This window comes from Patulibacter brassicae (genome assembly GCF_033949425.1).
GTDB classification, from domain to species: domain Bacteria; phylum Actinomycetota; class Thermoleophilia; order Solirubrobacterales; family Solirubrobacteraceae; genus Patulibacter; species Patulibacter brassicae.
Window position 1 is genome coordinate 113,793 of the sequence record NZ_JAXAVX010000005.1, and the last position, 57,671, is coordinate 171,463.

Below are 57,671 nucleotides of genomic sequence, written 5' to 3' on the forward strand. Positions count from 1 at the left end.
TCTCGCTCTTCCGCGTCGGGATCGTCGTGTTGCGCTCGATGAGCTTCGTCATGACGCCGCCCTTGGTCTCGATGCCGACCGTGAGCGGGGTGACGTCGAGCAGCAGGACGTCCTTGACGTCGCCGGCGAGCACGCCGGCCTGGACGGCGGCGCCGATCGCGACGACCTCGTCCGGGTTGACGCCGCGGTGCGGGTCCTTGCCCGTGAGCTCCTTGACCTTCTCCTGGACGGCCGGCATGCGGGTCATGCCGCCGACGAGGACGACGTGGTCGATCGCCGACGCGCCCTTGTCCTTCGCGTCGTCGAGCGCCTGGCGCACCGGGGCGACGAGGCGATCGAGGAGGCCGGAGGCGAGCTCGGTGAGCTTCGCGCGGGTGAGCCGGACGTCGAGGTGCTTCGGACCGGACGCGTCGGCCGTGATGAAGGGCAGGTTGATCTGCGTCTCCTGCGCGGAGGAGAGCTCGATCTTCGCCTTCTCGGCGGCCTCGAACAGGCGCTGGAGCGCCATCGGGTCGGCCTTCAGGTCGATCGCCTGGTCCTTCTTGAACTCGCCGGCGAGCCAGTCGACGATCGCCTTGTCGAAGTTGTCGCCGCCGAGGTGGTTGTCGCCCGCGGTCGACTTCACCTCGAAGACGCCGTCGCCGATCTCCAGCACCGACACGTCGAACGTGCCGCCGCCGAGGTCGAAGACGAGGATCGTCTGGTCGGTCTCCTTGTCGAGGCCGTAGGCGAGCGACGCGGCGGTCGGCTCGTTGATGATCCGCTTGACGTCGAGGCCGGCGATCTTGCCGGCGTCCTTCGTCGCCTGGCGCTGATCGTCGTTGAAGTACGCCGGGACGGTGATGACCGCGCCGTCGACGGACTCGCCGAGGTACGCCTCGGCGTCGGCCTTGAGCTTCGCGAGCGTGATCGCGGAGACCTCCGGCGGGCTGTACTGCTTGCCCTCGGCCTCGATCCGCGCGTCGCCGTTCGGGCCCGCGACGACCTTGTACGGGACGATCGACTCCTCCTCGCGGACCTCCGCCTCCTTGCGGCCCATGAAGCGCTTGACGGAGGAGATGGTGTTCGTCGGGTTCGTGACCGCCTGGCGCTTGGCGACCGCGCCGACGAGCCGCTCGCCCTTGGCGAACGCGACGACGGACGGCGTCGTGCGACCGCCCTCCGCGTTCTCGATGACCGTCGGCTCTCCACCTTCGAGAACCGCCATGCACGAGTTCGTCGTGCCCAGGTCGATGCCGATGATCTTGCCCATCGGGGGCTCCTCTCACAGTCTGGTCCGGGATGTCCAGCCGCGACGCGATCGACGGGGGATCGGGGCCGCGAGACCGGGGAGCCTACCGCTGCTCGGCCGAAGCTGGATAAATCTCAGTGGCTTTATAGCAGATCATGTTGCGACGCTCGAGTGAGGACGCGCACGGCCGGGCCGCCGGAACCCTGACGGGAAGGGGATGCTCGGCGCAGGAGAGGACATCGGTCCACTGCCCGTCCGGCGGCGTCCGGAATCCCGCACGGGCGCCGGACGGCCGACCATGGGCCGATCCTCGCGCGCGAAGCTCAAGCCCGCGCGCCGCACGCCGATCGGACGGGCGATGGCCCACCCTGACGCGCCCCCGCCGCTGCCCGAGCTGCTGTCGCCGCGCTCGGCGACGCTGCCGCCGGCCTACGCCTCGTTCGAGGAGGCGGTGAACAGCGTCCTCGAGGTGCTGCTGGCGACCGCCACGATGACCCGCTGGGCCGTCTTCTACGAAGACCGCGAGCGCGACACGCAGCTGACGATCGCCACCGTCGGCCGGCGGGCGCCGGAGGTCGACGCCGGCGACGTGCTGCCGTGGTCCGACAGCCTCTGCCGCCGGCTCGAGCTCGGCGCGCCCTGCATCGTCCCCGACACGACCGTCGACCCGTCCTACCTCGACGTCCCGCTCGTCGAGGACGGCCACGTCGCCGCCTACGCCGCGTGCGGGATCGCGACGGGCGACGGGCACGTGTTCGGCACGCTCGCCGGCTTCTCCCCGCGGGCCCAGGACGTCCGGCTGTGGGAGGTCGAGCCGATCCTGACGCTCAGCGCGCGGCTGCTGTCCACCGTCCTGACCCAGCGCCGCCACGCCGAGGGCGCCGGCGCCCTGATCCAGGCGCTCGACCGCGGAGCGCTGCGCGACCCGCTCACCGGCCTCGGCAGCCGGCAGCGGTGGGACGCCGCCCTCGCCGAGCACGAGACCCACGACCGGATCGGCGCGGTGGCCGTCGAGCTCGACGACCTCGACGCGATCGCCGGCCGCGCCGGGGACGCCGCCCGCGAGCGGCTCGTGCGCCGCGCCGCCCACGCCGTCCTGCGCAGCGTGCGCCCCGACGACGTGGCGTGCCGGATCGCCGACGGCGCCTACGCCGTGCTGCTGCCGCACTGCAGCGCCGAGGACGCCGTGTCCGTCGGCGAGCGGATCCGCGCGGCGCTCGTGGCCGCCGACATCTCGGCGTCGGTGGGCTCGGCGTCGCGCTGGCGCGGCGAGCCGCTGCCGCGGGTGCTCGAGCGGGCCGGGCGCTCGATGGCCGCCGAGCGCGCGCTGCGCGACCGGCGCGACCAGATCGATCCGTTCGTCCCCGACGCGAGCACCGTCGGCCACCAGCGGCACGCGCGCGGCCCGCGCCGCCGCAGCAGCGACGGCTGACGCCGCACGCGGCAACGACCTCGCGGCGCCGCGGCCGCCGCCCCGCGGGCGGGGCGGGACCGGGCGGGGGGCGAGCGCCGCGACGCGCCGCCTACCAGGGGAAGCGCTCGTAGTCCTTGAGGAAGCAGCCGTGCAGGTCCTCGCCGGCCTCCCCGCGCACGATCGGGTCGTAGACCCGGGCGGCGCCGTCGACGAGGTCCAGCGGCGCGTGGAAGCCGATCTCGGCCATCCGCTGCTTCTGCGTGTGCGGCCGCTCGTCGGTGATCCAGCCCGTGTCGACGGCGGTCATGAGGATGCCGTCGGTGTCGAGCATCTCCTTCGCGCTCGTGCGCGTGAGCATGTTCAGCGCCGCCTTGGCCATGTTCGTGTGCGGATGGTGCGGCGCCTTGTAGCCGCGACCGAACTGGCCCTCCATCGCCGAGACGTTCACGACGTACGTCCGTCGCGCCGGCGACGCCGCCATCGCCGCGCGCAGGCGCGAGACGAGGATGAACGGCGCGGTCTGGTTGCAGAGCTGGACCTCGAGCAGCTCGAGCGGGTCGACCTCGTCGACCGTCTGCACCCAGGTGTTCGTGCTGACGAGGTCGGGCACGAGGCCGCCGGCGTCGATCGCGCGGCCGACCTCGACCTGGTCGAAGGTCGCCGAGCGCGCGGTGAGCGCCATCGACGCCAGGACGTCCGGGGTCGGCGACCAGTGCTCGGCGTCGGGCTCGGGCAGCGCCGCGACCTGCCGCTCCTCCGCCGCGCGCCCGAGCGTGAGGATCTCCGGGAGCGGACCGCTGGGCAGCGGCGCCTGCTCGGCGCGCACGAGCGGGGCGTACGCGTCGGCGGAGCGGCGCACGGTCTGCGCCGCGTTGTTCACGAGGATGTCGAGGTGCCCGCGCGCGCGGATCTCGTCGGTCAGCGCGACGACCTGCGCCGGGTCGCGGAGGTCGATGCCGACGATCCGCAGCCGGTGCAGCCAGTCGGCGCTGTCGGGCAGCTCGGCGAAGCGGCGCGCCGCGTCGCGCGGGAACCGCGTGGTGATCGTGAGGTCCGCGCCGTCGCGCAGCAGCCGCAGGGCGATGTACATCCCGATCTTCGCGCGGCCGCCGGTGAGCAGCGCGCGGCGTCCGGTGAGGTCGGTGCGGGCGTCGCGCTTGGCGTGGTGCTTCGCCGCGCAGGGCGGGCAGAGCTGGTGGTAGAAGGCGTCGACGTCGACGAAGTGCTCCTTGCAGACGTAGCAGGAGCGCGACCGCAGGAGCCGTCCCGCGGTGGCGCCCTTCGCCTCGGAGACGAGCGGGATGCCCGCCGTCTCGTCGTCGATCCGGCCCGGCGCCGCGGTGGCCGTCCGGGCGTCGACGGCGTCGTCGTTGGCGCGGATCGCGTCGATCCGCTCGCGGCGGCGGCGGGTGCGGACCGTCTTGTAGATCTTCGCCGTCGCCCGCTGCACGGCGAGCGCGTCCGGATGGTCGACGGGCAGCTGCTCGACCTGGGCGAGGACGGCGAGCGTCGTGGCGAGGGCGTCGGGGTCGACGCCGGTGGCCACCGGCGTCGTGGTCTGGTCGTGCTCGTCGGGGCGCGTGGTCATGCGGGCGAGGGGCGGCGGTTCGGGTCGCCGTGCGGGCGCACGGCGACGGTCGCGGGCCCGCGACGATCCGGGGATCGCGCGTGCACGGGCGGCGACGCGACGACCGAGGGTACGCGACCCGCGCACGGGTCGGCGCGACACCGGACGGACCGCGGCCCCTCCGGCGCCGCGTGCGGGGCGGTCGCCGTTCAGCCGGCGGCCGCGGCGACGGCGTCCGCCAGGCCCGCGGCGACCGCCGCCGGGTACCAGCCCGAGAGCTCGAGCGCGGCGAGCAGCGCGCCGGCGAACGCCGCGTCGTCGCCGGGCCCGCGCGCGTCGGGGCCGGCGCCCGCCACGGCGGTGCCCACCCCGCTGCCGCGCACCACGGCGCCGTGGTGGTCGCCGACGGCCGCCAGCGCGGCCCCGCGGTCGACGAGCACCTGCGCCGCGGCGGCGGGATCGGCCGTCCCGGTGACGCGCTGCGCGTCGGCCGGGCGGGCGATGACGAGCGCCGCGCCCGTCACGAGCGCGTCGGCGGCGTCGCGGGCGGCCTCGCGGGTGACGAAGCGGTCGGGCGCGACGTCGAGCGCGACGACGATCGACCGCCCCTGGTCGCGTGCGCGGCGCAGCGCGCCCGCCGCGACCTGCCGCTCGCGCGAGTCGTCGGCCAGGGCCCAGGTCGCGGCGGAGACGTAGACGCCGTCGCAGGCGTCGACGGCCTCCGCGATCCGCGGGCGCACGGCGTCCATCACGAGGTCGAGCGACTGGTCGTAGAGGTCGACGTGCGCGTCGCCGGCGGGATCGGTCGTGCGGAACGCCACGGGCGTGCGCTCGCCGGCGACCTGGCGGAACCACGTCAGGTCGACGCGCTCCTCCTCGAGCCGCTCGCGCAGCCAGCCGCCCCACTCGTCGTCGCCGACGCCGCCGGCCAGCGCGACGCGCGCGCCCCGGCTGGCCGCGGCGACGGCGGTCCGGGCGACGGTGCCGCCGAACCGCGGCGCGAAGGACGGCGCGTCGGCCAGCCGCGCCACGGGCTCGTCGCAGACGAGGTCGACGAGCGCCTCGCCGAGCATCAGGGTCGTCACGCGCCGAACGGTACTGGCCCGCGCGCGATCGCCCCAGTCGCCGCGACGCGCCGGAGGCGCGGGTGCGGCCGCCGGGCGCCGGCCGCGGTGGGACCGCCTCAGCCGGGCGGGCGCAGGCGGATCACCTGCTCGCGACCGGCCGCCGCGGTCCAGGTCACGCGATCGGCCCAGAGGTCGGCGTGCCAGGCCGAGTGCAGCGCGCTCCCGAAGGACCGCACGCGCGCACCGGCGGGCAGGCTCCACGTCGCGCCCGCCTCGGCGCGCAGGACGGGGCGCGCGCCGCCCGCGAGGGGCCCGCGGGCGCGCCGGGTGCGGACCGGGAGGAGGCTCCATCGGCCGGCGCGCGCCGCGCGCACGGCGATCCGGACCGCGCCGTCGCGGATCGCGATCGACCAGGTCACCGGCGTCGTGCCGCCGTCCGCCGTGGGCGCGGTGCCCGTCATCGCGACCCCGCCGGCGATCGAGCGCGACGCGGCGATCGTCGGCTCGCCGAGCGGGCGGCCGGCGGCGTCGACCGGCAGCGGTCCGAGCGCCAGCCGCGACGCCGGCGGCCGCGCGGCGCCGTGGATCTCCTGCAGCGGGCGCTGCGGGGTGAGCTCGACCCAGCGCCCCGCGTCGTCGCGCCACGCGACCTTCAGCAGCCCCCACCCGTACCGCGGGTCGACCGGGTGGGTCGACCGCTGGTGGATCGCGATCCACAGCCGCCCGCGCCGCACGACGGTGAGGTTCGTCCCGGCGCTGGCGCCGTCGACGAAGCGCAGGTCCGCGCTGCGTCGCGCCGGGGTCCGCCGGCCCGGGAGGTCGGGGGCGAGGCCGGCCGCCCGGTCGGCGGCGATGCCGAGCCAGAGGAGCGCGAGGCCGTTGTAGACGAGGTGCGAGGCGTAGCGATCGACGCCGCGGTAGTCGCTGCGCGGCTCCGGCACGACGGCGAGGCCGCCACGCGCGCCCATCTGGCGGTGGCGCTGCTCCAGCACGCCGAGGCTCGCGTCGGCGAGTCCCACGAGCTCCCCGGCGAGGCGGCGGTGCGTGCGCTGGATCGCGTGGGCCGCCGCGACGGCGCCCGCGAGGGTCGCGGCCTGCACCCAGGCCTGCGCCTGCCCGCGCCCGAGGTACGTCAGGTCCCCGTCGGGGGCGGCGAGGCCCAGGGAGGTGGTCGCGAGCCGGACGAGCGCGTCCTGGGCCCGGCCCCGCGCGGCGCCCTCCAGCCGGCTCGCCGCCCGCGCCCACATCGCGAGGCTCAGGGCGTGGTAGGCCAGCGGCTGGTTCGGCGGATCGGAGAGGACGCTGAGCCCGGCGCGCCGCTCGCTCCCCGCGCGCCACGCCGCGCGACCGTCGAGCCGCTCGCGCACGCCGTCCAGCACCGCCCGGGCCGACGCCGCGGTCGCGTCCGCGTCGGCCAGCCGGCCGGTGCCGCCCCGCAGCCCGGTGGCCACGAGCTCGAGCCCGGCCGCCGCCTCCACGAGCTTCAGGTTCGAGTAGCAGGTGGGGTCGCGCTGGCAGCCCTGGGCCTTCACGCCGACGACGGGCGGGCCGAGGGCCCGGATCCGCCGCGCGAGGGTCCGGCGCACCGGCGGGGGGAGCACGCTGCGTACCCGCCGGTCGCTCCACAGCAGCGCCATCCCGAGCTGCGCGAAGGCGCCCGGCCGGGGCGCGCCGATCGTCGTGCGGATGGCCGAGGACGCGACCCGGACCGCGGTCGCGCGCCACCGGTCGCCCGCGGGCCGGCGCGCAGCGGTGCGCAGGACGCCGTGAGCGAGCAGGAGCTGGCCGTAGCTCGGCGCGCCGGGCGAGAACCCGCCGCGGGTCGACGGGAACCGCGCGGCCCGCCGGCCGGAGCGCCGCTCCCAGCGCACGGTCGCGTCGACCCACTCGACGCTCAGGCGGTCCGCGAGGCGCCAGGCGCGCGCGGCGACGGCGCCGGACCCGACGGGCGCCGTGTCGCGCAGCGTCGGCACGTCGTCGGTGGCGGGCCGCGTCCGGCTCGGGGCGGCGGCGCGGTCGCCGCGGACGACCACGAGGGCGACGACGACGGCGAGGAGCGCCGCCAGGCAGAGCGGGACCGTGGCGCGGCGGCGCGTCACGGCGGGCAAGGATAGGGAGGGCGGGGCAGGACCCGCGCGACGGCTGGCGCCGGACGGGCGCTGGCGCGGATACGCTCCCTCGCCGTGGAGTTCGACGCGCTCGTGCAACGCCTCGGCGATCGCCTGGCCCGGCCCGGCCGGCGCCGCCAGTTCCTCGGGGCCGTCGGCGGCGGTGCCGTGCTCGTCGGGCTCGCCGGCTGCGGCGACGACGAGCCGCGCGCCTCGACCACCCGGCGCAAGGCCGTCCCGGAGGTCACCGAGCGCACGAAGCGCGAGGGGTTCGTCCGCGTCAGCGGCACGGCGATCCCGAAGGGCGCCTACGGCCAGGACGCGGTGAGCGTCTGCTACGCCCCGCTGCAGATCGTCGCCACCGAGGCCGGCGTCCGGCGGATGGGCCGGACCGGCGTCGCCGTGCGCAAGGGCCCGTCGTTCGACGCCGAGATCACGCTCGACAACCGCGGCAACGAGGTGACGGTGCCGCTCGGGCGCCACATCGCGCAGCAGAGCGTCCGCGAGCACGAGAGCGGCAGCTGCCTGCCCGCCCCGATGCGCGAGCCGATCAACGGGTTCGTCTGGGGGTACCCGGCCGACGACGTGCCGAGCAACAAGTCCGGCTGGATCCCGGTCGAGGTCGACGGGCGGACGTACGCGAAGGACGCGCCGAAGTACCAGGCGCGGCCCGGTCACGACGGCTACGTCTGCGGCCCGGCGAGCAAGGACTTCGACTGCCGCAGCACGAAGTCGCTGCGCGCCTGCGACCACGACGACTGCGGCGGACCGCCGCTCGGCGACCTCCGCTGCCGCACGAAGCCGATGCGGAGGCGGGTCCGCGAGGCCGTCTCGCGTCGCGCGTCGAACTTCGAGGACTTCTACCTGCGCCTGTCGTTCAACTCGACCGCCTTCGGGTGGCTCGAGCCGGGCGACGTCGTCGACGAGCTCTGCCGCCGCAACGCGCCCTCCTACGGGCGCTGCTGCGTGGACTGGAGCTTCGTCGAGGTCGTGCGCAGCGACGCGATGCCGGTCGGCACGCGCGGATGGATCCTCGAGAGCGGTCTCGCGCGGCCGGGGCGCAAGCCGATCGCGCGCACGGGACCGCCGCCCCGCAAGCGCTAGCCTCGGCGGCCGTGGCGACGGCGTCGATCCTCCTGCTCGCGGGCACCTTCGCGCTCGCCGCCGTCGCGAAGCTCCGCGACCGCGCGCCGTTCCGCGCCACGGTCGGGCTCGTCGTGCGCCGGTCGCGCGCGACGACGGCGATCGCGTGGCTCGTCCCCGCGGCGGAGCTCGCGCTCGCCGCCTGGCTGCTGTCCGGCGCGGCCCCGCGCGCGGCGGGGCTCGCCGCGCTCGTCCTGCTCGCCGCGTTCTCCGTGGCGCTCGCCGCCGTCGGCCGGGCGACGCGCGCCGCCGCGGCCGACGCGGTCCTGCCGTGCAACTGCTTCGGCACGGGTGCGGGCGGGGACGTCGCCGACGGGCGCCGGCGCAACCTCGCCCTCGCGCTCGCCGCGGCGGTGCTCGTCGCCTGGCCCCCGGACGGCCGACCGGACGTCGAGCAGGCCCTGGGCGCCGCGACGGTGGCGATCGGCGCCGTCTGCGCGTGGCAGCTCGCGCTCGCCCTCGTCGCCGCGCGGCGCGCGCCGCTGACCGGACGGGCGCTGCGGTGACCGCCGTCTGGATCGCCTCCGCGGTGCTGGCGTGGGTCGTCGTGGCGCTGCTCGTCGCCGTCGTCCTCAGCACGCTGCGCCAGACGGCGGAGCTCCGCGCCCGGGTGGACGACCTGGAGGAGCTGCTGGACGTCGGCGCCGGGGCGGTCCTCGAGCCCGATCCGGCCGCCCACCTCGGCGAGCGGGTGCCGGAGGCCGCCGTGCCGATCCTCGCGCCCGCCGATCTCGAGCCCGCGCGGTCGGTGCTGGCGCTCGGCGCTCCCGGGGAGCCCGCGGTGCTCGTCCTGCACTCGCCGACCTGCGCGTCCTGCGTGGGGCTGGAGGACGCGCTGCGCACCGCGGCCACCGAGGCGCCCGGCGTCCGCTTCGTCAGCGCGCTGGCGCTGCGGCCGGAGGCCGCGGCGGCGCACCGCGCCGCGCACCCGCTGCCAGGCGTCGCGACGGTCGCCGTCGACGACCTGCCCGCCGCGCTGCAGGGCGAGAGCACGCCGGCGCTGCACGGGCTGGACGGGGCCGGCGTGCTGCGGCTCGTCGAGCGCCCCCGCGGCGTGGCGGACCTGCGCGCGGCGGCCGCCGCGCTCGGTACCTGAGCGTCGGCGCGCTCAGGGCAGCCGACGCGCGGGCGCGCGCGGCCCCCGGGCGCAGGCCGGGCCCGAGCACGTCCGCAGCGCCCGCAGCCGCCGGTGCAGCTGCTGCCGACGCCGCTGCGACAGCTCGCCGTAGACGTTGCGCGTCTGGTGCGGGTCGCGGGCGAGGCCGTAGAGCTCGCGCTCGCCCGTGTCGTACTCGACGTACGTCGTCGTCGCCGTGCGCAGCGCGCGGTAGCTCGGCGGCGCGCCGGCGCGCGGGGGCTGGGCGTCGGGATCGCCGGCCGTGCCGCCCCCGCCACGGTGCTCGACGACCGCCGCGTCGCGCCAGTCGCGCGGCGCGCGGCCGCGGAGCACCGGCAGCAGGCTGCGCCCGTCGGTCCGCGGGGCCGTGACGCCGACCCCGGTCATCGCGGCGAACGTCGGCGCCAGGTCGACGTGCGAGGTCAGCGCGTCCACGGCCGAGCCCGGCGCGATGCCCGGGCCCGCGACGACCATCGGCACCCGGATGTCGCTGTCGAACGGCGTCGTCTTGCCCGAGAGGAGCCGGTGCTGGCCCATGTGCAGCCCGTTGTCGGAGGTGAAGACGACGTACGTGCGATCCGCCACGCCGAGGTCGGCGAGCCGCGCCCGCAGGCGCTGCAGCAGCCGGTCGACCGCCTGGACCGCCCGGGCGCGCCGGCGGAACTTGCGGTCGATCGTGTGGACGTTGCGCGCCGTCAGCCGCGGCAGGTCGCGCAGCCAGCGCGGAGCGTCGCGGTTCTCGACGCCGAACGCCGGGCCCCGGGGCGCACGGGCGCGGGGGAACCGGTGCCGGTCGCGCGGCGCCGGCACGAACGGCGCGTGCGGAGCGTAGGTCGACACGGTCAGCAGGAAGGGCCGCCCGGCCTGCACCGACGAGGTGACGAAGCGGTCGCCCTCCTCGGCCAGGACGTCGGTGACGTAGTCGGCCGGTCGCGACCCGTGGCGCACGACCTGCCCGTCGACGTTCAGCGCGTAGTCGAAGCCGCGGTAGCCGTTGCCGCCGCCGACCCACCGGGTCCAGCCGGGCGGCGGGTCGTCGCGCGTGGGGTCGTAGCGGTTAAGGTACTTGCCCATGAGCGCCGTGCGGTAGCCGGCGGCCTCGATCGACGGGGCGAACGTCCGCGCCTCGAGCCCGCGCTCGCGGAAGGCCGTGTATCCGCCGTCGGCACCGGTGTTGCGGAAGATCCCCGAGCTGTGCGGCAGGAGGCCGGTGAGGATCGTCGCGCGCGACGGGCAACAGAGCGAGTTCGTCACGACGTGGCGCAGGAGCGTCGCGCCGTCGCGCCGCAGCGCGCGGACCCCGGGCATGAACCGCAGGAGGTCGTTCGAGAGGTCGTCGGCGAGGACGAACACGACGTTCGGTCGCGCGTCGGGGGGCGCAGGCGCGGAGTCCGTCGACCCCGGAGCGGGCGACGCGGCGTCGGGACCGGGCGACGGCGCGGGCAGCGTGCCGCCGAGGGCGCTGCCCAGACCGGCGGCGGCCGGCGCCGCCGCGCGGCCCGGCGCGGCGAGGCCGAGGGCGAGGAGCACCGCGGCGAGGAGCGGGAGGACTGGGCGAGGGAGCGGGCGGAGCACGGCGAGCACGGGAGACGGCGACGGCGACGGCGACGGCCGGCGACGAGCGGGCGCTCGGCGGCGGCGTGGCGGACGATCGCGGATGGACGGCCCGGCGATGATGACGGCTGCGCCACGCGCGCGGCGCAGGCCGGGCGGGACGACCGGACGTCCGTTCGAGCGACGCGGACGGCGCCGAGAGGACGATCGCAGCCTCCCGACCACAACCTCGGGCGTCCGCGCGGGTTCCGATCCACGAACGCCTCCCCCCACCCGATCGAGGATCGTGCGCCTCCACCATCCCCTGCCCCTGGCCCTCGCCGTCCTGGCCGTCGCTCCCGCGGCGGCCGACGCGGCGACCGCGAACCCGCAGCGGTTCGTCACCCGCCCCGACCTCCGGCCGCCAGGGATCCGGATCACGACGTCCACGCCGCAGGCCACCCCGGGCCTGACGTTCGCCGCGCCGAAGCGCGACGCGAAGGGCTCGCAGGCCGGCAACGTCATCTTCGACCTCTCCGGCGAGCCGGTCTACTTCCGCCCCAGCCAGGGGACGTCGATGGAGTTCCGCGTCCAGCGGTACCAGGACCGGCCGGTCCTGACGTGGTGGGAGGGCAAGGGCTTCCGCGGCTACGGCGAGGGCACCGGCTACGTCGTGGACCAGCAGTACCACCAGGTCGCGACGGTGAAGGCCGGCAACGGCGTGAAGGCCGACTTCCACGAGTTCAAGCTCACGGACCGCGGCACCGCCCTGCTGCTCTTCTACAAGGCCCAGAAGCGCGACCTGCGGAGCTTCGGCGGTCAGAAGAACGGCCGGGTGATGGAGAACGGGTTCCAGGAGGTCGACCTCGCGACCGGCAAGGTCCTCGTCGACTGGCGGGCCCAGCGCCACGTCTCGCCGCGCGACGCGTACCACCCGGTCCCGCAGCGCTCCGAGATCCCCTGGGACTTCTTCCACATCAACTCGGTGAACCTCGACACCGACGGGAACTTCCTCGTCTCCTCCCGCAGCACGCACACGATCTTCAAGATCGACCGCCGCAGCGGGAAGATCCTCTGGCGCCTCGGCGGCAAGCGCTCGACGTTCAAGCTCGGCCGCGGCGTGCGGTTCCTCTGGCAGCACGACGTCCACCGCCGCGCCGACGGCACGATCTCGATCTTCGACAACCGGGCCCGCGACGCGACGCAGCGCGTGAGCGGCCGGGGCATCATCCTCCGCGTCGACGAGGCCGCGCGGACCGCCAGCCTCGTGCGCGAGTACCGGCGCCCGGGCTTCAACCGCTCGCCGAACCAGGGCAACTTCCAGACCACCGAGACGGGCAACCTGCTCGCCGGCTGGGGCGGCGAGAACCCGTACATGACCGAGTTCGCGCCGGACGGCCGGATCGTGTGGGAGGCGCGGTTCGCGCGCCGGCCGACGGAGAGCTACCGCGCCTACCGCCAGACCTGGCACGCCCAGCCGACGACCGCCCCGAAGGTCGCCGCCCGGCGCGCCGGCGCCACGACGGCCGTCCGCGCGAGCTGGAACGGCGCCACGACCGTCGCGCGCTGGCGCGTGCTGGCCGGCCCGACCGACGCGCAGCTCGTGCCGGTGGGCGAGCGCACGCGGACCGGCTTCGAGACGCTCGTGACCGTCCCCGGCGCCCACGCGCGCGTGGCCGTCGAGGCGCTCGACGCCGGCGGGAACGTCCTGAGCCGCTCGAAGGTCGCCGCCGCCGACCGGCGCTCCTACGTCGTCCAGTGAGCGCGCGCGGCGGGCCGTCGCCGCACGGCCCGCCGCTACAGTGCTGCGGCGATGGCGACGCCCGAGGAGCAGGACGACGCGCGCCCGGACGGCGCCGAGCCGGCCCCGGCGGTCCCGTTGCGCGAGCCCGCGACCGCGACGCCGGCCCCCGCTCACGGCGACGGCGACGACGCGTCCCAGCGCCCGTGGCTCATCGCCCTGGCCCTCGTCGTGCTCGGCGGCCTCGTGCTGCGGCTCTGGGGCATCCGCTGGGGGCTGCCGTTCGGCTACAACCTCGACGAGCGCTCGCACTTCGTCCCGCGGGCGGTGGAGTACTTCCGCTCCGGCTCGCTGGACCCCGACTACCAGCTGAACCCGTCGGGGATCACGCAGTGGATGGCCGCCGCGATGTGGCTGCGGCACTGGTCCTCCGACACGATCGTGCAGGAGTGGGCCACCGACCCGGGGCGGATCTGGACGGTCGCCCGGGTCTCCTCCGCGCTCCTGTCGACCGCGGCGATCGCCCTGCTCTACGCCGCGGGCACGCGACTGGCCGATCGCCGCGTCGGCCTGCTCGCGGCGGCGCTGCTGGCGACCGCGTTCCTGCCGGTGCACTACGGCCACCTCGCGCTGAACGACGCGCCGTCGCTGGCCTTCACCGCGCTCGGGCTCTTCGCGATCGCCGGGATCGTGCGCTTCGGCCGCCGGCGGGACTACGCGCTCGCGGGCGTCGCCCTCGGCCTCGCCGTCGGGTTCAAGTACAACGCCGCCTTCGTCCTCCTGCCGCTCGGGACCGCCGTGCTGCTGCACGCGCTCGGCTGGCGCGTGCGCCCCGCCGGCACGGCCGCGCCCGCGTCCGGGGCGACCGGTCGCGGCGATCGGGTCGCGGGCCTGCTGCAGCTCGATCCGGGCCCGGCGCAGTGGTGCGCCGCGATCAGCGGCACGGTCCTGGCGGCGGTGCTCGCGGTCGTCGCGTTCTTCGTCTGCGACCCGTACGCGTTCCTGCGCCCGGGGCTGTTCGTCGACGACGTCCGCCATCTCTCGGACTACACGAAGGGCGGCCTGCTGCTCGGCGAGACGCAGCAGTCCGGGTACCGGTACTACGCGTGGTCGCTCATGTGGGGCTTCGGCGTCGTGCCGGTGCTGCTCGCCGTCGCCGGCGGCGTGCGGCTCGTCGTGCGGGATCGCTGGGTCGGGCTCCTGCTCGTGCCCGCGCCGGTGCTCTTCCTGCTCTACGTCGGGTCGCAGGGCCGCTACTTCGCCCGCTACGGGATGCCGGTCTACCCGATGCTCGCGCTGCTCGCCGCGATCGGCGCGATGGCCCTCGTGGGCTGGCTCGTGCGGGGCCGCGACTCGCGGGTCCTGCGGCGGCTCGTCACCGGGGCGGTCGTCGTCGTCGCGCTCGGCCAGGGCGTCGTCTGGTCGGTCCACAACGACGTCGTGCTCTCGCGGGAGGACACGCGCTCGATGGCGCGCGACTGGATGGTGGAGCACGTCCCCGCGCGCGCCACGATCGTCGTCGAGCCGATGATGCCGAAGGAGTGGTACGCCGACGGCGCCCGCCTGCCGGACCCGCTGTCGCGCGAGGGGTACCGCTGGAACCGCCTCGTGCGCACCGGCGCGGACAAGCGCGAACTCATCCGGCGCTACCCGGACCTCAAGGGCAAGATCAACCGGACCGCGGACTTCGCGAACAACGGCTTCACGCTGTTCCCCGGGCTCCTGGACTTCTACCGCGAGAAGGGCGCGTGCTGGGTCGTCTCCGGCTCGATGCAGTCCGGTCGGGTCTTCAACAACCCCAAGCGGGTCCCGGAGGCGGTGAAGTACTACCGCGCGCTCGAGCGGCAGTCCGAGCTCGTCTACCAGGCACAGCCGTTCGACGGCCGGCGCGCCAAGCACTACTTCCAGTACGACCTCGCGTTCAACTTCGGCCCGCTGCGGTACGAGCGGCCCGGCCCGGCGATCCGGGTCTACCGCCTGCGCGACTGCACGCCGCGTCTGAGCGATCCCGCCCGGCGAGGCTGATTGCCTACCCGAGCGCCGCCGCGACGGAACCGGGGGTGCGCCCGCGGCTGCGCGGGTAGCCTCGATCCATGAGCACCATCGATCGATCGCCGGTGACGCGACGCCGCGCGCCCGCTGCCGCCGCGCTCGCCATCGGCGCCACGCTCCTGCTGCCCGCGGCCGCGGGTGCCGCCGGAACCCAGCAGCGGCTGTCGGAGACCGCCTCCGGCGCCGGGATGAACGGCGTGGCCACCGAGCCCACGATCTCCTGGGACTCCCGGATCAACCGGTTCGTCGGCTTCACCTCCACGAGCACGAGCATCGGGCGCGTCGAGTCCGGCCGGCGCAACGTCTTCCTCGTGCGACGCACGGGCCAGGCCACGCGCACCGGCAACGCCTGGCAGGCGTCGACGCCCACCCTCGTGTCCGTCGGCCGCGACGGCTCCGCCGCCAACGGCGACTCGTGGGGCATGTCGATCTCCGGCGCCACCGGCCGCGCCGACGCCCCGGTCGGTCCGACCCGGCTGGCGTTCCTCTCGACCGCGTCGAACCTCACGAAGGGCGGCACGAGCACCGCCAGCGTCTACGTCCGCAGCGTGAACGGCGGCGCGATCCGCCGGATCTCCGCCCCGGGCGCCGCCAACGGGGTCGACGTGTCCGGCGACGGCAAGACGATCTGGATCACGACCTCGAAGGGCCTCTACCGCTCGACGGGCGGCACCGCGCGTCGGATCAAGGGCGGCAGCGGCTTCACCTCGCCGTCGACGAACGCACGCGGCAACGAGGTGACCTACGCCCGTCGCGGCACGATCTACCTGCGGACGTCGCGGGGCAGCACGCGGCGGATCGGCCGCGGCAGCTCGCCGGTGGCCGACGACGGCGCGAACACGAAGAAGATCCGCGCCATCGCCTTCGTCCGCGGGGGCACCGCCTACCGCGCCGTGGTCGGCGGCCGGACCGCGTCGTTCGGCCGGACGGGCACCGACGCGGCGATCAACGCCGGCGCCTCGACCCTCGGCTTCGGCCAGGGCTCGAACGTCCGTCTGCAGGTGAAGGTCATCTCCAGCGGCAAGGACGGCGGCTACGCGCGGCCCCAGGGCAGCTGCCCGGCCGGCCAGGGCTCCGTCACCGGCGTCGCCGTGAGCACCCGCTACAACTACGTCGCGTTCACCTGCGGCGGTGGCGGGCTCTACCTCTACTACGTCGGCGCGAAGTAGTCGTCGGGGTCGACGGTCCGCCCGTCCGCGTGACGGGCGGAGCGCCGACGCCCGCACCCGAGCGAGTCGGACCGGCGCGACCCGACGGGGGCGCGACGCAACGGCCGACGCGCGGGCTGGGGCCCGCCCCCAGAAGCCCCAGCGGTCACGGCGGGACGCCCGCGCCCGGCCGAACCGTGCCCGAGCGTCGTGACGGCCGACGCGCGGGCTGGGGCCCGCCCTACAGGTACACGCTCCCGAGGAAGAGGGCGACCCAGGCGATGCCGATGAGGCGCAGGCCGGGGTCCTTGATCACGAGCTCCTCCGGCGCCCCGCCCTTGCCCTGGTCCACGAGCAGGGCGTAGCGCATGATCCCCATGACGAACGGGGCGATCGACAGGCCCCACCACGGGATGTCGCTCGTGCGCGGGTGCTCGAACGCCCAGAGGCAGTAGGTGACGATCGTGACCGCGGCGGCCATCGTCACCACGAACCGCAGGTACTCCAGCGTGTACTGCTCGAGCGCCTTGCGGGTCGAGCCGTCGCCGACGTGCAGCAGCTCGCCGTGGCGCTTGCCGGCGACCATGAAGAGGGAGCCGAAGCACGTCACGGCCAGGAACCACTTCGACAGGGTGATGTCGACCGCCACGCCGCCCGAGATCGAGCGGACGACGAACCCGGACGCCACGATCATGATGTCGAGGATCGCCGTGTGCTTCAGGCGGAAGGTGTAGGCGATCGTCAGCGCCTTGTAGCCGGTGAGCAGCAGCCCGAGTCGCCAGTTGATCGCGTACGCGAGCCCAAGGCCGCCGAGCAGCAGCGCGACGACCGCGCCGAGGGCGACCGGGACCGGGACGACCCCGGCGGCGATCGGGCGGTTGCGCTTCGTCGGGTGCCGGCGGTCGGCCTCGACGTCGCCGACGTCGTTGAGGATGTACGTCGCGCTCGACACGAGGCAGAACGCGACGAAGGTCAGGACCGCCTTGACGATCACCTCGCCGTCGCCGAGCCCGGCCCCGGCGGCGGGGGCCGCGAAGACGAGGACGTTCTTCACCCATTGGCGCGGGCGCGACGCGCGGACGATCCCGCGCGCGACCGCGACGGGCCCGCCGACGGACGGTGGGGCGGGCGCGGGACCGGCCGGCGATGCGGCGGGCTCGGTCGGAGCCACGGGCGTGCGGGCGTCGCCGGACACGACGCGAAGTCTGCCGCAAGCGCGGGCGGGGTAGGCTCCCGCCCCGCGATGTCGGTGCCCGAGTCCCCTGTCCAGCGCACGCGCCTGCAGCAGTGGCTGATCGATCTGCCGCTGACGCCGAACGCGATCTCGGTCGCCGGCCTCGTCGGCAACGTCGTCGCCGCGGTGCTCCTGTGGCAGGAGCACTACGTCCTGGCGGGCGTCGCGTTCATCCTCGGCTCGGTGATGGACACCCTCGACGGCCGCTACTCGCGGATGTCCGGCAAGGGCACGACCTTCGGGGCGTTCCTCGACTCGACGCTCGACCGGATCGAGGAGGGCATCGTCCTCACCGCGGCGGTCATGGTCTTCGCGAAGCACGCCGACGACGTCAACGCGGCGCTCGCGTCGCTGGCGGCGGTCAGCTCGCTGCTCGTCTCGTACACGCGCGCTCGGGCGGAGGGCCTGGGCCTCGACGGCAAGGCCGGCATCGGCAGCCGCGCGGTTCGCGTCGTGATCCTCTCGATCGGCCTCGTGCTCGGCGGGGAGGAGCTCATCGACGGCCTCGACCTGCTGCCGGCGTCGATCTGGGTGCTCGCCGCGCTCGGCGTGTTCACGACGCTGCAGCGGATGTGGCACGTCCGCTCGCAGCTGCAGCGCGCCGACCGCGAGGGCTAGCCGCGCACCCGGGGCCGCTGCGCCGGCCCCGCCGGGTGCAGGGCATCCGCGGCGGTCACCGAACCGGAACGCGCCCAGGCCGCCGCCCGGCCATCATGTGGCGCACTTGTAACCGCCGGTCGGATCCGGGGTTCATCGTCTGGACCTCCGCCCGCCGGGCTCGTGCGCGCCCCCGTGCACCGATCCGCCCGCCCGCCGGCATTCGCTTCGAGACCCGAGGACTCTGAGAACCACCGTGAGCAAGAACGGAAACGGCAACGGCAACGGCGCCACGAACGGCACCAGCGGCGAGCGCTACCAGCGCGACAAGGTGCGCGTCGCCATCGTCGGCGTCGGCAACTGCGCCAACTCGTTCATCCAGGGCGTGCAGTTCTACAAGGACGCGGACGCCTCGAAGTCCGTCCCGGGCCTGATGCACGTCGACCTCGGCGGCTACCACGTCAAGGACATCGAGTTCGTCGCGGCCTTCGACATCAACGAGACGAAGGTCGGCAAGGACCTCTCCGAGGCGATCTGGGCCGACCCGAACGACACGATCAAGTTCGCGGACGTCCCGAACCTCGGCGTCACCGTCGAGCGCGGCATGACGCACGACGGCATCGGCAAGTACCTGTCGCAGAAGATCAAGAAGGCCCCGGGCCCGACGGCCGACATCGTCGGGATCCTCAAGGAGCGCAAGGTCGACGTCCTCGTCTCCTACCTGCCGGTCGGCTCCGAGCAGGCCACGAAGTGGTACGTCGAGCAGGCCCTGGCGGCCGGCGTCGGCTTCGTGAACTGCATCCCGGTCTTCATCGCCCGCGAGGAGTACTGGGACAAGCGCTTCCAGGAGGCCGGCCTCCCGATCATCGGCGACGACATCAAGTCGCAGGTCGGCGCCACGATCGTCCACCGCTCGCTCGCCCGCCTCTTCCACGAGCGCGGCGTCGTGCTGCAGAACACCTCGCAGCTGAACGTCGGCGGCAACATGGACTTCTTCAACATGCTCGAGCGCGAGCGCCTCGAGTCGAAGAAGATCTCCAAGACGAACGCGGTGACCTCGGTCGCGGGCGTGAAGCTCCCGGACGAGCAGGTCCACGTCGGTCCGTCGGACTACGTGCCGTGGCTCACCGACCGCAAGTGGGCGCACATCCGCCTCGAGGGCAAGGCCTTCGGCGAGGTGCCGCTGAACGTCGAGCTGAAGCTCGAGGTCTGGGACTCGCCGAACTCGGCCGGCGTCATCATCGACGCCGCCCGTCTCATCAAGCTCGCGCTGAACAACGGCATCAGCGGCCAGCTCGACGGTCCGTCGTCGTACCTCATGAAGTCGCCGCAGAACCAGCGGCCCGACGACGAGGCGCGTCGCGACACCGAGGAGTTCATCGCCAAGAACAAGGGCAAGCAGGCCGGCATCGCCGCCTCGGCGAAGGCCACCGCCACCGCCTGATCCGCCGAGCGACGGAGCCGCACGGCGGCTCCGTCCCGCCCCGGCGCGGCCGGGAACGACGAAGGGCCCCGGATCCGGGGCCCTTCGTGCGTCCGCAGCCGGTGCGAGGCGACGGCGCGGCGCCGGCCGCGCCGCACCGCTCGTCGGCTACTTCTCGCCGACGTGCTGCAGGTACAGGCCGCCGCCCTCGCAGGTGAAGGCGACGTAGTTGTAGCGCGTGCTCACGGCCACGTGGGTCACGTCGCCCTGACCCTCGGGGCAGGTCCCCTGGGCGCGGTCGTAGCCCCCGAACTTCAGGCTCTCGAGCACGCGGACGCGCACCCCGACGTCCCGGCCGGTGCCGTAGACGATCGTCGAGCCCCCGGCGTTGAGCTTGACGTTCGTCGTGACGTCCTGCGAGCCGAGATCCTCGACGACGCCCGTGTCGAGGCGCTTGCGGAAGGCCTTGCCGCCCGACGTGTAGGCGACCGCGCGGACCCGGCCCTTGTCCTTCTTCGTCTGGCCACCGGCGTCCACGTCGGGGTGGCTGCCCTGCGCGACGCGCTTGGAGCGCGGGTTGCCCGAGGTGCGCTTCGTGTAGATCGAGCTGCCGCGGGCGTAGACGACCTCGGTCGCGCGGGCCGTCACCGACGGATCGGTGATGCCGGCCGCCTTGACGAGCTGCCTGACCTTCCCGTTGCGGGGCGTGAAGAGGTAGAGGCCGGTGGTCGTCGAGACGACCACGGCGGTGGAGTCCCCCGAGACCTCGACGCCGGTCGCCGACCCGGGCGCGTCGATCCGGCGCAGGGCGCCGCCGCCGACCGGCGTCACGTAGGCGAACGTGCGCCCGTCCGCCGGCGTGCCCGCGACGAGGTTCGTGGCGTTCGAGAGGAACGCCATCTGCTTCGCGGCACCGGGGGCGTCGCCGGCCTTCGTGAAGCCGGAGAGCGACGGGGCCCACGAGTCGCCGTTGGCGGGCTGGCCGCCGAGGCCGGCGCTCACGAGCCGGCTGGCGCCCGGCTGCCAGGCGTTGCCGCTGGCCTGGATCGAGCCCGTCCGGCTCAGGACGTAGACGTTGCGCGTGCCGCGCGCGACCGTCCCGGCGATGTTCGTCGCGGTCGAGACGTAGCCGAGGAAGCGGTTCGCGCGGCTGTCGTGCGAGAAGTCGGGCTCGGTCGCGATCCCGCCGTCGGCGGACCGCACGACGAGCTGCTGCTTCTTGTACGGGTCGTTGGCTCGCGGGAGCGCGGCGCTGGCGCCGACGGCGACGACGCTCGTCGCGGTCGCGGCGGTGAGGACGAGCGCGCCCACGCGCACGCCTGAACGGCGCGCGGCTCGCGCGCTGATGGGATGACGCATGGGCGGGACGGTAGCGGCTCCCCGCGCGGCCGCGCGCAGGCTCGACAGGGATCCGTGTACGGAGTCCCCTGGCGCGAGGACGCTCGTACGATGGACGGGTCCTCCGGGACGTCGCCCGCCCGCCGCTCGACCGCGCGAGGCCGTCCGCGGCCCCGGGCCCGGCGGGCCCCGCGGATCGCGGCGCGCACGCGCCCGCCGTCGTCTGCGACGCTCCCGGTCGTGTCCGCCGCCGCGTCGCTGACGATCGCCCAGGTCACGCCGTACCCGCTGGAGAGCGACCACCCCGTCGGCGCGCACGTCCTGCGGCTCGCGGACGAGCTCGCCGCCGCCGGTCACCGGATCGTCGTCCTGGCGCCCTCACGCGACCGGGGCCTCGTCGCGCAGGCCCGCCGCGACCTGCAGGCCGACCCGCTGGGCGTCGTGCCCGAGCCGGGCGGCGCCCCGCGGGTGCTCGCGGTCGGCGAGGCGTGGGTCGCCGGGATCGGCTTCACCGGCGCCGACCGTGCGCCGGCCCTCGCGGTCGACGCCGCGCGGACCGTCGAGGAGATCTTCGACGCGGTGCCGTTCGACCTCGTCCACGTCCACGAGCCGTTCGGCCCGTCGGTCTCCACCGCCGCGCTGCGCCACAGCCGCTCGCTGAACGTCGGGACCTTCCACCTACCGGCGGAGCGGTTCATCGCCGGGATGGGCGCCGGCCCGGCGATCGGCCGCAAGCGCTCCGAGCGGCTGCTCGGCCGGCTCGACGACCGGCTCGCCGCGAGCGCGGCGACCGCGTCGCTCGTCGCCCGCAGCTTCCCGTTCGGACGCGGCTACGGCCACCGGGTCCCGCCGCCCGCCGTCGACCGCCCCGCCGCGACGGGCGAGGATCCCGGCGCGCCGGTCCACGTCGTCGTGCCGCTGGACGAGGAGCGCGCCGCGCGACGGGTCGCCCTGCGGGCCCTCCGCCGCCTGGACCCGGCGCTGCCGTGGCGGGCGACGGTCGTCGTGCCCGACGACGGGGTCGTCGGGTCGGCGGCGGGCGTCGGGATCGGCGCGGCCCTCCGCGACCGGGTGACGTTCACGACGACCCTCGACCTCCCGGCGGACGCCGACGTCGTGCTCCTCGCCTCGACCGGCGCGCGTCCCGCGCCGCACCGGCTCGTCGAGGCGCTCGGCCTCGGGGCGATCCCGCTGGCGAGCCGGATCGACGTCCACGAGGAGCTCACCGACGGCGGGCGTCGCGGTCCGCTGTTCGAGCCCGGCGACCTCGAGGTCCTCGTCCAGCAGCTCACGACGCTCGTCACCGACCCGGCCGAGCGCGCACGGCGCCGGGCCGCCGCCGCGCAGGACCCGGTGACCGGGGACTGGCCCGCGTACGCCGCCTGGGTGCAGGAGCGCTACGCGACCCTGCGCGGGCGCCGCCACGACCCGCAGCGCTTCGGCGCGGAGCTCCTCGAGGAGCTGCGCTCGCGGCCGCGGATCGACATCGACCTGCACATGCACACCGATCACAGCTCGGACTGCGCGACGCCGGTCGAGGTGCTGCTGGACACCGCCCGCCGCCAGGGCCTCGGGGCGATCGTCGTCACCGACCACAACGAGGTCTCCGGCGCGTTCGAGGCGCAGGCGAAGGCGGCGGAGTTCGGCGTCCAGGTGATCGTCGGCGAGGAGGTGAAGACCGCCGACCAGGGCGAGGTCATCGGGATCTTCCTCAAGGAGCGGATCCCGAAGGGCGTGACGCTCCAGGAGGCGATCGCCGACATCCGGCGCCAGGGCGGTCTCGTGTACGTGCCGCACCCGTTCGACCGGATGCACAGCGTGCCGGACTACGAGCACCTGCTCGACGTCGTGGACGAGGTCGACGCGATCGAGGTCTTCAACCCGCGCGTGGCGATCGGCTCGTTCAACGAGGAGGCCCGCCGCTTCGCCGAGAAGTACCGGATCGTCGCCGGCGCCGGCTCCGACAGCCATGTCGCGCAGGGGCTCGGATCGGTGCGCGTGCGCGTGCCGCGGTTCGACGGGCCGGAGGAGTTCCTCGCGGCGCTCTCGCTCGCCGAGATCTCGACGAAGCCCGGCACGCTCGTCTACGTCCAGGCGCTGAAGTTCCTCGAGACGAAGGCGACCCCGCCGAAGGCCCGCAAGCGGGTGCGGGACCGCCGCGTCCGCCGGGCCACGGGCGGGTGAGCCCGGCGGGCCCCGGACGCCCGGGGGACGACGGGCCGACGACCGACGCGCACGCGACCTCCGGCGACGCGGCGAGCCCCGGCGACGCGGCGACCGCCGTGCCCGGGGCGGGCGCGTGGACGGACCGCGTGCCGCCGTGGAGCCTCACCGCGCTGCTGGCGGTCGCCTACCTGCTGGCGACGCCCGCGACCACCGACCTCGCCGCCCAGGAGCACCGCGTCGCGCTGGCGCGCGACGGCGCCTGGATCCTCGACCTGTCGTGGTTCGGCGGGCACCTCCTGCCGAGCTACAGCGTGCTCGCGCCGGCGCTCGGCGTGCTCGTCGGCGCGGCCGGGACCGGCGTCGTCGGCGCGCTGCTCGCGGCGTGGGCGTTCGGGCGGCTGGCGCGCCGCGCGTGGCCGACGCGGGCCGCCGCGGCGGCGGCGTGGTGGTTCGCCGCCGGCGCCGGGGCGCTCCTCTTCACGGGTCGGGCGACCTTCCTGCTCGGCGCCGGCGTCGCGCTCGCCGGGCTGCTCGCGGTGGCGGCGGCCCTCGAGCCGCGGCCCCCTCGTGCCGACGCTCCGCCGGCGCCGGCCGGCGCCCGGGGCGCGCGTCGACCCGCTCTGCGGGCTGTGCCGGTCGCGGTTCTCGCCGGCGCGCTCACCGCGGCGACGAGCCCCGTCGCCGCGCTCTTCCTCGCCCTCGCCGCGTTGGCGTGGGCGCTCGGAACCCCGCTCCGCGGGGTCCGCGTCGCCGCCGCGTCGCTCGCGGCGACCGCGATCGGTGCGGCAGTGGCGCTGGCGGCGGCCTTCCCCGGCGGCGGCAGCGAGCCGTTCGTGGCCTCTGCGCTCTGGCCGGCGGTCGCCGCGCTGGGCGTCGCGATCGTCGTGCTGCCGCGCGAGGAGCGCGTGCTGCGCGCCGGCGCGGCGCTCTACCTCGCCGCCGTGCTGCTCTCCGGGGCCGTCGACACGCCGATGGGCGGCAACGCCACCCGGCTGGCCGCGCTCGTCGGCGGGCCGCTCCTCGCGGGGGCGCTGCTCGCGGCCCGCAGCGTGCAGCGCGACGGGACGGCGACCGCGCCCCGCAGTGCCGGTCGGTCCGCGCCGCTCGCCGGCGGCGGGCCGCGGGCCGCGCTCGTCGCGCTCCTCCTGGCCGGCTTCCTCTACTGGCAGTGGTATCCCCCGGTCCGCGACGCGACCCAGGCGTGGGCGGATCCGTCGTCGCGCACGTCGTACTGGGCGCCGCTCGTCCGGGAGCTCGACCGCCGGGTGGGCCGGGAGCCGGCGCGCGTCGAGGTCCCGCCGACGGTGCGCCGCGGCGAGGCGCGTCGCCTGTCCCCGAGGATCCCGCTGGCACGCGGATGGATCCGGCAGCTCGACCGCCACCGCAACCCGCTCTTCTACGACGACCGGCCGCTGACCGCGTCGCGGTACCGCCGCTGGCTCGACGAGGAGGCCGTCGCCTGGGTCGCCCTGCCGGACGCCGAGCCCGACTACGCCTCGCGGGACGAGGTCGCGCTGCTCCGGGACCCGCGGGCCCGCCGGGCGATCGGCCTGCGCGAGGTCTGGCGGGACCGGCACTGGGTCCTCTGGCGGACGGCGTCGCGCCCGCTCGTGCGACCGGTCGAGCTCGGTTGGGCCGGGTACGAGCCACGGCCGAGTGGCCGCGAGGCGGTCGTCCCGCGGGTCGTCGCGCTGACCGCCGATCGCGTCGTCTTGCGCAACCCCGACCGCTGGGGCGAGCTGGATCTGCGCGTTCGCTGGAGCCGGTTCCTCGCCATCTCCGGCGACGCGTGCATCGCGCCCGGACCCGGCGGCTGGACCCGGGTCCTCGCCGGTGCCCGGCGCGAGGACCCGACCCCGGCCGGCGGTCGACGCCCCTCGAACGCCGCCGTTCACGGTACGGTTACCGTTCGTGCCGGGCTTCCCGGTAGGTGGCGCCGCACCGGCCGCGAGTGCGATCGGTGAGGCGCGAGGTGGCGGTCCGCGTGGACCGCCGGCGTCCCGTCCCCGCGCCCAGAGCTCGTCATGCCCGGCATCCTCACCCGACCCGTCCGCTTCCTGCCCAACGGGATCCTCGACGCGCTGGTGAACCTCGCGATCGTCATGGCCGCGTACTGGATCTACCGGTACTCACGGGGCATGGTCGACTACGAGGCCGCCAAGACGACGGCCTTCGCGAACGCGGACTGGATCATCTCGGCCGAGCGCACGCTCCATCTCGACATGGAGCACGCGATGCAGTCGTTCTCGCACACCGTGCCGGGGCTGAACGACGTCTCGTCGTTCATGTACATCAACTTCCAGAGCACCGTGACCTTCGGCGCGGCGGCCTACATCTACTCCGCGCACAACCAGGCCTTCGGGTTCGTGCGGAACATGTTCATCGTCGCCTGGCTGATCGCGATCGTCTGCTACGTCCTCGTGCCCACGGCGCCGCCGCGGCTGATCCCCGGCCTCGGCATCTCCGACTCGGTCCACGAGTTCACCGGGGTGGACCCGAACGCCGGCGCGGTCTCCAAGCTCTTCAACCCCTACGCCGCGGTGCCCTCGATGCACGTCGGCTTCGCGATGATGATCGGCCTGCCGCTCGCCCGGCTGTCGCGGACGAAGGCCGTGCGGATCTTCTGGGGGCTGTACCCGCTGGCCGTGACGTACGTCGTCATGGCGACCGGCAACCACTTCTTCCTCGACGCCGTCTTCGGCGCGATGGCCGTCGGCGCCGCGGCGCTCGTGGCGCGCCAGCTCGGGCAGATGCGCCCGCACGCCTGGATGTTCGGCGAGCCGCGCGCGGCCACCGAGCCCGCATCCTGAGGGCGGCGTCGCGTCGGCGAGCGCGCGTCCCGCGACCGGCCCCGGGGGCCCCGCGCGACGCGCACCCGACGGAGTTCCGTCAACTCCTCCTCCGGGCCGCCGTGCAGCACGGAATGCTGCATCCGGCAACCGGCCCTGCAGAGGCGAGGGACCGACCGGCGTCGAGGCCAAACCCAGCGGCGATGCACGCGACGGACGACGAGATCCACGAGAAGTACCTGGAGCGGGCGATCCGTGAGATCAACTCGTTGACCCACGATCTGCACGGCTGCGAGGGCTGCCCGCGCGGGGAGGCGCTGCCGGTCATCGGCTCCGGCCACCCCCAGGCGGACGTCTTCCTGCTGAAGCACCACGCCAGCCGGGCCGAGATCGAGGAGGGCGTCGCGTTCTACGGCCGTGGCGGCACCGCGGTCCTCAAGAGCCTCCGCCGGCTCGGGATCGACCCCTCGACGATCTACGGCACGCTCTGCGTGAAGTGCCCGCTCGAGGACCCCACCGCGGCCGCCGACGAGGCCTGCGTCCGGCGCGTCGTCGAGGAGCTGGCGATCGTCCAGCCGCGGATCGTCGTCGTGATGGGCTCCGACGCCCTGGAGGTCCTCAACGCGCTGCGGGTGCCGCTCGCGGAGCCGCTGGAGGACCTCCCCGGCGTGCTGCAGCGATTCACCCCCTCCTGCCAGGCGCTCGTGACGCCGTCGATCGACGGGGCGCTCGACGAGCTCGAGGCGAAGCAGGCGTTCTGGACCGCGTTCCGGGAGCTCGGCCGGTGGCACGAGGCGCTGCCGCCCTACTAGGCCTCCTCGTCGCGCTGGCGGCCCTGCTGCTCGCCGCTCCGGCGCTGCCGGAGCTGACGCCGCCCGGCCGCGCCGCGCTCGTCGCCGCCGTCCCGCCGATCGTGCTGCTCGGCGCGCTGGCCTGGGCGCTCGGCCCGCTCACGCGCGTGCCGCTGGCGCTCGCGGCGCTCGCGCTCGCCGGCGCGCTGCTGACCGCGGCCGCGGACGCGCAGGGCGCCCACGGTGCGGCGACGCTGCCCGAGGCGCTGCTGGCGATCGCGCTCGGGCTCCTCTTCGCGCGGGTCTTCGACCTCGGCGCGTTCGTGCTCGCCCTGCCGCTGCTCGTCGGGGCCGTCGACGTCGCGACCTCGATCGGGGCCTCGCCCGCGGGCTGGCCGCGCCCGCTGCCCGGCGGCGAGCTCCTGACGCTCGAGCTCCCGCTGTGGGGCGCCGAAGCGGCGGCCGGGGCGATCCCGATGGCGAGCGTCCTGTTCCTCGGCGCGCTCCAGGGCTACGCCGAGCGTCACCACCTGCGCCCCGCGGGCACCGCCGCCGCGATGACCGCCGGCCTCGTGGGGGCCTACCTCCTCGAGTGGCAGACCGATCACCCGATGCCCCAGACCGCGTTCGTGGCGGCCGGGTTCCTCTTCTCCGCCTCGGACGTCCTGCCGGGGTGGATGCGCCGCGGCGGCCTCGAGCGCTGAGAGAGGAGGGGGCCGGGTCCCACCCTGCTTCTCGTCTCGGCCGCGGCCCCGGCGTCCGGGAAGCCGCGGCGCAGGGCACCCGGGGGGGCCGGGTCCCGCCCGCTTCTCGCGGAGGCGACGGCCCCAGCGTCCGGGAGGCCCCGGCGCAGGGCACCCGGAGGGTAGCCTCGAGCCATGCGCGCCGCCACGATCCGCGACGGCGAGGTGCTCGTCGCCGAGCACGACGATCCCACCCCCGGACCGGGCGAGCTGCTCGTCCGGGTGCGGGCGGCCGGGCTGAACGGCGCCGACCTCCTGCAGCGCCGCGGACACTACCCCGCCCCGGCGGGCAGCCCCGCCGACATCCCGGGGCTCGAGCTCGCCGGCGAGGTCGTCGGCGCCGGTCGCGACGTCACCCGCTTCGGCCCCGGCGCGCGCGTCATGGGGATCGTCGGCGGCGGCGGGCAGGCCGAGCTGCTGGTGGTGCACGAGCGCCAGGTGACGCCCGTCCCCGACGTCCTGGACTGGCACCAGGCCGGCGGGTTCAGCGAGGTCTTCACGACCGCTCACGACGCGCTCGTCACCCAGGCGGGACTGCGCCCCGGCGAGCGGCTGCTCGTCCACGGCGCCGCCGGCGGGGTCGGCACCGCGGCGGTCCAGATCGGCCGGGCGCTCGGCGCGCACGTCACGGCGACGGCCCGCAACGTCGACCTGCACCCGCGGATCGCCGAGCTCGGCGCCGACGTCGTCGCCGAGCCGGGCGCGCTGCCCGAGGACGAGCGCTTCGACGTCGTCCTCGAGCTCGTGGGCGGTCCCGACGTCACCGCCGACGTCCGGCGCCTGCGGACCGGCGGCCGGATCGTCGTGATCGGCGTCGGCGCCGGCATCAAGGCCGAGGTGAACCTCGTCGCGCTGATGGGCGTCCGCGGGCGGATCATGGCCTCGACGCTCCGCGCGCGCCCGCTGGAGGAGAAGGCCGCCGCCGCCCGCGCGGTCGAGCGCGAGCTGCTGCCGCTCGTCGAGCGCGGCGCGCTGACCGTGCCGATCGCCGTGTCGTACCCGCTCGAGGAGGTCTCCGCCGCGTACGACCGCTTCGCGGCCGGCGGGAAGCTCGGCAAGATCGTCCTCGACCTCGGCTGACCGCCGCACGCGGGCCGCGGCCCCGGCCGGCCGCCCCCGGGGGCGCCGCTCAGCGGTCCAGGGCGGCGACGCGGTCGGCGAGGAGCTCCGCGAGCGCCAGCGACGAGGTCGCGGCCGGGCTGGGGGCGTTGCGCACGTGCAGGCCCGCGGGGGTCTCGTCGATCCGGAAGTCGTCGACGAGCGTGCCGTCGCGCCCGACGGCCTGCGCGCGGACGCCGGCGGGGTGCGGTCCGGCGGCGACGTGCTCGGGACGCAGCGCCGGCACGTACGCCGCCGCGGCGCGCAGCAGCCGCTCCGGCCGCGCCGCCGTGGCGGCCTCGTCGAGCGCGGTGCGCCACCAGCGCCGACCGACCCGCCACGTCCCGGGCCAGCCGAGCGTCGCGCGCAGCTCGCCCCCGCCGGGACGCCACGCCCGCCGCAGCCGGTAGCCGTCGCGTCGGCCGACGAGCAGGGCGGTCGGCCCGAGCCACAGCTCGCCGTGGACGGTCCGCGTCAGGTGCACGCCGAGGAACGGCAGCGACGGATCGGGCACCGGGTAGATCAGGCCGCGGACGAGCGCCGTCGCCTCGTCGGCGAGCCGCAGGTACCCGCCGCGGAACGGCACGATCCGGGGATCGGCGTCGGCGCCGTCGAGGACCGCGAGGCGGTCGCTCCAGAGCCCGGCGCAGCCGACGATCCGGCGTGCCCGCACGCTGTCCTGCGCCGGCGGTGCCCCGGGACGCGCACGGTCCCCCGGGCGTGGCGGGCGAGCCTCGCCTCCCGAGGCGCGGCCGCCACGCGCGTCCGCGCCGACGGGCCTCGCTCCCGGGTGGTCCGCCACGAGCGTCACCGCGCCGCCCGGACCGGCGTCGCGACGCAGCGCGGCGACCGCGAAGCCGGTCTGGACCGCGCCGCCCGCGGCCACGACGTCGGCGGCGAGCGCCCGGGCCACGGCGGCGAAGTCGCAGATGCCCGTCGCGGGGCTGTGCAACGCGGCGACGCCGGTCGCGTGGGGCTCGAACTCCGCGATCGCGGCGGGACCCTCGAGCCGCCGCAGGCCGGGCACGCCGTTGGCGCGCCCCCGGCGCTCGAGCTCGTCGAGCGCCGCCCGCTCGCCGTCGTGGCGGGCGACGATGAGCTTGCCGCAGCGCTCGACGGGGATGCCGTGGCGTGCGCAGTGCTCCTCCAGCAACGCCCGGCCGCGGACGCAGGCCCGGGCCTTCAGGCTCCCCGGCGGGTAGTAGATGCCCGCGTGCAGGACCCCGGAGGAGTGCGAGGTCTGGTGCGCGGCGACCGCCGGCTCCCGCTCGAGCACGATGACCCGGCGGTGCGGGTCGCGGCGCTGCAGCTCCCGCGCGAGGGCCAGGCCGACGATGCCCGCGCCGACGATCGCGACGTCCCAGGTGGCGCTCGCGGAGCTCACCGGGGGATCATCGCGCGACCCGCGTGCCGGCCCCGTGCCGGCCTGACCCGCAGGTGCGACGACGCGCCGCGCCGCGGCCCCGGACGACCCTCGGCCCCGCGGATCGGGCGGCGTCAGCCGACCCGGTCGAGCACCGCGACGCACTCCACGTGCGGCGTCTGCGGGAACAGGTCGACCGGCTGGACGCGGCGCAGGACGTAGCCGGCCTCGACGATCCGCGCCGCGTCGGGCGCGAGCGTCGTGGGGTTGCAGGAGACGTAGACGATCCGCTTCGGCGACGCCTCCGCGACGCGCCGGCAGACGCGGGGCCCGAGGCCGGCGCGCGGCGGGTCGACGATCAGGACGTCCGGGCGCCCGGCGGCCTCGACCGCGTCCGGCAGGCCGGTGCGGGCGTCGGCCGCGAGGAACCGCGCGTTGCGGATGTCGTTCAGCTCGGCGTTCTTCAGCGCGTCCTGGATCGCCTGCTCGACGATCTCCACGCCGATGAGCTCGCCGGCGCGATGGGCCATCGTCAGGCCGACGGCGCCGCTGCCGCAGTAGAGGTCGAACAGCCGCTCCCAGCCCTGCAGTCCGGTGTACTCCGCCGCGATGCCGTAGAGGCGCTCGGCCATCTCGGTGTTCGTCTGGAAGAAGCTCTCCGGCCCGATCCGCAGCCGCAGGCCGCAGAGCTCCTCGTGGAGGTACGCCTGCCCCGACACGATCTCGGTGTCGCCGCCGTAGGTCGTCTCCCCCACGTCGTGCATCTGCGTCCAGAGGACGCCGGTCGGCGGCTCGGGGAGCGTCTCGCTCAGGTGGGTGGCGAGGCCGAGCGCGTCGAACTCGCCGACGCTCGTGACGATCCGGACCTGCAGCTCGCCGGTGCGGATCCCCTCGCGGACGACGAGGTTGCGCAGGAACCCCTGCTGCAGCTTGCGGTCGTAGGCCGACAGCCCCTGCTCGGCGCACCACGCGTGGACGGCGCGCCGGGCGGCGTTGCCGGCCTCCGACGCCAGCAGGCAGTCCTCGATGTGCTCGATCCGCTGCCACGACCCCGGGGCGTGGAACCCGCACAGCAGCGCGCCGTCCGGCGCCTCGCCGAACGAGTACTCGAGCTTGTTGCGGTACCGCCATTCCGCGACCGCGGGGACGATCGGCAGGATCTCGGCGTCCGCGTGCCCACCGAGGCGCCGCAGCGCGTCCTCCACCTGCTCCTGCTTGATCTCGAGCTGGCGGGCGTAGGGCAGGACCTGCCACGGCGCACCGGGGTGGTCGGCGACCGGGTCGATCCGCTCCGGCGACGGGCTGACGATCTCCTCGACGACCGCCTCGCCGTAGTCCCGCTTGCGCTTCGACACGCGGGCGCGGACGCGATCGCCGGGGATGCCGCCCCGCACGAAGACGACCCAGCCCGCGGGGGTCCGGGCGACGCCGTTGCCGCCGTGCGCGAGCGAGGCGACGTCGAGCTCGAGGACCTCGCCGCGCTGCGGGCGCGCCGCCCGCGGCGTGCGCGGACGCCCGTCGCGGTCGGCCGTCGCGGGACCGTCGGCGGTCACCGAGCCCGGCGCGTCACCGTTGCCGGCCGCCTCGGGGGTCGCCGGCGACGGCGTTCCGCCGGCCGGCGCGGGCGTCGGGTCGGCGGACGCGGGATCGGGAGCAGCGGCCATCGAGCAAGGGTGACAGGCGGCGTCGGGACGCGACCGGCGGGGCCCTGCCAGGCGGGCGTCGGGACGCGACGGGCGGGCCCCTCACTCCTCCTACACGCCATCCACGCTGCCCTCAATGGCCTTTCCGTCACCCCACGCGGGGCGTGCGACGCCCGCCAGAAGCTCTCGGAAGCGCCAGCTACTCGTCTCCCTGCGCCAGGAGCGTCGCGGTCACGCCACGTTCCAGGCATGCTTCGGGACCCCGGCCTAGGTTTGCCAATCGTGAACCTCAGGATCGCGCGTGTCCGACCGGTGGCAGTCGTGGCGTCTGTCTGCGTGGGGCTCGGCAGCTTGCCCGCTTCCGCGGCCGTCGCTCAAGATGCAAGAGGCCGATCCTCCGTCTGACCCGTCGGACCCGTCCTTCTCGCAGCGCATTCGGATCGCTCGCCCCGTGGGGCTTCGGAGGGCCGACGGCCGCGCCGGGACGCCTCGCCGGTACACCCATGTCTCAGCCAACTCCGGCTGCGTCAGCCTGTTCGTCAACGGGATCCCGGGGACGGGGCTCGGGTACCACGGCAACATGGCGGGATGCAAGCGCGGAACCCTCTGGCTGCACACCTACGTCAACAACGCCAAGACCGACAAGCGGATCCAAGAGGGCCACGAGAACACCTGCAAGAACACGACGTCCTGCACGGTGCAGGAGCAGATCTACACCGGGAGCACGAAGGTCATCACGATCTACGCGCACGGGATCAACCGGACGACCGGCGGCAACGACACCGCCTGGATCGCGTTCGGCAACGTGGGGTAGCGTGATCTCCTTGGCTGACTACGAGCCGATCGGCGAGCCTCGAGGCGACCAGCGCCTGGGGCTGGCACGCCAGCACTTCGGCTGGCTCCTGGACGTCATCCAACGCAACGGCGACGTGCGCCTCGCGACCGTCAAGCACCAGGAGACGAGCGAGACCACGCTCGCGCTGTTGGTCTCCCCTCGCGACTTCGGCTACGCCTCAGACGAGGCGCGCGAGGCTCTCGTCGGGTCTCGGCCCGCCTGGATCCCCGTCGCCGTGCTCGTCGCCGACGAGCCCGAATCGTTCTCCCAGAACTGGGAGATCCTCGACGACGGTGACCCCGATCGGCCGTCTGCGGGGTCCAGCGGAGGTTGATCGCGTGCGCCGTGTGAAGGCGTCGGCGGTCCAGTACGCGGCGTCGTTCACGGCGACGTAGCGGAGGAGGTCCTCGGGCGGTAGCTCGTCGCTGAGGCGCCGCGCCTCGAGAGGGCAGGCGGCGGCTGGCGCCGCGCGACGTCGACCGCGCCGGTGAGCCCGGCACGCTCCACGTCGGTAGCGATCGCTTTTCGGGTTTCGAGAGGATCGCCGGTGGTCCAGATCTTGGTGCGGCTGTTGTCGTCGAGTCGATCCATAGACCGCCGAACGCACCTCCGAGCCTCTTGGTCATGGGGCCTTCCAGGAGCGGGATCCGCGCCTGCCATTCCGCCTTCTGGCCAGCGGTCTCCACTACCTGCACGCCGCGGTCTGGCGGGCGCCGGGCTGACGTCGCCCCGGGCGAGGATCCGCGGACGGACGGGGTCGTCGAGCTCGACGTCGCGGCGGCCGACCGACCGTGTCGCGGGACGCGCACCTGCTGCACCCGGGCCGACACGCGGGGCGGAGCCCGAGGACGCCGCCCTCACCGGCGGCCCGTCTGCCTCCGGGCGCGCGCCCCGGGTCGGCCGATCGGAGGCGTTCGAAGGGGACCCGAATCAATCCCGACGCGCCGAGTTGGCATTTCCGGATCGGGTCGTGTAGTCTGCGCCGCGGTCGTGGGAGTTAGGGCAACCTTCCTCCCTCGATGATCACCCCGAGCACCAGCCCCGCCGCCCGCGCCGCCATGACCGCCGTCCCGGACCAGGGACGGCGGGGAGCGAGCGGCGGGGCTGCCCCCGGGGCGTTCGTCGAACCTGCGCGACCACCGACCGTCCTCCGCGCCGTCGGCCTCGGCCGATCGGCGTCGGACGGCAGGGGACCACCGGCACGCCCGCGCATTGAGGGATGCGCGGGACCGGGGCCGGAGCTCTGTGAGGGGAGCTCCGGCCCCGCCCGCCGGTGGGGAACCCTCCGGCCGACGTGCACCGCGTCGATCTCGTCCGCGACGAGCCGGCGCCCTCGACGCTCGACTCCCCATGCGTGCAGGACGGCGCCCTCGAGGATCACCCGGCGACCAGACCGACGTCCTGCAGGTGAGGCGGCGGTGCCCGGACGGTCCAGCGCAGCGACCGCCTGGACCGCCGCACCGCACGGGGTGGGACCCGGTCGGTCAGCCGAGCTTGCGGTCGACCGCCCGGAGGACCGTCTTGCGGTTCCCCGCACGGGCCTCGTGGTCGCGCACGCGACGCAGCTCGGCGGCGGTCAGGCCGTCGAGGGCGGCCACGACCTGCGCGGCCGTCAGGTCGTCGTAGCCCTCGATCGGCAGGCCCGGACGCGCGCCGGCGATCCGCTCGCGGCCCCGGCCGAGCAGCTGCTCCACCTCGCCACGCAGCTCCTCGGTCTGCCGGCGCCCCGCGGCGACGATCGTGCCGGCGAGCTCCTGGGCGTCCTGCCGAGTCATCCGGCCCCGCCGGACGGCGTCCTCGAACGCCTCCTGCACCCGCTCGCCGGTAAGTACGACGCTCTGGGCGAGGAGCTTCGCGACCGCCGTCAGGTGCGCGCCCGTCCCGTCGTCCTCGGCGGACTCGCTGCTCGCGGCGCGGCCGCGGTCCCCCTCGCGGGATCGGGTGTCGTCGGTCATCGCCCTGCGGCCTCTCCGCGAGCCTACCCGACCGCCGACCCGGCCCCGGCGGGCTCGGCGGCGAACGGCCCCGCCTGCAGCGCCCACTCCAGGAGCGCCTTCTGGGCGTGACGGCGGTTCTCGGCCTGGTCCCAGATCCGCTGGCGGTCGCCGTAGAGGACGTCGGCGGTGATCTCCTCGCCCGGGTGGGCCGGCAGGCAGTGCAGGGCGATGGCGCCGGGCGCCGCGGCGTCGAGCAGCGCGTCGTCGACCTGGTACGGGGCCAGGGCGGTGCGGCGGGCGTCGCTGTCGGTGTCGCCCATCGAGACCCAGACGTCCGCGTAGAGGCAGTCCGCGCCGGCCACGCCGGTCCGCGGGTCGCTCGCGAGCGTCGCGGTCGTCTCGTCCGGATCGAGCTGGTAGCCGTCGGGCGCGACGACCGTCACCCGCAGCCCCGCGATCGCGCCGACCAGCGCGATCGAGCGCGCGACGTTGTTGCCGTCGCCGACGTACGCGAGGTGCAGGTCCTCGAACCCGCCGTCGGCGCCGAGGCGCTCGGGGAACGCCTCCTGGAGCGTCAGCAGGTCGGCGACGACCTGGCACGGATGGTGGCCGTCCGTGAGGAGGTTGATCACCGGGATCGCCCCCTCGTCGGCGAGCTCCTCGAGCAGCGCGTCGGCGTTCGTGCGGATGCCGACCGCGTGGACGTGGCGGGAGAGGATCCGCGCGGTGTCCTTCACCGACTCCCCCCGCGAGAGCTGCATCTCGTCGGGGCGCAGCAGCAGCGGGTGGGCGCCGAGCTCGCTGATGCCGACCTCCATCGAGATCCGCGTGCGCGTCGAGGGCTTCTGGAAGATCAGCGCGACCGAGCGGCCGGCGAGGCTGTCGCGACCGAGCGCCGGGTCCGCCTTGAGCGCCGCCGCGCGTCGCAGCACCGCGAGCAGGTCGCTCCGGGTCAGCTCGGTGCCGGTCAGCAGGTGGCGCGTCACCCCGAGAACGTAGCCGGATCGCGCGGTCGAGGCGGGGCGCGAACGTCGTCTCCCAGCCGCCGCCGCGCCGACGGGGCACCGAGCGGGCCCGTGAGATCGAGGGGAATCCCGAGGGTTCCCCCGATTGAGGGTGGCGCATCGGCGCTCGATACTCGCGAGGTGCCGACCCCCGACACCCGTCCGACCGCCCGCCCGACGCCGCCGCGCTCATCCCGCGGGCGACGCCGGCTCCGGGCCGCCGCCGCGCTCGTGACCGCGACCTGCGCCCTCGTGCTCGCCGCGCCGGCCGCCGCCGCCCCCGAGCTCGGCCCGGTCGAGACGCTCTACAACGTGCCCGGCCCCTGGGGGCTCGACGCCGCCGACATGAACGGGGACGGCCGCCTCGACGTCGTCACCGTCGGGTACGCCGACGACCAGGTCCGCGTGGCGCTCCAGCAAGAGGATGGCTCGTTCGGGACGCCGTCCGTCGTCGGGTCCGCCAGCGCGTTCTCGAACGGCCTGGAGGTCGGCGAGCTCGACGGCGACGGTCGTCCCGACATCGCCGTGCACAGCACGGACGGCATGATCCATCCGCTGCGCCAGAACGCCGACGGGACGTTCACCGACGCGCCCTTCGCCCCGCCCCAGACGCTCTTCCGCTCCCTGGGTATCGGGGACGCGAACGACGACGGCCGCAACGACATCGTCGTGGCGACGCCCGGGTCGCTCTGGATCATGCTGCAGCAGGCGAACGGGACGTTCGTCGCCGAGCCGGCGCTCTCCGTCGGCAGCCAGGTGGAGACGATCGACTTCGGGGACGTCGACGGCGACGGCACCACGGAGATCGCCCTGGCCGACTTCACCGCCAGCCGCGTGCACGTCGTCGGGCGGCAGGGCGGATCGTTCGCGATCGAGCACACCTACAACCTCCCGAACTGGCCGTGGTCGGTGGCGGTCGGGGATCTCGACGGCGACGGGCGCGACGAGATCGTCGCCTCGCAGACCGGCGGGCTCGTGATCCTCGAGCACGAGGGCGGGGCGTACACGATCCGCCCGGGCAGCCTGCCGGTCGACTCGGGCACGTTCATCCGCCTCGCGGACTTCGACGGCGACGGGCGTCTCGACATCTTCGCGGTCGGCGACTCCTGGGCGAACCCGACCCGCGCCCAGATCCTGCACCAGCAGGCCGACGGCACCTTCACGGTGACGCACCAGCCCTTCGGAACGACGCTGCAGCCGTGGGCCGTCGCGATCGGCGACATCGACGGCGACGGGAACCCCGACGCCCTGATCGCCAGCGCGGACGACGACCGCGTGGCGCTCCTGCACAACCGGCGCGACACGACCGACCCGGTCATCACCGTCACGACGCCGGTGCAGGACGCCACCTACGCCCGTGGAGCGACGGTGAACGCGGACTTCGCCTGCAGCGACGGCGCCCGCGGCAGCGGTATCGACTCCTGCACCGGCACCGTCGCCGACGGCCAGCCGATCGACACCGCCACCCTCGGCACCAAGACCTTCAAGGTCACCGCCGAGGACGAGGCCGGCAACACCGCCGAGAAGACCGTCACCTACACCGTCGTCGACGACATCGACCCGACGATCACCATCACCACCCCGGTCGACAACGCGACCTACGCCCGCGGCGCCACCGTGAACGCCGACTACGCCTGCGCCGACGAGACCGGCGGCAGCGGCATCGACTCCTGCACCGGCACCGTCGCCGACGGCCAGCCGATCGACACCGCCACCCTCGGCACCAAGACCTTCAAGGTCACCGCCGAGGACGAGGCCGGCAACACCGCCGAGAAGACCGTCACCTACACCGTCGTCGACGAGACCGACCCGTCGATCGACATCGACTCCCCGACCGACGACGCGCCCTACGCGCGGGGGGCGACGGTCCTCGCCGACTTCCTCTGCGCCGACGACGAGGGCGGCTCCGGCCTGACGTCGTGCGTCGGGACCGTCGCGGACGGGCAGCCGATCGACACCGCCACCCTCGGCACGAAGACCTTCAAGGTCACCGCCGAGGACGAGGCCGGCAACACCGCCGAGAGGACCGTCGAGTACACCGTCACCGACCAGACCGACCCGACGATCGAGCTCACGACGCCCGTCGACGGGGCGACCTACGTGCGCGGCGCGACGGTGAGCGCCGACTACGCCTGCGCCGACGAGGCCGCCGGCAGCGGCATCGCCGCGTGCACCGGCACGGTCCCGAACGGCGAGCCGATCGACACGGGCAGCGCCGGAGCGAAGACGTTCACGGTGACCGCGAAGGACGCCGCAGGCAACAGCGCGTCGAAGACCGTCTCCTACACCGTCAGCGAGCCGGCGACCGACCCGACGCCGGACCCGCAGCCCCCCGTGCCCGGCCCGCGCGAGGACGCGGCGCCGCCGGCGCCCGAGCCCGTCCCGTCGTGCCGCACGCCGTTCGTGACGATCGTCGACCTGCGCCCGAGCGGCAGCGTCGCGAAGCCGCGCACGACGCTCCTCGCGGTCGCCTCGACGAGCCTCGCCGGACGGACGGTCGCGGTGCGCCGCGACGGCCGTCAGGTCGGCACGGGTCGCATCGGCGCCGACGGCCGGATCAGCGTCACGGTCCCGGCGCCGGCCGGTGCGAAGGCCCGGGCCCGCGCCCGGTACCGGCTGGTCGTCGGCGACGTGCGGTCGCTCTCGCTGAAGGCCGCCCGCCAGGCGACGATCTCGCAGCGCAAGACCCTGTCCGGTGGGCGACTGCAGGTCACCGGCCGGATCCTCGGCGTGCGTCGCGCGACGACCATCACCGTCGAGTCGACGCCGGTCTGCGGCGACGGGCGTGCCCGGAAGACGCGGATCCGCACCGACCGTCGCGGGGGCTTCCGCGTGACGCTCGCCGCGCCGAGCGGCACGACGACCGCCCTGACCTACCGCGTCCGCTACGCCAACCGGACGGTGACGCTTCCGGTGCTCCTCACCGTGCCGGGCCGCACCCGCTGAGCCGATCGTGGGAGCCGGCACGCCGGCTCCCACGATCGGCGGTCCCGGTCGGGCGTCTCCGCGTGGTCGTCCGGACCGCGTCGTCGGCCGGCCGCGGTCGCGCGCGGCACCGCCCATCCGCCCGCGCCGGCCACCCGATCCGCGAGGATCGCCTCGTGCGGGTGCTCGTCTGGAACCTCTTCCACGGTCGCGCGGACCCGCCCGCCGGACGGCCGCTGCTGCACGAGTTCGCGACCGCGATCGACGGCTGGGCGTGGGACGTCGCCCTGCTGCAGGAGGTGCCGCCGTGGTGGCCCGCGCCGCTGGCCCGCGCCACCGGCGCGGCGTGGCGCGCGGCGCCGACGTCGCGCAACGCCTGCTTGCCGGTGCGCCGCGCGATCGCCGCCCGTCGGCCCGACCTGCTGAAGAGCAACGGCGGCGGCGCGAACGCGATCCTCGTCCGCGGGCCGCTGGCCATCACCGCGCACGCCCGTCGACGCCTGCGCCTGCGGCCGGAGCGGCGCGTCGTCCACGCCGTCCGGCTGCGCGACGCCGCCGGGCGTCCGCGGTGGGTCGGCAACGTCCACGCGCAGCTCGGCGGGTGGGAGGACGCCGCCGCGATGCACCGGCCGCGGACCGACGCCGTCGCAGCGCTCGCGGCGCTGGAGCGCTGGTCCGGCGGTGCGCCGGCGCTGCTCGGCGGCGACCTGAACCTGCCGGCGGCCGCGGTTCGCGACCTCCTGCCGGACGGGTGGTCGTGGCTCGGGGGCCACGGCCCGGACCACGTCGTCGCCCGCGGCCCGCGCCGCGTCGCCGCCACGAGCCCGGACGCCGGGACGCTGTCGGACCACCGGCCGCTGCTGCTGACGACCGACGGCTGAGCCGGGGTCTCGGGCGATCTTCCCGTCCGCCCCGCACGACGGAGGCGGGGCCGGTTCCGGTCAGGCGTCCCCGCGCGAGCTCGGGACCGGCAGCCGCCAGGAGAGCGCGGCGGCGATCCGCCGCCGGTCCTCGTCGAGCAGCGCCGTCCCGTCCTCGGCGAAGCGCTGGAGCCGCCCGGCCTCGACGACGACCGCGCGGTGGACCGGCACGGGATCGGTCGTCCGGCCGCCGGCGTCGACCGCGATCACGGCGATCACCGGCCCCGGCCCGAGACCCGCCTCGAGCAGGAGCTCCGCCACGAGATCGCGCCGGTGCTCGAGCCGCTCGAGCGTCATCGTCTCGTCGTGCCCGTCGACCCACAGGCGCCCCTCGGCGTCGACCCGCGCCGCGCCCGCCAGGCGCAGGACGACGAGCACCCCGACCGGCGCCACGAGCAGCCGGTCGATCGGCCCGCCGTGCGGTCCGGGCAGGCGTCGCCCGCCGAGGTCGAGGACCTCCTCGTCGTCGGGCAGGACGGCCGGCAGGGCGACCTCGAGCGGCAGGGCGTCGGGGACGCGCAGCCCCGGCGGCAGCGCGGGCAGCCCCCAGTCCGGGCCGGCGCGGCGCCGCGCGATGACGATGAGGCGCACGAGCCCGACGAGCACGCCGATCGCCACGAGCACCGAGCTGGCCAGCACGAGCAGCCCCTCCTCGTCGCTGCCCATCGGTCCGCTGTCGCTCGGGATCGCGACGGCGACGGTCTGCAGGACGCGCGGTGCGCCGCCGCCGTGGACGAGCTGGACGCAGAGCCGACCCGGGACGCGGGGGCCGAGGTCGAGGTCGCCGGTGCTGCGGATCCGCCGGCCGATCGGCAGCGGGGCGCCCGGCGCGGGCCCGGTGACGGCCCGCCAGCCGATCGCGACGCTGCCGGGCGGCGGCGTGATCCGCGCGGCGGCGTCGACCGGCGGCAGCGGGCAGCGGCCGTCGTCGCGGCCGAGCACCGACAGCGTCGTCGGCCCGGGCACGTCCCCGACGCGGACGCGCCCGGTGATCGCCAGCCGCATGCGGTCGTCGGTGCGCTCGACGAACGCGCGGAGCGGCGCGAACCGCGGACCCCCGCCCCCGGCGCTCTCCGTGTGGGACCCCAGCGGCCCGAGGAAGAGCAGCGACGCGACGAGCCCACCCACGACGAGCAGCGCGGCGGCGACGAGGAAGCGGTCCGGCCGGTGGCCGGACGCGGACGGGTGCGGGTCGGGCGGCGCGTCGCCCATCACCCGAGACTACGCCCGCTCCGGCCCGGCGGACGCGGATCGTTCGTCCATCGTCGACCGCCCGCGACGCGCCACGGCGGACACCCGTCCCGCCCGGGGCCGCGGCGACGATCAGCGGCCGCGCAGGATGCCGAAGCCCTGGAGGGCCCGGATCGCCCGGTCGCCGACCGTCCCGGCCTCCGGCAGGACGCCGAGCTGCACGCAGGCCTCGTACCGGTCCACGAACAGCCGCGCCCGCCACAGCCGGCGCCCGGCGAGATCCAGCTCGCAGACGAGCATGCCGTGCACGTGCGCGAAGCGCTCCGTCGGCGGCAGCGGTCCGAGCGGCCCCCGGTGGTCGCCGAGCAGCCGCAGCGGCAGCGCGACGATCCGCCCGCCGTCGTGCAGGCACGGCCCCGTCGACTCGACCCGGCCCTCCGGGAACGCCTGCCAGAGCAACGCGAGGTGGTCGGCCAGCGCGTCCGGCCCCCGCAGCGGCCCCGGCAGGAACGGGTCCTCGTAGTGGACGTCGTGGGCGACGGCGTCGGCGACGAGGCGCCGGTCGCGGCCCCCGATCGCGTCGAGGATCCGGCGGGCGAGCGCGTCGCCGTCCAGCGATCCCGCCATCAGAAGGACGGGGTGCCCGGCACCGGCGTCGAGGGCAGCGCGTGCGTGCGCCGCGGGATCCGGCCGGCGAGGCGCGCGTGGCGGCCCGCCTCGACCCCCAGGCGGATCGCCCGCGCCATCCGCACGGGGTCCTCCGCGCGGCTGATCGCGGTCGCGCAGAGGACCGCGTCGCAGCCGAGCTCGAGCGCGAGCGCGGCCTCCGACGCCGTCCCGATCCCGGCGTCGAGCACGACCGGCACCCCGGCGCGCTCCACGATGAGCTCGATGTTGTGCGGGTTGCGGATGCCGAGCCCGGACCCGATCGGCGAGCCGAGCGGCATCACCGCGGCGCAGCCGACGTCCTCCAGCCGCCGGGCGAGGATCGGGTCGTCGTTCGTGTACGGCAGGACGACGAAGCCGTCGGCGACGAGCTCCTCGGCGGCGGCGAGCAGCTCGACGGCGTCGGGCAGCAGCGTCCGGTCGTCGCCGATGACCTCGAGCTTCACGAGCTCGGTCCCGAACGCCTCGCGCGCGAGCTTCGCCGTGAGGACCGCGTCGCGGGCCGTGTAGCACCCGGCGGTGTTCGGCAGGACCTGCACGCCCGCCCGCTCGATCGCCGTCACGAGCGCTCCGGAGCGGTCCTCGTTGGCCACCCGCCGCAGCGCGACGGTCACGAGCTCGGTGCCCGACACGGCGATCGCGTCCTCGAGCGCCTGCAGCCGCGCGAAGCCGCCGGTCCCCAGCAGCAGCCGGGAGCCGAAGGTGCGCTCGCCGATCCGCAGCGGATCGGCGGCCGGTTCGAGCCGCTCGGCGGCGGCGGTGGGGCTCGGCGCGGGCATCTGCTCCAGCGTAGCTCGCCGCTCAGCCCTCGACGGCCAGCGCCCGGGCCAGGCGCGTGAGCACGTCGGTCATCTCCGCCCGCGCTCGCTCGGCGTCCGGCGCCCGCGCGACGTAGAGCGCGGCCTCGTCGGCGGCCCCGATGATGACGTGCACGAGCGGACGCGGCGGCTGCGGCGGGAGCCGCCCGAGCTCGATCGCGTGGACGACGAGCGCCTCGACGACCCCGATCGCGTGCTGCTCGCCGATCGCGCGCCAGCGCTCCCAGCCCAGCACGGACGGCGCCTCGATGAGCGCCAGGCGCGCCACCTCGGGATCGGCGCAGACCTCGAGCCATCCCTCCATCGCCCGGACCATGACGTCGATCGGGTCGGCGTCGGCCGCGAGATCCTGCGCGACGAGGGCGCCGAGGCGCGCCATGACGTCGACCTCGACCGCCTCGAAGACGGCGGCGAAGAGCTCGGTCTTGTCGGCGAACTGGTGGTACATCGCGCCGCGGGTCACGCCCGCCGCGCGGACGATCGCCTCCGTCCCTACGCCGCCGAAGCCGTGCTCGGCGAAGAGCGGACGGGCGGCGTCCACGAGGGCGCGCTTCGTCGTGGCCGAGCGATCGGCCTGGGTGCGGCGGTTGACTTCCATACAGGCAGTACGTATGTTTCGGGACAACCTCCCGACAGGCTGCACGGAAAGGTAGTCGGGATCGCGACCCACGGAGGACCGGATGCCCACCATCGACCTGCCCCAGGGCCCGATCGAGTACCGAGAGGCCGGACCCGCGGGCGCCCCGCGCCCCGTCCTGTTCGTCCACGGCGCCCTCGTCGACGCGCGACTGTGGACCGGGGTCGCCGACGCGCTGGCCGCCCGCGGCGTGCGGTCGATCGCGCCGACGCTGCCGCTCGGCTCGCACCGCCTGCCGATGCGGCCCGACGCCGACCTCGCCCCGCGGGGGATCGCGCGCCTGCTGCTCGACCTCATCGCCGCGCTCGACCTCGACGACGTCACGATCGTGGCCAACGACAGCGGCGGTGCGATCAGCCAGATGCTCCTCGACCTCGACGCCTCCCGGATCGGCCGGCTCGTGCTGACGAACTGCGACGCCTTCGAGACGTTCCCGCCGTTCCCGTTCAACGTCGTCTTCCACCTCATGGCCTCGCGGTGGCGGATGCGGCCGCTGCTGGCGGCGATGCGGGCACGACCCCTGCGGCACTCGCCGCTGGCGTTCGGGATGCTCAGCGAGCGACCGGACCCCGCGCTCACCCGCTCGTGGATCGAGCCCGGCGCCACCGACCCGGGCATCCGCGCCGACACGCTGCGCCTGTTGCGCGGGGTGCGCCCGGCCGAGCTGCGCGTCGCGACGGAGCGCCTCGTCCGCTTCGACCGCCCGGCGCTGCTCGTCTGGGGCGACGCGGATCGGTTCTTCACCCCCGAGCTCGGGCGGCGCGTCGCCGCGCTCCTCCCGGACTCGCGGTTCGTCCCGATCCCCGGCGGGCGGACGTTCGTCGCCCTCGACCGCCCGGAGGAGGTCGCGCGCACCATCGCCGACTGGCTCGAGGAGCGATCGCCGGTGCTCGCCGGTACCGCCGGGCCGGACGCAGCGCCCGCCACGGCCTGACCGGACACCGCCCGACGACGGGGCGACCGGGCGGGGCGGCGGCCCCGCCCGACCCGCGTCGCGACGCGGGCGACGCGCCGGGTCGACGATCGGTCCTGGCGTGTCGCCACGCACCGCCACGCCCCGTAGCCTGCGCGCATGAGCGACGAGTCCCCCGTCCTCGGGTACCAGCTGCGCGATCTCGACGATCGCGTCCTGCGCCACCCGGCCGACCGCGCCGCCACCGCCGCGCTGAAGCAGATCCCCGGGCTGGACGGGCTGCTGCGCAAGCTCATCGAGCTCGGCTACGAGCGGGCGCTGCACCAGCAGCTGCTCGCCTCGTCCGTCCGCCTCGGGCCCCAGCAGCTGCCGGAGACCTGGACGCTGCACCACGCCGCCTTCGCGACGCTCGCCGTCGACCCGGTCCCGGACCTCTACCTCACGGCGTTCCCGCTGGCGAACGCGGCGACGATCGGCTCGACGGAGCCGCTCGTGCTCGTGCGCTCCGAGACGCTCGACCTGCTCGACGCGCACCAGCAGCGCGTCGTCTTCGCCCACGAGGCGGCGCACGTCATGTGCGACCACGTGCTCTACGGCACGGCGCTGCGGATCATCGGGGGGCTCGTGGCGACCGGGGCCGCCGCCGGGCCGCTGCCGACGAAGCTCTCGCTGATCGCCATCCGTCACGCGCTCCTGGAGTGGTCACGGGCGGCGGAGCTCACCTGCGACCGGATCGCGGCGCTCGTCGTGCGCGATCCCCTGCTCGTCTGCCGGACGCTCATGTCGCTGGCGGCCGGCACGGCGTCGGACCGCCTGAACCTCGACGCGTTCCTCGCCCAGGCCGACGACTACGGCCGTCGCGGCCGCAGCCTGCCCGGCCGCTGGACCCGGATGAGCCTCGAGCTCGGCACGACCCACCCGCTGTCGGTCACCCGCGCCCACCAGCTCATGGAGTGGGTGAAGTCCGGCGACTACGAGCGGATCCGCGACGGGGACTACCCCCGCCGCTCCGAGGGCGGCGGTCCGACCGCCGGCGAGGAGGCCTTCGCGGCCGCCGACTACTACAAGGACAAGATCTCCGGCGCGTTCAAGGACATCGCCGGGCAGGCCGAGCAGGCGACGAGGACCGTCAACGACTGGCTGTCGAAGAACCGTCGCCCCGACGACGACGCCTGACCGGGTTCCCGCGTCGGCGCGGGTCCGCAGGGCGGACGCCGGCCGACGCGCGAGCGGCCCGCGGATCAGCCCTCGTCGGGCACCGCGTCGGTCAGGCGCTGCGCCTCCTCGTCGGTGAGCTCGATCGACGCGGCGGCGAGGTTGTCCTCGAGGTGCGCGACGGTCGAGGTCCCGGGGATCGGCAGCATCACCGGCGAGCGGTGCAGGAGCCAGGCGAGGGCGAGCTGCGCCGGGCTGGCGTCGTGCTCGCGGGCCAGCTCGTCGAGCGGCCCGCCCTCGCCGGCGAGCTCGCCGGTGGCCAGCGGGAACCACGGGATGAAGCCGATCCCGACCTCGGTGACGTGCTCCAGCAGCTCCTGGGCGCTCCGGTCGGCGAGGTTGTAGCGGTTCTGGACCGTGGCGATCGTCGCCGTCTCCTGCGCCTCGCGCAGCTCGTCGACGGAGACCTCGGAGAGGCCGATGTGGCCGATCTTGCCCTCGTCCTGCAGCGCCTTGAGCTCGCCGACCTGCTCGGCGACGGGGACCTTCGGGTCGATCCGGTGCAGCTGGAAGAGGTCGATCCGCTCCAGGCCGAGGCGCCGCAGGGACATCTCGGCCTGCTGACGCAGGTACTCCGGACGGCCGACGGGGCGCCAGATGTTCGGCCCGTGCCGGGTGAGCCCCGCCTTCGTCGCGATCACGAGGTCGTCGGCGTAGGGGTGCAGCGCCTCGCGGATGAGCTCCTCCGAGACGTGCGGCCCGTAGGAGTCCGCGGTGTCGATGAACGTCACGCCGAGCTCGACGGCGCGACGCAGGACGCGGCGAGCCTCGTCCGGGTCCCTCGGCGGCCCCCAGACCCCCTCGCCGGTGAGCTGCATCGCGCCGTAGCCGAGGCGGTGGACCGGCAGCTCGCCGCCGATCGAGAAGGTGCCGCTCGCGGCGGCGGAGGTCGAGGTCGTCATGGTGGCTCCTGGGGTCGGGAGGGATCTCCGGGATCGTCGCGCGACGGACGCGTCGGCCCGTCGCCAGGGCGGTTCCGCGCGCCCGGCGGTCGACGCGACGCCGGTGATGCCATGGGGAGTTCCCCCATGTGGTCCCGGATACCCGCTCCTACGGTGGCGCGATGCTCCCCAGATCCCTCCTCGCGGGGCCAGCGCTCGTCGCGCTCGCCCTCGCCGGCTCCGCCTCCCCCGCGGCGGCCGCGCACCTGACCACCGACGGCACGACGCTCGTCGTGCGCGCCGCGCCGGGGGAGCGCAACGACCTCATCGTCCGCACCGACCTCTTCGCGCCGTCGCGGATCGAGGTCTCCGACCTCGTCGGCCTCACCGCCGACGACGGGCTCGGCTGCGAGCCGTCGACCGCGGCGGGGCGCAGCTACCGCTCCTGCCCGGCGGCCGGGCTCGCGGGCGTCCGGGTCGAGGCCGGGGACGGAGACGACGGGGCGATCGTCGCCGGGGCGCTCCCGGTCGCCGGGCCGATCGTCGTCGACGGGGGCGCCGGGGCCGACCGGCTGCGCGGTCCCGATGACGCCGGCACCGGCGTGACGCTGCTCGGCGGCGACGGCGACGACGTGCTCGAGGGCGGAGACGGCCCGGACGTCCTGCGCGGCGGGTCGGGGAACGACCAGCTCGACGGCGGCCGGGGCGACGACCAGGTCCTCGGCGAGGACGGCGACGACCGGCTCGCCGGCGGCCGGTTCGTCGACCGGGACGTCCTCGACGGCGGCGCGGGCACCGACACCATCGACGGCGACTGGTACGACGCGAACGTCGGCGACGTGCCGGTCGCCGTGACGCTCGACGGGGTGGCCGACGACGGACGGCCCGGCGAGGGCGACAACGTCGTCGCCGTCGAGCGGATCCGCACGCGCCAGGTCGCCCGGCTCGTGGCGGGTGCCGACGCCGTCGACTTCGACGTCATCGGCACGCCCGCCGGGAGCACCGAGCTCGTCGGCAGCCCCGGCCCCGACCGGCTGCGCTCCTACGACCACGCCGACGTGATCCGGGCGGGTGCCGGGAACGACGTGATCGACGCCGGCAACGGCGACGACCGGATCGACGCCGGCCCCGGGCAGGACACGGTGCTCGCCGACGCGGGGCCGGGGTCGTGCGACTTCATCGTCTGTCGCGGGCGCTACGGCAACGACGTCGTCGAGGTCCGCGACGGCGAGCGCGACAGCGTCGACTGCGGTCCCGGCGAGGACCGCGTGATCGCCGACCCGATCGACGTGCTGGCCGACTGCGAGCACGTCGAGATCGGCACGCCGACCGGCGACGGGAACGGGAACGGCGGCGCGCCGAAGCCGCCGTCCGGCGGCGGATCGACCCCCAGGCGCGCGTGCACCGTGCCGCGCGTCCGCCGCGGCTCGACGGTCGCCGCCGCGCGCAAGCGCCTGACGAAGGCGAAGTGCCGCGTCGCGAAGCGGACCGTCCGGCGACGCTCGAGCGTCCGTCGCGGCCGGGTCGTGAGCCTCAGCCACCGGGCGGGGCGGCGGACGACCGCCGCGATCGTCATCCGGGTCTCGCGGGGCCGGCGCTGAGCGGACCGGCTGCGAGCGCCGCCCGGGACCGGGACCCGACCGTCACCCGGAGCGCTGCCGGCGGCGAGGCAGGGCGCACCGGCTCCGGGCCCCTGCCGTGGAGGCGCCCGAAGTCGTGGGCCGTTGACCGGGGGCCGGGGGGCGCGCGAGGTCAGAGCGGCCGGGGTTCCGCGAGGACCGTGTCGTCGGACCCGGCGAGCTCCGGCCGGTGGCGCGCGCGGATCGATCGCGCTCGGGGAGATTCGCGGACCGACGGGACGAGGCGCCCGGTCTCCCACCACGCCGCCACGGGCGTCGGGGGACGGCGGCGCTCCTCGCACTCGATGCTGCTCGTGGCACCCATGGGCGCGTCCTTCTCCCGGCCGGATCTCGCGATCGGCCGTCGGGGGTGACTCGCGCGCCGTCGGGCGCGCGAGGGGGGTGTCGACACGGTACGCCCTTCGGCCGGCGACGACCAGGGGCCGAACGGCCAGCGGCCGCTCCGCCATCCGCCGAGTCGCCCCCGGGGCCGCCCGCACGTGCATGCGCGTCCCGGCGCGGGGGTATCCTTCCCGGTCGCCCGGTGCCACGACCCTCGTCGCTCGCCTGGCCCCCGACACGACCCGGTGCACCACCGCTCGCGGCACGACGCCGCGCGGACCGGCGCGGCGTCGTGCCACGCCAGCCCGGTCAGCCGCCCTGCATCGCCGAGACGACCTCGACCCGCTGGTCCTCCGCGAGCCGGCGGTCGTCCCAGGTGCTGCGCGGGGCGACCTCGCCGTCGATCGCGACCGCGAGGCCGCGCGCGGCGTCGGCGACGCCGAGGTCCTCGAGCAGCGCGCGCACGGTCCAGCCCGTCACGGGTCGGGGCTCGCCGTTGACGATCGGGTCAGGCACGGGCGTCCTCCGGCGTCGGGGTCAGGGCGGGACGGGCCGGATCGACGATCGCCTGGAGCGCCTCGTCGGTCGGCCGTCCGAGCATCCGGTCGGCGAGCAGCGTCCCGGTCAGCGGCGCCAGCAGCACGCCGTTGCGGTAGTGGCCGGTCGCCCACCAGAGGCCCGCGAGGCCGGGCGACGGGCCGATCGCCGGGTGGCCGTCCGGGGTCGCGGGCCGCAGGCCGGCGAGCGTCTCGCGCAGCTCGAGCTCCAGCAGGCCCGGGACGAGCTCGGCGCCATCGCGCAGGAGGTCGTGGACCGCCCACGCGGTCGTCGCGTGGTCGAAGCCCCGCTCCTCCGTCGTCGCGCCGAGGACGTAGCGCCCGTCGTCGCGCGGCACGAGGTAGCCGGCACCGAAGCGCAGCACCCGCTCGACCATCCCCGGCCCCTGCGGATCGCGCAGCACGAGCAGCTGGCCCTTCACCGGCCGGACCGGCAGCCGGTCGCGGCCCGGCAGGCCGGGGACGCGTCCCGACCACGATCCGGCCGCGATCACGACGGCCTCGCTGCGCAGCTCGAGGCCGTCGGCCGTGCGGGCCCCGGTGACCCGGGTGCCGTCGTGGAGGAGCTCCTCGACCGCCGAGCCCGGCCCGGTCGCGATCCGGGCCCCGGCGTCGCCGGCGGCGACCGCGAGCGCGCGCACGACCACGCGCGGGTCGACGGCCTGCTCGTCCGGCACGGCGAGGGCGCCGCGCAGCGTCGGTGCGAGCGCCGGCTCGAGCGTCCGCGCCGCGCTCGGCAGCAGCCGCTCGACGGGCAGGCCGAGCCGCTCGCGGATGCCGGCGAAGCGCTCCAGGGCCTCCGCCTCGTCGCGGTCCCGCGCGACGGCGAGCGTCGGGCGGCGCCGCAGCGGCACGACGATGCCGGACGCCGCCTCGAGCTCCGCCGCGTAGCCGGGCCAGCGCGCCAGGGCGGCGCGCCCCAGGGCCAGCTGCTGCGGATCGTCGGGCTCGGCCTCGGTGACCGGGGCGAGCATCCCGGCGGCGACGCGGCTCGTCGCCTGGCCGGGGGCCTCGCGGTCGAGGATCCGCACGCGACAGCCGGCGGCGGCGAGCTCCCAGCCGACGGTCAGGCCGGCGAGCCCCGCGCCGAGGACGAGGACGTCGTCGGGACGGGTCTGGTTCGGCGCGATCGGCAGCTCGGTCACACGTGGTCTCGCTTCGCCGGCACGACCCGGATCAGCTGGTGGCGGTCGGAGCCTGGGCCCCCTCTCAGCGCCTGGCTGGGCGCTCCCGCGAACCGGTGGTCCACCGATGGTAGCCGCCGTTCGTCGTCGGCCCGCCGCCCGTTGCCCGGCCCCGGACGAGGCGCGCTGGGAGACTGCGCCCGATGACGCCCGAGCAGCGCCGCGCCCGCTTCGCCGCCGTCCGGCTCTACCTCGTCGCGCCGCTCGCTCCCGGGGGGCGACCCCTGATCGAGGTCGCCCGTGCGGCGATCGCGGGCGGCGTCGATGCCCTGCAGCTGCGGGAGAAGCACGCCGGGGACGACGCGATCGTCGCGGAGCTGCGCCAGCTGCGCGCGCTCTGCGACCGGACCGGCACCCTGCTCGTGCTCAACGACCGGCCCGACCTGGCGCTGGCGGGCGGCGCCCACGCGGTCCACGTCGGCCAGGACGACGTGCCGGTGGCCGAGGCGCGCCGGATCGTCGGCGACGAGCTGCTCATCGGGCTCTCGACCCACGACCCGGCGCAGGTCGACGCCGCCAACGACGCGGATCCCGCGGTCGGCCCCGACCACATCGGGGTCGGCCCGGTGCACGCCTCGCCGACGAAGCCGGGCGTGCCGGGCGTCGGCGTCGGGCTCGTCGCCCATGCCGCCTCGCGCGCGCTGCCGTTCGTGGCGATCGGCGGGATCGACGCGACGAACGTCGCCGCGGTCGTCGCGGCCGGCGCCCCGCGCGTCGCCGTCATCCGGGCGATCGCCGACGCCGACGACCCGCGGGCGGCGGCCGCCGCCCTGCGCGCGGTGGTCGACGCCGGCCGACCCGCGCCCGACCCCCGGAGCTGAGCGCGCCGCGCCGGGCGCGGCCCGGAACCCCCCGATGATCGGGCGGTCCTCGGCGGCGAGGCGACCGAGGTCGCTGATCCGACGCTCAGACCCCGAGGCAGCGGCGGACGTAGCCGTTGACGAACGTCCCCGTCGGGTCGAGGCGCTCCCGGACGGCGAGGAAGTCGTCGAAGCGCGGGTAGCGCTCGCGCAGCGTCGTGGCGTCCAGCGCGTGGCGCTTGCCCCAGTGGGGCCGCCCGCCGTGGGCGGCGACGATCGCCTCGACCGCGGCGAAGTACGGCTCCCAGGCCATGCCGACGAACTGGTGGACGGCGACGTAGAACGCGTCGCGCTCGTACGTCGGGCTGAGCCACGCGTCGTCGCCGGCCACGATGCGGCACTCCAGCGGGAAGGCGACGGGGTAGCGCTCGGCCTGGACCCACTCGAGGATCCGGCGGACGACCTCGGGGCCCGCGGCGCGCGGCACGGCGTACTCCATCTCCGTGAAGCGGACGCGCCGGTCGCTGACGAAGACCGCGGGGCTGTGGTCGACGTACTCGCCCTCGGACGCCAGCGGCGCCGCCACGCGGCAGAGCGTCGGGATCGTCCCCGGGAAGCGACGCGTGAGACGGAAGACGCCGTCGATCGCGACCTGCCCGACCGGCTCGCCGACCCGCCGCGCGAGCCACGAGCGGCCCCGCGCGGGCGCCTCGGTCCGGTCGCGCCGGATCGTGCACGCCCGTCCGCCGTAGGGGAACGCGAAGAACTCGTAGTGGTCGTGCGCCTCCGCCTCGGCGTCGACGGTGGCGAGCACGTCGTCGAGGTCGCGCACCGCGTCGCGCCGGTGCAGGACGAACGCCGGCACCGTCCGCAGGGTCACCGCGCTGATCGCGCCGAGCGCGCCGATCCCGACCCGCGCGGCGGCGAAGGCGTCCGGGTCGTGGTCGGCGTCCAGGCGCAGCCGCTCGCCCGCGGCGGTGACGAGCTCGAGCCCGACGACCTGCGCCGAGAGGTTCGGCAGGCGGGCCCCGGTGCCGTGGGTGGCGGTCGAGATCGCGCCGGCGATCGTCTGGCGGTCGATGTCGCCGAGGTTCGCGAGCGCCCGGCCGCGCGCGTGCAGCTCGCGGTTGAGCCGGGCGATCGTCGTGCCGGCCCCGACGGTCACGTGGTCGCCGTCGACCGCGAGGATCCCCGACAGCCCGTCGAGGGCGATCTGCAGCCCGTCGGTGAGCGCCGCCTCGGTGAAGGAGTGGCCGCTGCCGACGACCTTCACCGCGGTGCCCTCCGCCGTCGCCGCGCCCACGACCTCGGCGAGCTCCTCGGGCGAGCGGGGCGTCGCCCGCCCCGCGGGGTCGCACCGCTGGTCGCCGGTCCAGTTCGTCCAGGTCATCGTGGTCGCTCCCGCCCCGCGTCGTGGCCGTCCCGTCGCGCCGCCCGGCCCCTCACAGGAACGTCCGCCCCTCGCCGCGGTACGTCGGCAGCTCGTCGACGACCGCGTCGCCCTCGATCACGAGGAGGCGATCGAACCGCTCGCAGAGCTCGCCCGCCTTCGCGTGGCGCAGGAACACCCGGTCGCCGATCGCCAGCGCGTCCGCGGCGCGCCCCCGCAACGGGGTCTGCACCTCCCCCGCTCCCTCGAGGCCGTCGAGCGAGAGGCCGGGCGGCAGGTACGGCCGCGGCATCCGGTCCGCCGCCCCGACGCCGGACGCGAGGTAGCCCCCGCCGAGCGCCGTGACGACGCCGGGACCGGGTCGCCGCACGACGGGCAGCGCGAAGAGCGCGGCGGGCTCGAGCCGGAACGCGGCGTAGGCGTCGAAGAGCGTCGGCGCGTAGAAGCCCGACCCGGCCGTGAGCTCGGTGATCGCCGGCTCGTCGGCGGCGAGGTGCAGGTCGCCGGTCCCGCCGACGTTCACGATCTCGATCGGGGCGACCTCGCGCACGAGCGCGACCGCCTCCGCCCGCCGCTCGCGCAGTTCGCGGTAGGACGCCCGCTGGAGCCGCCGCAGGACCGCGCCCTTCAGCGGCGCCCCGGGCGGCCGGTCGCCGACGCCGGCGATGTGCCCCTCGTAGCTCATGATCGCCACGAGGCGGAAGCGCGGACGGGCCGCGATCTCCTCGGCCATCGCGCGGGCCTCCGCGGGCGCGTGGAGCGGCGAGCGCTTCGGTCCGACCGCGAGGCGACCGCCGACGAGCCGGAACGACGCGTCGAGGTCGAGGCAGACGCGCAGCGGCGGGCCGTCGGGCCCGGCCGCCGCCGCGAGCAGGTCGAGCTGCTCGCGCCCGTCGACCATGACGATCGGCGCGCCGTCGGGCGCCTCCGCGGTCCGGCGGGCGAGCGCGGCGATCGCGGCGCGGTCCGCCGTCGGATAGGCGACGAGCAGGTCGTCGGCGCCGTGCTCGTGGAGCCACAGCGCCTCGGGCAGCGTGAACGCGAGGATCCCGCGGTAGCCGGGCTCCTCCCGCAGGATCCGCTCCACCAGCGGTCGGCAGCGCAGCGACTTCGACGCGACCCGGATCGGCGTGCCGCCCGCGCGACCGCGCATCCCGGCGGCGTTCGCGCGCAGCGCGTCGAGGTCGAGCAGCGCCAGCGGCGCGTCCCGGTCGCCGAGCGCCCGCGCGTAGCGCTCGGCCCTGCGCGCGGGTCGCAGCTCGGAGGCGGACGGGTTCTCCGGCGGGGGCACCACCCGCGACCTTACGACGCAGTGCGCACGCCCGCCGAGCGCGGCCGGGCGCGCGTGCCCGACCGATCGGCGGCGGACGCACGTCACACGAGCGCGCGGGACGCGGCATGATGCGCCCGATGGCCGACCGCAAGCGCAAGCGCAAGCGCCAGGCCGCGGCGGCCAAGACCGCCGCGCGCCGCGACTTCCAGCCGCCGCCCGCGCCGAGCGGGCGCGACGCGATGGCCCGCGGCTACGCCCGCGCCGAGGAGCGCAACGCGAAGATCCGCGACGAGCTCGAGCCGCTGCAGCCCGGCGAGCGCCCGAAGGTCCTGCTCGCCGCGATCGCGTGGACGGGCCTGCTCGCCGTCGGCACCGTCGTCAACGCCATCCTCGCCGACGGCGACGACGCGGGGGCGACGCGGTTCAGCAACGGCCTCATGACGCTGCTGTTCGTCGTCGCGATGGTCTACAGCTGGAAGCTCCGGTACTGGGCGCTCATGGGCACGCAGACCGTGCTGGCGATCGCGATGGTCGTCGGCATCATCGCCCTGCTCGGGATCACGAAGCTCTGGCTGCTGCCGCTCCTGTTCCTGCACGTCGGGATCAGCGGCTACCTCTTCTTCCGGATGGTGAAGGTCCTCGCCCGCGTGCAGAAGGCCGAGCGCGAGGAGCGCGAGGGCCGGGCCTGAGCCCCCGGGGCGGCCCGGCGGACGACGCCGACGCGCCGCCCGTCGACGGGTCCCCGCCGTCCGCCGCCCCGGGCGGCGGCCCTGCCGCGACGGTCCTATAGGCTCGAACTCCGTGCTGCGACGGGGCCCACGGGCACCGGCCGCAGCCCGCTGCGAGCACCTCAGACATCCACACGCTCACCCCGCGACCGCGGCCGCCGGGCATCGAGCGCACCGACACGGGCAGGAACGGCACTCTCATGGCGCAGTACGACGCGATCGTCATCGGTTCGGGACCCGGCGGCTACGTGGCCGCGATCCGGGCCGCGCAGCTCGGCCTGAAGACCGTGGTGATCGAGAAGGCCGTCGTCGGCGGCCGCTGCCCGACCGTCGCCTGCATCCCCGCGAAGGTCGTGCTGCGCTCGGCCGACATCCTCACCGAGGCCCGCGACGCCGAGGAGTTCGGCCTGCGGATCAAGGAGATCGAGGTCGACTTCGGCGCGATCATGGAGCGGCGCAAGAAGGTCATCGACCAGCTGACCGGCGGCGTGGCGCAGCTCCTGAAGAAGAACGGGATCGACTACGTCGAGGGCGAGGCGTCGCTCACCGCCGACGGCGACGTGACGGTCGGCGGCGAGACCCACAGCGCCACGAAGGGCGTCATCCTCGCGACCGGCTCGGTGCGCCGCGCGATCCCCGGCGTGGAGTACGGCGGGCGCGTCATCGGCACCGAGGAGGCCTGGGCGCTCGAGGAGCTGCCGGGGACGATCGCCGTCGTCGGCGCCGGCGCGTCGGGGACCGAGATCGCGTCGGCCTACGCGCGGCTCGGCGCGCAGGCGCAGCTGTTCGAGTTCCTCGACCGCGTCCTGCCGTCGGAGGACGTCGACATCTCGCGCGTGGCGAACCGCGAGTTCAAGAAGCAGGGCATCGACGTCCACGTCTCGACGAAGGTCTCCGACGTCCGCAGCTCCGACGACGGCGTGACCTTCCGCTTCCAGAAGGGCGACGGCGAGCCGCAGGAGGGCCGCGCCGACTGGCTCGTGATCGCCACCGGCCGCGGGCCGGACGTCGAGGCGCTGAACCTCGACGAGGCGGGCGTGAAGCTCGACGACCGCGGCCTGATCGAGGTCGACGGCCGGCTGCGCACGTCGAAGAAGGGCATCTGGGCGATCGGCGACCTGACCCCCGGCCCGGCGCTGGCGCACAAGGCCTCGGACGAGGGCGTGATCGCGGCGGAGGACATCGCCGGCGAGACGACCCACCCGATCTCCTACGTCGACATCCCGCGCGCGACGTTCTGCAAGCCGAACGTCGCCTCGTTCGGCCTGACCGAGGCGCAGGCCAAGGAGCAGGGCTACGACGTGACCGTCGGCAAGGTGCCCTACGGCGCGGTCGGCGGCGGCACCGTCTACGGCGAGTCGGGCACGATCAAGATCATCGGCGACAAGAAGTACGGCGAGCTGCTCGGCGGCCACATCGTCGGCGCGAAGGCGACCGAGATGATCCAGGAGCTCGTGAACGCCAAGGCGCTCGAGGGCGGCTACGCCGAGGTCGCGCGCGCGATCCACGGCCATCCGACGCTCTCGGAGGCCGTGCTGGAGGCCGCGCGCGCCGCCGACGGCTGGCTCATCCACGGGTGAGTGGCCCCGCGGAGCCGCGCGAGGACCGGGGCGAGCCGCTCGTCCCGGTCACCCGCTGGGCCGGTGGCGGCCCGGATCCCGCCGACGGGGCCGCGCCGAGCGTCGCCTCCGCCGGGGCGTCGCCGGACGACGCGCCCGGCGCGGGCCCGGCGCGGGCGGCGGGCCGCCTCGGCGACGACCATGGCGCCGGCTCGACGAGCGGCGCGGAGCCCGATCCGGAGGGACCGCCGGCGTTCTACTTCGACTTTCGGGACCCGGAGAGCTACCTCGCCGCCGAGCGGGTCATCCGGACGCTGCCGGTCGCCACCCCGTGGGTGCCGGTCGACGCCTCGCGCCTGCCCGGCCCGCACGCGTGGGAGGGGTTCCGGTGCGCCGCCGACGCGTCCGCCGCCCGCGAGCGGATCGCGCGCACCGCGGCCGAGCGCGGCCTCCAGCCGGTCCACTGGCCGGCGGAGGTCCCCTTCGACAGCACCCGCGCGCTGCGGGCGGCGTGGTACGCGAAGGGCCTCGGCCGGGTCGTGAGCTTCAGCCTCCCCGCGTTCCGCCAGGCCTACGCGGGCGGGCACGACCTGAGCAGCGAGGCGTTCGTGCTCATCGCCGCCTCGGCGTCGGAGATGCACCCCCGCGCGATCCTCCAGGCGCTGGAGCGCGCCCCGATCGCGGCGGCGCTCGAGGCGGCGACCGACCGGGCGATCGAGCGCGGCGTGCGCACGACCCCGGCCGTCTGGACCGGGGACCGCGTCTTCCACGGCGACGACGGCGTCGACGAGGCCGCGGCGCACCTCGCCGCCCGCTGAGCGGCATCCGAGTCGCGACGACGGCCGGCCGCGCATCGCGCCGGCCCTCAGTCGTCGTCGAGATCGAGGTCCAGCTGGGCCTCGTGCTGGTCCGGGTCGCGCTGCGCGCGGCGCCGGGCGGCCTTCTTCCAGTGCCGGACGAGCTCGCGGGAGGTCGCCTGGCGCCAGGAGATGCCCCGGCAGACCGGCTCGATCCGCACGCTGCCGTCGACCTCGAACCCGAGGACGAGCGCGAGGAAGCGCCGACCCTTCTTGTCGACCTCGACGATGTCCCCCGGCTCGATCGGCGCGACCCGCACGCCGACGAGGCTACCCCGGCGGGCGGACCGCCCCCGCCCCGGTCGTCGGCGATCCGGACCGCGGTCACGCGGGGAGGCCCGCGGATGCGCGAAGCTGCCCGCCGTGACCCCCCTCGCTCCCTCCGAGGACGGCGGCGATCCCGCACCGCGGCGCGTGGCGCTCATCAGCGACACGCACTTCCCGCGACGCGGCTCGACGCTCCCGGAGGTCGTCCTCGACGCGCTGCGCGCCGCCGACGCGATCGTCCACGCCGGGGACGTCTGCGACGCGCCGACCCTCGCCGCCCTGCGCGAGCTCGGCCCGCCCCTGCACGCCGTCCTCGGCAACAACGACGCGGCGCTCGCCGGCGAGCTGCCCGAGGTCCTGACGCTGCCCGTCGCCGGCGGTCGCCAGGTCGCCGTCGTCCACGACGCCGGGCCCGCCCAGGGACGCCTGAACCGGATGCGCAAGCGGTTCCCGGACCACGACGCGGTGATCTTCGGGCACAGCCACGTCCCCCTGCACGAGCAGGACGGCGACTTCCAGATCTTCAACCCGGGCAGCCCGACCGACCGCCGCGGACGGTGGCCGGTGCACACCTTCGGGATGCTCGAGGCCGGCGACGACGGCCTGCGCTTCACGCTGCTCGACGTCGAGCGCTGAGGCGGAGGACGCGCCGCGACGCGGCGGGCTCCGAGCAGGCCGGGCGCTGGTCAGAGGGCGAGGGCGCCCGGGTGCTCGAGCAGGGTCCGGACGCGCTCGAGGAACGCCGCGGCGTGGGCGCCGTAGACGACGCGGTGGTCGCAGCTGAGCGTCAGCGTCGCGATCGGCCGCAGGACCGGCTCGCCGTCGATCGGCACGTAGCGCTCGACCGCCGCGCCGACGGCGAGGATCGCCCCCTGGCCGGGACTGACGATCGCGCCGAAGCGCGTCACGCCGAGCATCCCGAGGTTGCTCACGCTGAACGTCGCGGCGGCGAGCTCGTCGGCGGTGAGCTCGCCCTTCCGCGCACGGGCGGTGAGCTCGCGTGCCTCCGCGGCGAGCGCGGCGAGCGGCAGGCGGTCGGCGCCGCGCAGGACGGGGACGACGAGGCCGCCGTCGTCGGTCGCCACCGCGCAGCCGACGTCGATCCGGCCGGGGTCGACGATCTCGCCGTCCTCCCAGCGGGAGTTCACGCGCGGGTGGTCGCGCAGGGCGACGGCGGCGGCGCGCACGAGCAGGTCGTTCACCGAGGGCACCCGCCCGGCGTCGCCGCTCACGCCGGCCTTGCGCATGTCGGCGCGCAGGCGGTGCAGCGCGTGGAGGTCGACGTCGACGGCGACCTCGAAGGTCGGGATCTCCCGCCGGCTCTGCGTCATCCGGCGCGCGACGACGCGCTCCAGCGACGTCGCGGGCCGCCGGACCTCGGGCGCGGCGACCGGCGCCTGGTCGACGCGCGGACGCACCCGACAGGCGACCGGCCGGGGCTCGGGCACCGGTGCCGGAGCGCCGTCGACCCGGGCGATGACGGCGCCCGGGGCGACGATCGCGCCCGGGGCGGCGGCGATCCGCAGCACGCCGTCGGCGTCGACGGCCAGCGCGGTGGCGGCCTTGTCGGCCTCGATCTCCACGAACGGCTGCCCGGCGGCGACGGCGCCGCCGTCCTCGACGAGCCAGGCGACGATCGTCGCCTCCTCCATCGCGGGCGAGAGCCGCGGCATGACGACCACGGACACCGCTCAGGACCTGCTCGCTCGCTGCATCGCCGACGACGGTAGGTCGCCGCGCGCGCGAGGCCGGCCCGGCGCACCGCCGCTCCCGACGAGCGGGGGACACCCGGTCGTCGGGTCGCCGGCGTCCCGCGGCGGGCCGCGACCCGGGCGCGGGCCGGTGTC

49 protein-coding genes (1 of these 49 only partly in view) are annotated in these 57,671 nt (G+C 75.8%); 27 read left to right on the forward strand and 22 right to left on the reverse strand.

Annotated features, from left to right (window positions below; genetic code table 11):
• On the reverse strand, positions 1-1,252 hold the 5' portion of the coding sequence (gene dnaK, locus SK069_RS11640) for a molecular chaperone DnaK (RefSeq protein WP_319954404.1). 650 nt of this gene lie to the left of the window's left edge; the window shows 1,252 of its 1,902 coding nt (coding positions 1-1,252); it begins with the start codon at positions 1,250-1,252; the stop codon falls past the left edge of the window.
• 337 nt (positions 1,253-1,589) lie between these two features.
• On the opposite strand from dnaK, the gene SK069_RS11645 reads away from it, so the two are divergent.
• A complete protein-coding gene (locus SK069_RS11645) occupies positions 1,590-2,663 on the forward strand; it encodes a GGDEF domain-containing protein (RefSeq protein WP_319954405.1) in 1,074 nt (357 codons plus the stop codon).
• A gap of 91 nt (positions 2,664-2,754) precedes the next feature.
• Here SK069_RS11645 and SK069_RS11650 read toward each other — a convergent pair whose 3' ends face one another.
• The 3 genes from SK069_RS11650 to SK069_RS11660 all read right to left on the reverse strand — a co-directional run bounded on the left by SK069_RS11650 (position 2,755) and on the right by SK069_RS11660 (position 7,378).
• Positions 2,755-4,233, reverse strand: coding sequence for an SDR family NAD(P)-dependent oxidoreductase (locus SK069_RS11650; RefSeq protein ID WP_319954406.1), 1,479 nt, complete (start codon positions 4,231-4,233; stop codon positions 2,755-2,757).
• Positions 4,234-4,421: 188 nt separating this feature from the next.
• Complete coding sequence (locus SK069_RS11655) at positions 4,422-5,297, reverse strand: carbohydrate kinase family protein (protein ID WP_319954407.1); 876 nt, start codon at positions 5,295-5,297, stop codon at positions 4,422-4,424.
• 98 nt (positions 5,298-5,395) lie between these two features.
• Complete coding sequence (locus tag SK069_RS11660; RefSeq protein WP_319954408.1) at positions 5,396-7,378, reverse strand: hypothetical protein; 1,983 nt, start codon at positions 7,376-7,378, stop codon at positions 5,396-5,398.
• An 84-nt stretch (positions 7,379-7,462) separates the two neighbouring features.
• Here SK069_RS11660 and SK069_RS11665 point away from each other — a divergent pair, with 84 nt between their 5' ends.
• Genes SK069_RS11665 through SK069_RS11675 form a run of 3 tightly spaced genes read left to right on the forward strand, consistent with a single transcriptional unit; the run spans position 7,463 to position 9,626 of the window.
• Positions 7,463-8,491: a hypothetical protein gene (locus SK069_RS11665; protein ID WP_319954409.1), complete on the forward strand. Its 1,029-nt coding sequence runs from the start codon at positions 7,463-7,465 to the stop codon at positions 8,489-8,491.
• A gap of 11 nt (positions 8,492-8,502) precedes the next feature.
• Positions 8,503-9,036: a MauE/DoxX family redox-associated membrane protein gene (locus tag SK069_RS11670; protein ID WP_319954410.1), complete on the forward strand. Its 534-nt coding sequence runs from the start codon at positions 8,503-8,505 to the stop codon at positions 9,034-9,036.
• Positions 9,033-9,626, forward strand: a complete 594-nt coding sequence (locus SK069_RS11675; protein ID WP_319954411.1) for a hypothetical protein — start codon at positions 9,033-9,035, stop codon at positions 9,624-9,626. Before SK069_RS11670 ends, SK069_RS11675 begins: the two co-directional genes overlap by 4 nt.
• Before the next feature lie 12 nt (positions 9,627-9,638).
• Here SK069_RS11675 and SK069_RS11680 read toward each other — a convergent pair whose 3' ends face one another.
• A complete protein-coding gene (locus tag SK069_RS11680; protein WP_319954412.1) occupies positions 9,639-11,177 on the reverse strand; it encodes a sulfatase family protein in 1,539 nt (512 codons plus the stop codon).
• Positions 11,178-11,487: 310 nt separating this feature from the next.
• On the opposite strand from SK069_RS11680, the gene SK069_RS11685 reads away from it, so the two are divergent.
• The 3 genes from SK069_RS11685 (at position 11,488) to SK069_RS11695 (ending at position 16,142) form a co-directional block, all read left to right on the forward strand.
• Positions 11,488-12,942 (forward strand): arylsulfotransferase family protein, encoded by a 1,455-nt coding sequence (locus SK069_RS11685; protein ID WP_319954413.1) that lies wholly within the window; start codon positions 11,488-11,490, stop codon positions 12,940-12,942.
• Between the two features lie 51 nt (positions 12,943-12,993).
• Positions 12,994-14,946 (forward strand): glycosyltransferase family 39 protein, encoded by a 1,953-nt coding sequence (locus SK069_RS11690; RefSeq protein ID WP_319954414.1) that lies wholly within the window; start codon positions 12,994-12,996, stop codon positions 14,944-14,946.
• Between the two features lie 68 nt (positions 14,947-15,014).
• Entirely contained in the window at positions 15,015-16,142 is a 1,128-nt protein-coding gene (locus SK069_RS11695; RefSeq protein ID WP_319954415.1) for a TolB-like translocation protein, read from the forward strand.
• Positions 16,143-16,362: 220 nt separating this feature from the next.
• Here SK069_RS11695 and SK069_RS11700 read toward each other — a convergent pair whose 3' ends face one another.
• Entirely contained in the window at positions 16,363-17,316 is a 954-nt protein-coding gene (locus SK069_RS11700) for a decaprenyl-phosphate phosphoribosyltransferase (RefSeq protein WP_319954416.1), read from the reverse strand.
• Between the two features lie 48 nt (positions 17,317-17,364).
• On the opposite strand from SK069_RS11700, the gene SK069_RS11705 reads away from it, so the two are divergent.
• Together SK069_RS11705 and SK069_RS11710 are read left to right on the forward strand one after the other, a co-directional pair.
• Entirely contained in the window at positions 17,365-17,973 is a 609-nt protein-coding gene (locus tag SK069_RS11705; RefSeq protein WP_319954417.1) for a CDP-alcohol phosphatidyltransferase family protein, read from the forward strand.
• 235 nt (positions 17,974-18,208) lie between these two features.
• Positions 18,209-19,396: an inositol-3-phosphate synthase gene (locus SK069_RS11710; protein ID WP_319954418.1), complete on the forward strand. Its 1,188-nt coding sequence runs from the start codon at positions 18,209-18,211 to the stop codon at positions 19,394-19,396.
• A gap of 147 nt (positions 19,397-19,543) precedes the next feature.
• Here the strand turns inward: SK069_RS11710 and SK069_RS11715 are convergent, their stop codons facing one another.
• Positions 19,544-20,734: a hypothetical protein gene (locus SK069_RS11715; RefSeq protein WP_319954419.1), complete on the reverse strand. Its 1,191-nt coding sequence runs from the start codon at positions 20,732-20,734 to the stop codon at positions 19,544-19,546.
• A gap of 219 nt (positions 20,735-20,953) precedes the next feature.
• On the opposite strand from SK069_RS11715, the gene SK069_RS11720 reads away from it, so the two are divergent.
• From SK069_RS11720 to SK069_RS11745, 6 genes are all read left to right on the forward strand, one after another.
• On the forward strand, positions 20,954-22,897 hold the full coding sequence (locus SK069_RS11720; RefSeq protein WP_319954420.1) for a CehA/McbA family metallohydrolase: 1,944 nt from the start codon (positions 20,954-20,956) through the stop codon (positions 22,895-22,897).
• Positions 22,894-24,843 (forward strand): hypothetical protein, encoded by a 1,950-nt coding sequence (locus SK069_RS11725; RefSeq protein ID WP_319954421.1) that lies wholly within the window; start codon positions 22,894-22,896, stop codon positions 24,841-24,843. The genes SK069_RS11720 and SK069_RS11725 overlap by 4 nt, the downstream gene beginning before the upstream one ends.
• Before the next feature lie 60 nt (positions 24,844-24,903).
• The gene (locus tag SK069_RS11730; RefSeq protein ID WP_319954422.1) at positions 24,904-25,689 is read left to right on the forward strand and encodes a phosphatase PAP2 family protein; all 786 of its coding nucleotides are present in this window, start codon (positions 24,904-24,906) and stop codon (positions 25,687-25,689) included.
• 182 nt (positions 25,690-25,871) lie between these two features.
• Complete coding sequence (locus tag SK069_RS11735) at positions 25,872-26,480, forward strand: uracil-DNA glycosylase family protein (RefSeq protein WP_319954423.1); 609 nt, start codon at positions 25,872-25,874, stop codon at positions 26,478-26,480.
• Positions 26,453-27,163, forward strand: coding sequence for a hypothetical protein (locus tag SK069_RS11740; RefSeq protein WP_319954424.1), 711 nt, complete (start codon positions 26,453-26,455; stop codon positions 27,161-27,163). The genes SK069_RS11735 and SK069_RS11740 overlap by 28 nt, the downstream gene beginning before the upstream one ends.
• 174 nt (positions 27,164-27,337) lie before the next feature.
• Entirely contained in the window at positions 27,338-28,282 is a 945-nt protein-coding gene (locus tag SK069_RS11745) for a zinc-binding dehydrogenase (protein ID WP_319954425.1), read from the forward strand.
• Between the two features lie 49 nt (positions 28,283-28,331).
• On the opposite strand, the gene SK069_RS11750 is transcribed toward SK069_RS11745, so the two are convergent.
• Both SK069_RS11750 and rlmD read right to left on the reverse strand, forming a co-directional pair.
• Positions 28,332-29,684, reverse strand: a complete 1,353-nt coding sequence (locus tag SK069_RS11750) for an FAD-dependent oxidoreductase (protein ID WP_319954426.1) — start codon at positions 29,682-29,684, stop codon at positions 28,332-28,334.
• 113 nt (positions 29,685-29,797) lie between these two features.
• Positions 29,798-31,327, reverse strand: a complete 1,530-nt coding sequence (gene rlmD, locus SK069_RS11755) for a 23S rRNA (uracil(1939)-C(5))-methyltransferase RlmD (RefSeq protein ID WP_319954427.1) — start codon at positions 31,325-31,327, stop codon at positions 29,798-29,800.
• A 430-nt stretch (positions 31,328-31,757) separates the two neighbouring features.
• On the opposite strand from rlmD, the gene SK069_RS11760 reads away from it, so the two are divergent.
• Positions 31,758-32,120, forward strand: coding sequence for a hypothetical protein (locus tag SK069_RS11760; RefSeq protein WP_319954428.1), 363 nt, complete (start codon positions 31,758-31,760; stop codon positions 32,118-32,120).
• A gap of 10 nt (positions 32,121-32,130) precedes the next feature.
• Positions 32,131-32,475 carry a hypothetical protein gene (locus tag SK069_RS11765; protein WP_319954429.1) on the forward strand — a complete coding sequence of 115 codons (345 nt, stop codon included), beginning with the start codon at positions 32,131-32,133 and terminating at the stop codon, positions 32,473-32,475.
• Positions 32,476-33,625: 1,150 nt separating this feature from the next.
• Here the strand turns inward: SK069_RS11765 and SK069_RS11770 are convergent.
• Together SK069_RS11770 and argF are read right to left on the reverse strand one after the other, a co-directional pair.
• A complete protein-coding gene (locus SK069_RS11770; RefSeq protein ID WP_319954430.1) occupies positions 33,626-34,096 on the reverse strand; it encodes a hypothetical protein in 471 nt (156 codons plus the stop codon).
• 23 nt (positions 34,097-34,119) lie between these two features.
• Positions 34,120-35,064 carry an ornithine carbamoyltransferase gene (gene argF / locus SK069_RS11775; protein WP_319954431.1) on the reverse strand — a complete coding sequence of 315 codons (945 nt, stop codon included), beginning with the start codon at positions 35,062-35,064 and terminating at the stop codon, positions 34,120-34,122.
• A gap of 159 nt (positions 35,065-35,223) precedes the next feature.
• Here argF and SK069_RS11780 point away from each other — a divergent pair, with 159 nt between their 5' ends.
• Both SK069_RS11780 and SK069_RS11785 read left to right on the forward strand, forming a co-directional pair.
• On the forward strand, positions 35,224-38,028 hold the full coding sequence (locus SK069_RS11780; RefSeq protein WP_319954432.1) for an FG-GAP repeat domain-containing protein: 2,805 nt from the start codon (positions 35,224-35,226) through the stop codon (positions 38,026-38,028).
• A 155-nt stretch (positions 38,029-38,183) separates the two neighbouring features.
• The gene (locus tag SK069_RS11785) at positions 38,184-38,888 is read left to right on the forward strand and encodes an endonuclease/exonuclease/phosphatase family protein (RefSeq protein ID WP_319954433.1); all 705 of its coding nucleotides are present in this window, start codon (positions 38,184-38,186) and stop codon (positions 38,886-38,888) included.
• A 60-nt stretch (positions 38,889-38,948) separates the two neighbouring features.
• On the opposite strand, the gene SK069_RS11790 is transcribed toward SK069_RS11785, so the two are convergent.
• The 4 genes from SK069_RS11790 to SK069_RS11805 form a co-directional block, all read right to left on the reverse strand.
• On the reverse strand, positions 38,949-40,139 hold the full coding sequence (locus tag SK069_RS11790; protein ID WP_319954434.1) for a hypothetical protein: 1,191 nt from the start codon (positions 40,137-40,139) through the stop codon (positions 38,949-38,951).
• A gap of 111 nt (positions 40,140-40,250) precedes the next feature.
• Positions 40,251-40,745 carry an ester cyclase gene (locus SK069_RS11795; protein ID WP_319954435.1) on the reverse strand — a complete coding sequence of 165 codons (495 nt, stop codon included), beginning with the start codon at positions 40,743-40,745 and terminating at the stop codon, positions 40,251-40,253.
• Positions 40,745-41,563, reverse strand: coding sequence for a thiazole synthase (locus tag SK069_RS11800; protein ID WP_319954436.1), 819 nt, complete (start codon positions 41,561-41,563; stop codon positions 40,745-40,747). Before SK069_RS11800 ends, SK069_RS11795 begins: the two co-directional genes overlap by 1 nt.
• A 22-nt stretch (positions 41,564-41,585) precedes the next feature.
• Positions 41,586-42,200, reverse strand: a complete 615-nt coding sequence (locus SK069_RS11805; RefSeq protein WP_319954437.1) for a TetR/AcrR family transcriptional regulator — start codon at positions 42,198-42,200, stop codon at positions 41,586-41,588.
• A gap of 82 nt (positions 42,201-42,282) precedes the next feature.
• Between SK069_RS11805 and SK069_RS11810 the strand changes: the two genes are divergently transcribed.
• Together SK069_RS11810 and SK069_RS11815 are read left to right on the forward strand one after the other, a co-directional pair.
• Entirely contained in the window at positions 42,283-43,173 is an 891-nt protein-coding gene (locus SK069_RS11810) for an alpha/beta fold hydrolase (protein ID WP_319954438.1), read from the forward strand.
• Between the two features lie 138 nt (positions 43,174-43,311).
• Positions 43,312-44,328: a M48 family metallopeptidase gene (locus SK069_RS11815; RefSeq protein ID WP_319954439.1), complete on the forward strand. Its 1,017-nt coding sequence runs from the start codon at positions 43,312-43,314 to the stop codon at positions 44,326-44,328.
• A gap of 65 nt (positions 44,329-44,393) precedes the next feature.
• Here the strand turns inward: SK069_RS11815 and SK069_RS11820 are convergent, their stop codons facing one another.
• Positions 44,394-45,269 carry an aldo/keto reductase gene (locus tag SK069_RS11820; protein ID WP_319954440.1) on the reverse strand — a complete coding sequence of 292 codons (876 nt, stop codon included), beginning with the start codon at positions 45,267-45,269 and terminating at the stop codon, positions 44,394-44,396.
• Between the two features lie 161 nt (positions 45,270-45,430).
• Between SK069_RS11820 and SK069_RS11825 the strand changes: the two genes are divergently transcribed.
• Entirely contained in the window at positions 45,431-46,849 is a 1,419-nt protein-coding gene (locus tag SK069_RS11825) for a calcium-binding protein (RefSeq protein WP_319954441.1), read from the forward strand.
• 669 nt (positions 46,850-47,518) lie between these two features.
• Here SK069_RS11825 and thiS read toward each other — a convergent pair.
• Positions 47,519-47,725, reverse strand: a complete 207-nt coding sequence (thiS, locus tag SK069_RS11830) for a sulfur carrier protein ThiS (RefSeq protein ID WP_319954442.1) — start codon at positions 47,723-47,725, stop codon at positions 47,519-47,521.
• On the reverse strand, positions 47,718-48,911 hold the full coding sequence (gene thiO / locus SK069_RS11835; protein ID WP_319954443.1) for a glycine oxidase ThiO: 1,194 nt from the start codon (positions 48,909-48,911) through the stop codon (positions 47,718-47,720). The genes thiS and thiO overlap by 8 nt, the downstream gene beginning before the upstream one ends.
• Positions 48,912-49,093: 182 nt before the next feature.
• On the opposite strand from thiO, the gene thiE reads away from it, so the two are divergent.
• A complete protein-coding gene (gene thiE / locus SK069_RS11840) occupies positions 49,094-49,771 on the forward strand; it encodes a thiamine phosphate synthase (protein ID WP_319954444.1) in 678 nt (225 codons plus the stop codon).
• Positions 49,772-49,856: 85 nt separating this feature from the next.
• Here the strand turns inward: thiE and SK069_RS11845 are convergent, their stop codons facing one another.
• Both SK069_RS11845 and SK069_RS11850 read right to left on the reverse strand, forming a co-directional pair.
• Positions 49,857-51,140, reverse strand: a complete 1,284-nt coding sequence (locus SK069_RS11845; RefSeq protein ID WP_319954445.1) for a D-arabinono-1,4-lactone oxidase — start codon at positions 51,138-51,140, stop codon at positions 49,857-49,859.
• Between the two features lie 52 nt (positions 51,141-51,192).
• Positions 51,193-52,431 carry an alanine racemase gene (locus SK069_RS11850; protein WP_319954446.1) on the reverse strand — a complete coding sequence of 413 codons (1,239 nt, stop codon included), beginning with the start codon at positions 52,429-52,431 and terminating at the stop codon, positions 51,193-51,195.
• Between the two features lie 119 nt (positions 52,432-52,550).
• Between SK069_RS11850 and SK069_RS11855 the strand changes: the two genes are divergently transcribed.
• The 3 genes from SK069_RS11855 to SK069_RS11865 all read left to right on the forward strand — a co-directional run bounded on the left by SK069_RS11855 (position 52,551) and on the right by SK069_RS11865 (position 55,518).
• Positions 52,551-53,102, forward strand: a complete 552-nt coding sequence (locus tag SK069_RS11855; RefSeq protein WP_319954447.1) for a hypothetical protein — start codon at positions 52,551-52,553, stop codon at positions 53,100-53,102.
• 239 nt (positions 53,103-53,341) lie between these two features.
• Positions 53,342-54,721 (forward strand): dihydrolipoyl dehydrogenase, encoded by a 1,380-nt coding sequence (lpdA, locus tag SK069_RS11860; RefSeq protein WP_319954448.1) that lies wholly within the window; start codon positions 53,342-53,344, stop codon positions 54,719-54,721.
• Positions 54,718-55,518, forward strand: coding sequence for a DsbA family protein (locus SK069_RS11865; protein ID WP_319954449.1), 801 nt, complete (start codon positions 54,718-54,720; stop codon positions 55,516-55,518). The genes lpdA and SK069_RS11865 overlap by 4 nt, the downstream gene beginning before the upstream one ends.
• A 47-nt stretch (positions 55,519-55,565) precedes the next feature.
• Here the strand turns inward: SK069_RS11865 and SK069_RS11870 are convergent, their stop codons facing one another.
• Positions 55,566-55,817, reverse strand: a complete 252-nt coding sequence (locus SK069_RS11870; RefSeq protein ID WP_319954450.1) for a hypothetical protein — start codon at positions 55,815-55,817, stop codon at positions 55,566-55,568.
• 103 nt (positions 55,818-55,920) lie between these two features.
• Here SK069_RS11870 and SK069_RS11875 point away from each other — a divergent pair, with 103 nt between their 5' ends.
• Positions 55,921-56,460: a metallophosphoesterase family protein gene (locus SK069_RS11875; RefSeq protein ID WP_319954451.1), complete on the forward strand. Its 540-nt coding sequence runs from the start codon at positions 55,921-55,923 to the stop codon at positions 56,458-56,460.
• A 50-nt stretch (positions 56,461-56,510) separates the two neighbouring features.
• Here the strand turns inward: SK069_RS11875 and SK069_RS11880 are convergent, their stop codons facing one another.
• Entirely contained in the window at positions 56,511-57,512 is a 1,002-nt protein-coding gene (locus tag SK069_RS11880; RefSeq protein ID WP_319954452.1) for a dihydrolipoamide acetyltransferase family protein, read from the reverse strand.
• Between the last annotated feature and the right edge of the window lie 159 nt (positions 57,513-57,671).

Coding starts and splice junctions, on each gene's coding strand:
- SK069_RS11690 (WP_319954414.1), top strand. CDS start 12,994: ATGGCGACGCCCGAGGAGCAGGACGACGCGCGCCCGGACGGCGCCGAG.
- SK069_RS11825 (WP_319954441.1), top strand. CDS start 45,431: ATGCTCCCCAGATCCCTCCTCGCGGGGCCAGCGCTCGTCGCGCTCGCC.
- lpdA (WP_319954448.1), top strand. CDS start 53,342: ATGGCGCAGTACGACGCGATCGTCATCGGTTCGGGACCCGGCGGCTAC.
- rlmD (WP_319954427.1), bottom strand. CDS start 31,327: ATGGCCGCTGCTCCCGATCCCGCGTCCGCCGACCCGACGCCCGCGCCG.
- thiE (WP_319954444.1), top strand. CDS start 49,094: ATGACGCCCGAGCAGCGCCGCGCCCGCTTCGCCGCCGTCCGGCTCTAC.
- SK069_RS11730 (WP_319954422.1), top strand. CDS start 24,904: ATGCCCGGCATCCTCACCCGACCCGTCCGCTTCCTGCCCAACGGGATC.
- SK069_RS11735 (WP_319954423.1), top strand. CDS start 25,872: ATGCACGCGACGGACGACGAGATCCACGAGAAGTACCTGGAGCGGGCG.
- SK069_RS11715 (WP_319954419.1), bottom strand. CDS start 20,734: ATGCGTCATCCCATCAGCGCGCGAGCCGCGCGCCGTTCAGGCGTGCGC.
- SK069_RS11645 (WP_319954405.1), top strand. CDS start 1,590: ATGGCCCACCCTGACGCGCCCCCGCCGCTGCCCGAGCTGCTGTCGCCG.
- SK069_RS11705 (WP_319954417.1), top strand. CDS start 17,365: ATGTCGGTGCCCGAGTCCCCTGTCCAGCGCACGCGCCTGCAGCAGTGG.
- SK069_RS11815 (WP_319954439.1), top strand. CDS start 43,312: ATGAGCGACGAGTCCCCCGTCCTCGGGTACCAGCTGCGCGATCTCGAC.
- SK069_RS11800 (WP_319954436.1), bottom strand. CDS start 41,563: ATGCCCGCGCCGAGCCCCACCGCCGCCGCCGAGCGGCTCGAACCGGCC.
- SK069_RS11845 (WP_319954445.1), bottom strand. CDS start 51,140: ATGACCTGGACGAACTGGACCGGCGACCAGCGGTGCGACCCCGCGGGG.
- SK069_RS11805 (WP_319954437.1), bottom strand. CDS start 42,200: ATGGAAGTCAACCGCCGCACCCAGGCCGATCGCTCGGCCACGACGAAG.
- SK069_RS11695 (WP_319954415.1), top strand. CDS start 15,015: ATGAGCACCATCGATCGATCGCCGGTGACGCGACGCCGCGCGCCCGCT.
- SK069_RS11795 (WP_319954435.1), bottom strand. CDS start 40,745: ATGGCGGGATCGCTGGACGGCGACGCGCTCGCCCGCCGGATCCTCGAC.
- SK069_RS11770 (WP_319954430.1), bottom strand. CDS start 34,096: ATGACCGACGACACCCGATCCCGCGAGGGGGACCGCGGCCGCGCCGCG.
- SK069_RS11855 (WP_319954447.1), top strand. CDS start 52,551: ATGGCCGACCGCAAGCGCAAGCGCAAGCGCCAGGCCGCGGCGGCCAAG.
- SK069_RS11745 (WP_319954425.1), top strand. CDS start 27,338: ATGCGCGCCGCCACGATCCGCGACGGCGAGGTGCTCGTCGCCGAGCAC.
- SK069_RS11790 (WP_319954434.1), bottom strand. CDS start 40,139: ATGGGCGACGCGCCGCCCGACCCGCACCCGTCCGCGTCCGGCCACCGG.
- SK069_RS11820 (WP_319954440.1), bottom strand. CDS start 45,269: ATGACGACCTCGACCTCCGCCGCCGCGAGCGGCACCTTCTCGATCGGC.
- SK069_RS11650 (WP_319954406.1), bottom strand. CDS start 4,233: ATGACCACGCGCCCCGACGAGCACGACCAGACCACGACGCCGGTGGCC.
- SK069_RS11810 (WP_319954438.1), top strand. CDS start 42,283: ATGCCCACCATCGACCTGCCCCAGGGCCCGATCGAGTACCGAGAGGCC.